At 41.8% G+C, this 57,671-nt stretch carries 46 protein-coding genes; all 46 read right to left on the bottom strand.

The features are described 5' to 3' along the window. Nucleotides 1–346: 346 nt before the first annotated feature. The 46 genes from NT010_16515 to NT010_16740 all read right to left on the bottom strand — a co-directional run bounded on the left by NT010_16515 (nucleotide 347) and on the right by NT010_16740 (nucleotide 57,561). Entirely contained in the window at nucleotides 347–1,294 is a 948-nt protein-coding gene (locus NT010_16515; GenBank protein ID MCX5807644.1) for a ParB/RepB/Spo0J family partition protein, read from the bottom strand. A gap of 535 nt (nucleotides 1,295–1,829) precedes the next feature. Further along, on the bottom strand, nucleotides 1,830–2,594 hold the full coding sequence (locus tag NT010_16520) for a hypothetical protein (protein MCX5807645.1): 765 nt from the start codon (nucleotides 2,592–2,594) through the stop codon (nucleotides 1,830–1,832). A gap of 253 nt (nucleotides 2,595–2,847) precedes the next feature. Beyond that, the gene (locus tag NT010_16525; GenBank protein ID MCX5807646.1) at nucleotides 2,848–3,711 is read right to left on the bottom strand and encodes a hypothetical protein; all 864 of its coding nucleotides are present in this window, start codon (nucleotides 3,709–3,711) and stop codon (nucleotides 2,848–2,850) included. Nucleotides 3,712–3,808: 97 nt separating this feature from the next. Further along, entirely contained in the window at nucleotides 3,809–4,660 is an 852-nt protein-coding gene (locus NT010_16530) for a polysaccharide biosynthesis tyrosine autokinase (GenBank protein MCX5807647.1), read from the bottom strand. 16 nt (nucleotides 4,661–4,676) lie between these two features. Beyond that, nucleotides 4,677–6,266, bottom strand: a complete 1,590-nt coding sequence (locus tag NT010_16535) for a Wzz/FepE/Etk N-terminal domain-containing protein (GenBank protein MCX5807648.1) — start codon at nucleotides 6,264–6,266, stop codon at nucleotides 4,677–4,679. 32 nt (nucleotides 6,267–6,298) lie between these two features. After that, nucleotides 6,299–7,531, bottom strand: coding sequence for an outer membrane beta-barrel protein (locus NT010_16540; GenBank protein ID MCX5807649.1), 1,233 nt, complete (start codon nucleotides 7,529–7,531; stop codon nucleotides 6,299–6,301). A gap of 19 nt (nucleotides 7,532–7,550) precedes the next feature. After that, nucleotides 7,551–8,384, bottom strand: a complete 834-nt coding sequence (locus NT010_16545) for a polysaccharide biosynthesis/export family protein (protein ID MCX5807650.1) — start codon at nucleotides 8,382–8,384, stop codon at nucleotides 7,551–7,553. 268 nt (nucleotides 8,385–8,652) lie between these two features. Then, nucleotides 8,653–11,064 carry a tetratricopeptide repeat protein gene (locus NT010_16550; GenBank protein ID MCX5807651.1) on the bottom strand — a complete coding sequence of 804 codons (2,412 nt, stop codon included), beginning with the start codon at nucleotides 11,062–11,064 and terminating at the stop codon, nucleotides 8,653–8,655. Nucleotides 11,065–11,090: 26 nt separating this feature from the next. After that, a complete protein-coding gene (locus tag NT010_16555) occupies nucleotides 11,091–11,486 on the bottom strand; it encodes a PIN domain nuclease (protein ID MCX5807652.1) in 396 nt (131 codons plus the stop codon). Further along, nucleotides 11,483–11,683: a type II toxin-antitoxin system VapB family antitoxin gene (locus NT010_16560; protein ID MCX5807653.1), complete on the bottom strand. Its 201-nt coding sequence runs from the start codon at nucleotides 11,681–11,683 to the stop codon at nucleotides 11,483–11,485. The genes NT010_16555 and NT010_16560 overlap by 4 nt, the downstream gene beginning before the upstream one ends. A gap of 84 nt (nucleotides 11,684–11,767) precedes the next feature. Next, nucleotides 11,768–13,411, bottom strand: a complete 1,644-nt coding sequence (locus tag NT010_16565) for an MraY family glycosyltransferase (protein MCX5807654.1) — start codon at nucleotides 13,409–13,411, stop codon at nucleotides 11,768–11,770. 90 nt (nucleotides 13,412–13,501) lie between these two features. Further along, a complete protein-coding gene (locus NT010_16570) occupies nucleotides 13,502–13,906 on the bottom strand; it encodes a type II toxin-antitoxin system VapC family toxin (protein MCX5807655.1) in 405 nt (134 codons plus the stop codon). Further along, entirely contained in the window at nucleotides 13,906–14,133 is a 228-nt protein-coding gene (locus NT010_16575) for an antitoxin (protein ID MCX5807656.1), read from the bottom strand. The genes NT010_16570 and NT010_16575 overlap by 1 nt, the downstream gene beginning before the upstream one ends. Nucleotides 14,134–14,293: 160 nt before the next feature. Further along, on the bottom strand, nucleotides 14,294–15,937 hold the full coding sequence (gene xrtD / locus NT010_16580) for a VPLPA-CTERM-specific exosortase XrtD (GenBank protein MCX5807657.1): 1,644 nt from the start codon (nucleotides 15,935–15,937) through the stop codon (nucleotides 14,294–14,296). Between the two features lie 201 nt (nucleotides 15,938–16,138). Continuing rightward, nucleotides 16,139–17,224, bottom strand: coding sequence for a UDP-N-acetylglucosamine 2-epimerase (non-hydrolyzing) (gene wecB, locus NT010_16585; protein ID MCX5807658.1), 1,086 nt, complete (start codon nucleotides 17,222–17,224; stop codon nucleotides 16,139–16,141). 199 nt (nucleotides 17,225–17,423) lie between these two features. Beyond that, the gene (locus NT010_16590) at nucleotides 17,424–18,671 is read right to left on the bottom strand and encodes a glycosyltransferase family 4 protein (GenBank protein ID MCX5807659.1); all 1,248 of its coding nucleotides are present in this window, start codon (nucleotides 18,669–18,671) and stop codon (nucleotides 17,424–17,426) included. A gap of 7 nt (nucleotides 18,672–18,678) precedes the next feature. Next, nucleotides 18,679–20,343 carry an alginate lyase family protein gene (locus NT010_16595; GenBank protein ID MCX5807660.1) on the bottom strand — a complete coding sequence of 555 codons (1,665 nt, stop codon included), beginning with the start codon at nucleotides 20,341–20,343 and terminating at the stop codon, nucleotides 18,679–18,681. 2 nt (nucleotides 20,344–20,345) lie between these two features. Beyond that, nucleotides 20,346–22,502 carry a bi-domain-containing oxidoreductase gene (locus NT010_16600; protein ID MCX5807661.1) on the bottom strand — a complete coding sequence of 719 codons (2,157 nt, stop codon included), beginning with the start codon at nucleotides 22,500–22,502 and terminating at the stop codon, nucleotides 20,346–20,348. 161 nt (nucleotides 22,503–22,663) lie between these two features. Then, entirely contained in the window at nucleotides 22,664–24,034 is a 1,371-nt protein-coding gene (locus NT010_16605) for an O-antigen ligase family protein (protein ID MCX5807662.1), read from the bottom strand. 123 nt (nucleotides 24,035–24,157) lie between these two features. Continuing rightward, nucleotides 24,158–25,459 carry a glycosyltransferase family 4 protein gene (locus tag NT010_16610; GenBank protein MCX5807663.1) on the bottom strand — a complete coding sequence of 434 codons (1,302 nt, stop codon included), beginning with the start codon at nucleotides 25,457–25,459 and terminating at the stop codon, nucleotides 24,158–24,160. A 264-nt stretch (nucleotides 25,460–25,723) separates the two neighbouring features. Beyond that, a complete protein-coding gene (locus tag NT010_16615; GenBank protein ID MCX5807664.1) occupies nucleotides 25,724–27,517 on the bottom strand; it encodes an asparagine synthase-related protein in 1,794 nt (597 codons plus the stop codon). Nucleotides 27,518–27,529: 12 nt separating this feature from the next. After that, nucleotides 27,530–28,699, bottom strand: a complete 1,170-nt coding sequence (locus NT010_16620) for a hypothetical protein (protein MCX5807665.1) — start codon at nucleotides 28,697–28,699, stop codon at nucleotides 27,530–27,532. Nucleotides 28,700–28,932: 233 nt separating this feature from the next. Next, entirely contained in the window at nucleotides 28,933–30,351 is a 1,419-nt protein-coding gene (locus NT010_16625) for a hypothetical protein (protein ID MCX5807666.1), read from the bottom strand. 7 nt (nucleotides 30,352–30,358) lie between these two features. Further along, nucleotides 30,359–30,928, bottom strand: a complete 570-nt coding sequence (locus tag NT010_16630; GenBank protein ID MCX5807667.1) for a glycosyltransferase — start codon at nucleotides 30,926–30,928, stop codon at nucleotides 30,359–30,361. Between the two features lie 612 nt (nucleotides 30,929–31,540). After that, entirely contained in the window at nucleotides 31,541–32,425 is an 885-nt protein-coding gene (locus tag NT010_16635; protein ID MCX5807668.1) for a ChbG/HpnK family deacetylase, read from the bottom strand. 111 nt (nucleotides 32,426–32,536) lie between these two features. Next, entirely contained in the window at nucleotides 32,537–33,532 is a 996-nt protein-coding gene (locus NT010_16640) for a glycosyltransferase (protein MCX5807669.1), read from the bottom strand. 129 nt (nucleotides 33,533–33,661) lie between these two features. Next, nucleotides 33,662–35,122 (bottom strand): lipopolysaccharide biosynthesis protein, encoded by a 1,461-nt coding sequence (locus NT010_16645; protein ID MCX5807670.1) that lies wholly within the window; start codon nucleotides 35,120–35,122, stop codon nucleotides 33,662–33,664. A gap of 81 nt (nucleotides 35,123–35,203) precedes the next feature. Then, nucleotides 35,204–36,478, bottom strand: a complete 1,275-nt coding sequence (locus tag NT010_16650) for an ATP-grasp domain-containing protein (protein MCX5807671.1) — start codon at nucleotides 36,476–36,478, stop codon at nucleotides 35,204–35,206. 251 nt (nucleotides 36,479–36,729) lie between these two features. Next, nucleotides 36,730–37,818 carry a DegT/DnrJ/EryC1/StrS family aminotransferase gene (locus tag NT010_16655; GenBank protein MCX5807672.1) on the bottom strand — a complete coding sequence of 363 codons (1,089 nt, stop codon included), beginning with the start codon at nucleotides 37,816–37,818 and terminating at the stop codon, nucleotides 36,730–36,732. Then, nucleotides 37,805–38,797, bottom strand: a complete 993-nt coding sequence (locus tag NT010_16660) for a Gfo/Idh/MocA family oxidoreductase (protein MCX5807673.1) — start codon at nucleotides 38,795–38,797, stop codon at nucleotides 37,805–37,807. Before NT010_16660 ends, NT010_16655 begins: the two co-directional genes overlap by 14 nt. Next, complete coding sequence (locus tag NT010_16665) at nucleotides 38,794–40,233, bottom strand: NDP-hexose 2,3-dehydratase family protein (GenBank protein ID MCX5807674.1); 1,440 nt, start codon at nucleotides 40,231–40,233, stop codon at nucleotides 38,794–38,796. The genes NT010_16660 and NT010_16665 overlap by 4 nt, the downstream gene beginning before the upstream one ends. Before the next feature lie 150 nt (nucleotides 40,234–40,383). Further along, complete coding sequence (wecB, locus tag NT010_16670; GenBank protein MCX5807675.1) at nucleotides 40,384–41,538, bottom strand: UDP-N-acetylglucosamine 2-epimerase (non-hydrolyzing); 1,155 nt, start codon at nucleotides 41,536–41,538, stop codon at nucleotides 40,384–40,386. Nucleotides 41,539–41,911: 373 nt separating this feature from the next. Then, nucleotides 41,912–42,787: a glucose-1-phosphate thymidylyltransferase RfbA gene (rfbA, locus tag NT010_16675; GenBank protein ID MCX5807676.1), complete on the bottom strand. Its 876-nt coding sequence runs from the start codon at nucleotides 42,785–42,787 to the stop codon at nucleotides 41,912–41,914. Nucleotides 42,788–42,848: 61 nt separating this feature from the next. Continuing rightward, entirely contained in the window at nucleotides 42,849–43,907 is a 1,059-nt protein-coding gene (rfbB, locus tag NT010_16680) for a dTDP-glucose 4,6-dehydratase (protein ID MCX5807677.1), read from the bottom strand. A 363-nt stretch (nucleotides 43,908–44,270) separates the two neighbouring features. After that, nucleotides 44,271–45,593 carry a nucleotide sugar dehydrogenase gene (locus NT010_16685; protein ID MCX5807678.1) on the bottom strand — a complete coding sequence of 441 codons (1,323 nt, stop codon included), beginning with the start codon at nucleotides 45,591–45,593 and terminating at the stop codon, nucleotides 44,271–44,273. A gap of 147 nt (nucleotides 45,594–45,740) precedes the next feature. Further along, nucleotides 45,741–46,535, bottom strand: a complete 795-nt coding sequence (locus NT010_16690; protein ID MCX5807679.1) for a ParB/RepB/Spo0J family partition protein — start codon at nucleotides 46,533–46,535, stop codon at nucleotides 45,741–45,743. Between the two features lie 263 nt (nucleotides 46,536–46,798). Then, nucleotides 46,799–47,230, bottom strand: a complete 432-nt coding sequence (locus tag NT010_16695; protein MCX5807680.1) for a hypothetical protein — start codon at nucleotides 47,228–47,230, stop codon at nucleotides 46,799–46,801. A gap of 42 nt (nucleotides 47,231–47,272) precedes the next feature. Continuing rightward, entirely contained in the window at nucleotides 47,273–48,409 is a 1,137-nt protein-coding gene (locus NT010_16700) for a GDP-L-fucose synthase (protein ID MCX5807681.1), read from the bottom strand. A gap of 75 nt (nucleotides 48,410–48,484) precedes the next feature. Beyond that, on the bottom strand, nucleotides 48,485–48,874 hold the full coding sequence (locus NT010_16705) for a four helix bundle protein (protein MCX5807682.1): 390 nt from the start codon (nucleotides 48,872–48,874) through the stop codon (nucleotides 48,485–48,487). Between the two features lie 54 nt (nucleotides 48,875–48,928). After that, a complete protein-coding gene (gene gmd, locus NT010_16710) occupies nucleotides 48,929–50,071 on the bottom strand; it encodes a GDP-mannose 4,6-dehydratase (GenBank protein MCX5807683.1) in 1,143 nt (380 codons plus the stop codon). 166 nt (nucleotides 50,072–50,237) lie between these two features. Beyond that, nucleotides 50,238–51,206: a UDP-glucose 4-epimerase GalE gene (galE, locus tag NT010_16715; GenBank protein MCX5807684.1), complete on the bottom strand. Its 969-nt coding sequence runs from the start codon at nucleotides 51,204–51,206 to the stop codon at nucleotides 50,238–50,240. A gap of 189 nt (nucleotides 51,207–51,395) precedes the next feature. Further along, a complete protein-coding gene (locus NT010_16720) occupies nucleotides 51,396–52,046 on the bottom strand; it encodes a response regulator transcription factor (GenBank protein ID MCX5807685.1) in 651 nt (216 codons plus the stop codon). Between the two features lie 178 nt (nucleotides 52,047–52,224). Next, complete coding sequence (locus tag NT010_16725) at nucleotides 52,225–52,896, bottom strand: response regulator transcription factor (GenBank protein ID MCX5807686.1); 672 nt, start codon at nucleotides 52,894–52,896, stop codon at nucleotides 52,225–52,227. Nucleotides 52,897–52,898: 2 nt separating this feature from the next. Beyond that, nucleotides 52,899–54,605 carry a GAF domain-containing sensor histidine kinase gene (locus tag NT010_16730; GenBank protein ID MCX5807687.1) on the bottom strand — a complete coding sequence of 569 codons (1,707 nt, stop codon included), beginning with the start codon at nucleotides 54,603–54,605 and terminating at the stop codon, nucleotides 52,899–52,901. 366 nt (nucleotides 54,606–54,971) lie between these two features. Next, nucleotides 54,972–56,090 (bottom strand): carboxynorspermidine decarboxylase, encoded by a 1,119-nt coding sequence (nspC, locus tag NT010_16735; protein MCX5807688.1) that lies wholly within the window; start codon nucleotides 56,088–56,090, stop codon nucleotides 54,972–54,974. A 232-nt stretch (nucleotides 56,091–56,322) separates the two neighbouring features. Continuing rightward, entirely contained in the window at nucleotides 56,323–57,561 is a 1,239-nt protein-coding gene (locus tag NT010_16740; GenBank protein ID MCX5807689.1) for a saccharopine dehydrogenase family protein, read from the bottom strand. Nucleotides 57,562–57,671: the final 110 nt, after the last annotated feature.

Raw genomic sequence — 57,671 nt, forward strand, 5'->3', positions numbered from 1 at the left:
TGGCCGTTATTGCTGCAATGAGAAAATTGCTTCTTATCGCACATGCTGTATATAAGGGTAAAGTACCATATCGTGATGTATGATAAAAAAACTAAAAAAGGAGAGTTTTGGGCTTGACATTAATGACAGTATCTGACCCCACTGACACATAAATTTATTGACCAATAAAGGTGCATTCACCATGTAGGAAAATTGCTACAAAAGTTGTTTTCCGTTTGTTAAATTATGTGTAGTTATGATTTGTACGTGTTATAAATAACCATACCAGTAATGATACAACAGACACATTTCTATTAATAATCCCTGCCTTTGAAGGAACAGCAAAGCCGCTTGCACATATTAATCCTCACACTTGAGGGACAGGTTTATTCACCGGTTTTATTGGCACAGTCTCCGGGGCAGTCTCAATCTGCTGTTCTATCGAAGCAAGGAAAGTCTTTAGTCCTTCAGCAAGCGTTTGAAGATCATTTTTTGTGTACATCCCGGTCTTTTTCTCAAAATATGTCTTTGCGGCCTCTATATTTGCAACCTTTATTTTCATTGGTATGGGTTTCTGGTCTGTTGATTCCGGTTTTCTTCTTTTGTATGCAGTAAGCATTTTTTCTAATTTAACATTGGTTACAGGCGTCTCCATTATTTCATCAAATATGGTAAAAAAGTCAGGACTTCCAAGGTTAGCGGCAAAGATATATCCCTGGGAAACAGAGAGTTTTCCGGAAGAAATTACGTCCTGAATTTTAGGAACCAGTTTTAAGAGGGATATCATGTTAAGCAGCGTCCGTATTGACTTTCCTAAGATTTTAATTATGACGGCAACTGTTGCCGTCATAGTCTCCGATACCTTTTCCGGTTTCAGGTTGTAATTCATTATTTCATTTATCACCCCATCCAAATTATAATTTTTATCCGGATGTCTCGCCTGAATCAATGCCAATATGCCCTGTGCCTGATCGATTGGATTTAAGTCTTCTCTCTGAAGGTTTTCCGTCAATTGCAATACAAGGATTTCATCTTTTTGTGTGACTGCATTGACATTTCTTACAGGGATAGTTTCAAACCCCAGCTTCTGAGCTGCAAGATAGCGTCTTTCTCCAAAGATGAGGAGGTACATATTATCACCCTTTGGCGTAACAAGTACAGGTTCTAACACACCCTTTTCTTTGATGGATGACATGAGAGCTTTAAAGGATTCACTTTCTGTGTCAATCTTTGATCTTATCTGTTCTTCCACAATAATGCTTCCCAAAGGAAGATACATAAATTCCGGACTTTCCACTGTTTTCTTTGTTGCCATAATTACCCCCTTTTTTGAAATTCAGTGAATAGTCGTTAGGGAATAGTCATAACCTATCTACCGCCTTAACCGCTGTTCACTGTTCACTATTCACCATTCACTGATCTTAATGCCCTCCGAAAATAGGATTGCCATTAAAATAGATATTTATGATTTAACTTAAGATGACTTGACAAAAGATGTGTTTACAAAGATGTGCTTTAATTTATAAGCATGTATTCTAATTGATACACTATTTCAAATATTATTTTCAAGAATATTTTTACAAAAAAACACAAAATATTTGCAAATTTTTATCCGGCCTTTCTACGTGAACTTCATGGTCTTTGTGATGAATTCTTTTATGGTTGTTCGAGTATACCGAGAACGGTTGGCATAAAGCGGTTAGCCATTAACATGAATATGGTGAAGAACACCTGAGCACATGAAAGAGTGCCTATATTTCGGATAGGTGTGCCAAATTGTCCCTTGTCAATGGCTGACTTCTCTCTTCTCACGTAGATCAATGTTCAGTGGCAGCGTATGTCATCCCTCCCTATTGAATTTGTATGTTTTCTGCTTGTGCAGGTATTGTCAGATCGCTGAGCGTGCCAGTTATGGTATCGAATATTCCTATTGATCTTTCATTGGATTTTCCCATACCTGTATAAAGAATCAGGATTGAATGACCATCTGAAGTAATGGTCATTTGAAACCTATATTTTTCTTGCCCGCCATTGAAATTATCAGGTAATTTCAGAACTCTACCATCAGGGAAACGGCGGTAATATCCGATATAATGCTCTTCGCCTGTAATGCCCAGAAACCATATCGAACCATCCTTTGTGACCATAGGCCACCGGGAGCCTGTTCCAAAGTTGATAACTGGTACAGGCCACTTATCAATGCCCGAACCGTCAAGAGGGTATTGGAGGATGATATTTTCGCCATACTTCTGCTTATATGCGTCTCTAAACTGTCTGGCTTCACCCCCACGTGGCAGCTTAAAAGGAGATTCACCGCCAAAAACAACACTCTTGCCATCGGGGGTAAAATAGGGGTCACTTTCACCATAAAACGAAGGGTTGGTTAATTGTGTCTCTTTCCCTGTCACAAGGTCTATCTTGTAGAGGTCAAAGTACGATGCCAGCGTTTTGCCCGACTTCCTCTGCTTGCCTTTGGAATAGACAAGAGTCTTTTCGTCGTAACTGATGGCTTGTCCTACTTTTACTCCCTTGCCGGTTGTAATCTGTCTGAATCCGGTTCCGTCCTGTTTGAGAGTAAAAGCAATCTGCTCCTCTGTGAACTTTGTTGTTTTCATGGTAAAATCCTCCTTATCTGTTTTGCCAGAAAACTAACATTTTGTGTTGTACAGTTTTTTGGGGGCAGGTCCTTCGATTATCTAAAATAAATTTAGTGTTATTGTGATTATTGTTACTCCACAATATCAATATTCCTTGTGGAAGCAGGTTGTCCTGGTGCAAAGGTGGTGTGAAGGGCAAAAAATAAGCCATAGAAGGTATCAGATCACAGTTTAAACAAAAAAACATTTTAAAAAGAAATTATACTTATATCTAATTTCTTTTTAAAATGTTTTCAAGTTTTATGATATTTTTTTCTATGGCTTCGATGTATAAATTCTTGTATTGATTATTACTATTCGGGATGTATTGATATAAGGAATTCATTTTTTTAAATCGATCCAGAACAATATATTCGTAAAAATATTTTGTGCTTTTTATCAGGTCTTCTTCGCTGCTGAATAATTTTACGCCTTCTTTACGCAGTTTATCATACCCTTCATATTTGTATGCTTCCTCGAATTCCTTGTATAAAACAGTTAATCTTTTTGTATAGTCAATTGCAGCCATTTGGCCCAGGAGATCTGCTGTACCCAATGCAAACCCTATTATTTTTTCTTCGGAATTGCTGAAAACAATCTCGTCAATTTGGAATTTCATACCCGTACATCTAATAGCATTCGCAACACTGTTTATCTTAGATGAATCAAAACCTATATCAGAAAGATAATGACTTGCAAAATTAATGCTTCTTTGAATATGTTGAAAAGTATACTTAGCCCCGGTCCCTTCAATATCATCAACCGTTTTAATATAACCAGTATCGTGCAACAATACGGCGATCAACCCAATATCCAAATAGGTTTTTGAGATTTCAGGTTTCCCTTCCTTAATATTCCAGCCCATTATCATGTCCAGGAAGGGAGGGACTGTTTGCATTGTATGTGTAATATCGTGGTAAACAGCATCACACCGCTGAAATCCCTCTATATTTCCGTTAAAAAGATTTACAATATCAGCAAAAGCCTTTGAAACTAAACCGATATCTGCATTATGATACATTTCAATGTATGCCTTCTTTATTTTGCTAAATACATCCATGAAAGCTGAATTATTTTTAAACATCAATTTTGGCAATGCTTACTCCCATTGAAGTTTAATGTCCTATAAGAACCAGCCGGCTTTAACGAGGTTGTGGGCAAACTTAATAACTTAATTTACAAATGGTGCAGGCTTAACGTCTGCTTGGATAATACATAGAATAACCCAAACTTGACGGGCTTTTTACCCTGTTAAGTACTATTCCAAGCATCTTTTCCTTTGGAATCAGTTCCACAGCCTTCTGGACATCATCGACAGAAGTTTTTTCAGCCTGAACAACTAAAAGTACATGATCCACAAGTGGAATGAAAGTAAGAGAATCTGCACTTGCAAGGATCGGGGGGGCATCAAATAAAACATACCGGTCAGGGTAACGGTTTTTCATGTCCTCGACGAGCTCTTGCATCTTTAAAGAGCCTAAAAGCTCACTGCTCTCAAGAAATGGCCTGCCTCCGGAAATAATAGTAAGTTTTTCAATCCCTGGCCATAGGATAAGTTCCGACACCGGTGTATCGTTAAGGAGATAATCGATAAGACCCTTTCCACTCTTTATGCCAAGACGATGGTGGACACTTTGCCGCCTCAGATCACAGTCAACAAGAAGCACCGTCTGTTTGTAGTCTTTAGCAAGAGCAAAGGCAAGATTTATCGCAGTTGTGCTTTTACCTTCTCCAGGCAATGCACTTGTAACCATAATAGTATTTCCTGTTCCGTGTTTTGTCATCTGAAGTATGTGTGTGCGCAATACCCTATAAGAATCCATTTCAGGTGTTTCACTCTGCATTGCAATGCACCTGTTTTCCATACAAAATTCAGTATCCAGTTCAATAGCACGAGATTTTGTATATGTATGGGAAACCCAGCCTGCCTTCTGTTTTTCATCATCACTTACATATGTTTCATGTAGCATTGATATGGCTGGTTCATCATTACGAGACATCTTTTTCTTAATCTTTTGTAAAAAATCGTTTACCATTTCTTTCATCTCATTGCCCTCTCTTTTACAGCTTTCTTGATAATCTGGCCCAGAAAACATCAAGATCCATTATAAAAAAATGGAAAATCAATACAGCAATAATGACAGAAGCCGTTACACTGATAATGATAATTTTTTTTCTTCGTTTTTGCTGTAATATATCCGATTTAGTAATAATTTCAGGAATACTTGCCAGTACAGGTATTGGAATAATTCCACTTAATTCCCTTTCACTTCCCACTGAGTGATCCATATATTCTTTCATAGATATTGTACCCACACCTGACCCGATTCCAAGAAACACGCCTATTAATATAATGACCGGAATTTTTGGTTTAATAGGTTTTTCAGGCAACCGCGGAGGGTCAATTATGGTAAATTTTTCACCCATCTGTTCCTTTTCAAGCCCCTGAGCAACTTTTGCCTCCATTGTTTTCTTTATGAGATCATCATATTTTATTTGGATATTATTCCGTTCAACCATCAAGCCCTTGCTTGTTTCCTCCACCTTTGCAGTTGACTCAACGCGGTGTTGATAATCATCTTTTTTCCTCTGAAGTTCCTCGATTTGCCTTTTGGCAGAATCAATTTCAGAGACAGTGCCTGCCAATTGTGATGCAAGGGTTACATAAGCCGGATTGTCTGCCTGATCCATGTCTACGAGGGATGGCATCCTTTGCGTTGTTCCACTATTGTCTTTTATTGCATTTTTTTGCCTTTCTTCAATTTTGGCAATTGTTGCTTTAATTTTTATTACATCTGGATGTTTGTCTGAGGCACGGCTCGTAAGATCTGCGAGTCTTGCTCTTAGTTCTCTAAGCAGATTTTTATCCTGAGTTGATGCATCGCTTGGAATGCTTGCAAGCTGGGTCTGGAGATAGCCTTCTTTTTCTCGTAATGTTTTCAATTGATCCTTAAGCTGGTCAATCTCGCGGTCTATCCTATCCAAAGTTTGCAGATTAATTCCGAGAAGCTCCGGTAATGTATTTGTGTGCTTTTCTTTGAATGATGCGATGTCGGCATCATGTTTCGTCAACTGTTCCTGGAGAACATCTGCCTCATCTCCAAGAAATTTTGATGCACCTGCTGTCTGTTTTTCTCTTGTCTTTAAATTTTCCTCTAAATAGAAAGAGCTGATGACATTTGCCACCATTAAAACCTGCTCAGGGATTTTACCGTCATATGAAACTGTAAATGCGATAGTAGCAGACGTGGGCCTCCCTGTTCTTCGGTCTACCACCTCAGCGCTTATTGGCTTTAATATAATATCCTTACGCATCTGATCAACAACTTCCTCAATTGTCCACTTCTTCTTCTCTTCAGGATAAAGATTAAAACGGTTTATTATTTCAAGTAATTTTGTGGAACTCATTACCCTCTGATTTATGGTCTGGAGTCTTTGCTCTGCGTAACTCGTTACAGTGGCCATAACCAATTCGCGAGGTATCTCCTGTTCTTCGATTAGAATTGTTGCTTCAGATCTGTATATGGGTGGTAAAACAACGGCGACAATTACAGAAATAATAGAACAGGCAAGCAACGGAATAATTAAACTCCACTTCCGTTTCTTAACAATTTTGACGTAATCACCGACATCCATTGAAATATTATTCATATGTGCTCCTCTTGTTGAAACTGCTTGATTTATTATTCAAATAATTTATGTTGTGCATATAATCGAATCATAAAAATATTTCTATCAGCATCCATTCTGTACATATTGTTATATACTTTTGTATAAGTATAAGAAGATTCTATGGAAATATCCTTTGAAAATTCATAACGCAACGAAGAAGAGATGTTGAATGTCTCTGTATCAGTCTGTTGCGTTGCAGATAATTCATTATCACTTGACTTATTCTTGAAGTATGATGCGTTAAAACCTCCAGAGAGTTCGTACGTAAATCGTTTTGTTGCCGATATGGAAAAGCTTGTACGTTCTACAGTGCCTATTTGTCCTGAAGCAGTTTGAAGGTCTCGCATCAATGAAAAAGTTGCACTTGTTTTTTCACCCTTATAGTTCAGCGAAATAGTACCGGTTCCGGCTGTCCCATAAGTATTTATTTCTTCTGTCCATGTAACAATAAAAGGGAATACAACTTTGCCCATTAGTACATTATATTGAGAATGAGTATAGCGCATACCCCCATCAATTGAGATACTCCATAGTTTATTAAGCTGACTGCTTATGCCAATTGTCCCCATGTAACTATCAACAGACATACCGGTGGAAATATAATGAGAAAAACCGAAGTTTGCCTGGCTCTTTGTTTCACGGAAAAAAGCGCTTAAATCATGGATGAACCCTAAATTAAGTGAATTGGTCTCCGTATCAGTATATTTTGCCGAATCCCAACTGTCTTTTGAGTAATTATATGTTAGATTTGCTGATGTTTTCTCTGAAATAGTATAATTTCCGGAAAAACCATAATTTTGTCTGTTACGTGTAGCAGTACTCATGATAAGACCTGTTGTCAGAACGTCACGGTCAGGACTGGAATCCCTTATATATCCTCCTTGTCCGCCAACACTTATTCTGGGAGTAAGTGCATATTGAAGATTGCCGCGGTATGTCTGATCTATAGCATTCAGTTCGGTATTACTGGCATAATATCTCTGATCTATTTTACCAAGAAAACTCGTTTCAATCCTTTCAGTTTTTCTGGCTATCTCAATTTGCGGGGTTATGGTACTTATCAAATCATGTTCTGAACGCTGTGTACTATATGAAAAAAATATATTATCATTATATTCCTGTTTTAATGCAAGCGAAGGAACAAGCCTGAGTTCACCAGCAGATGCTGATCCTGATAAAATAAAAAACAATAAAAGTATTGTTACAGATGCATAATATCGTACAACTATGTTATTTTTCGCCATCACAGCATTTTTGAATATGTTAAGGAACAACAATTACATCACCATTTTTTATTTGTATGTTCTGTTCAAGTTTATTCCCATCCGCGACATCATCATATCTGAATTTGAAGATATGTGTTTTATCACCATCGGTACGAAAAATTTTTATCTTGTTACTCTTAGCAAAAGGGTTCAAACCTCCGGCAATAGACAATGCCTGCAAAACGTTAACATAGGCATTAACCGGAAAGCGCCCCGGATTATTAACCCGGCCTATCACATAAATAAGCATGCTGTTTGCCTGTTTTACCTCGATTGAGACTACTGGTTCAGGAACATAAGGCGAAATCTTTTCCGTCATCTCCTGTTTCAACTGATCAATTGTCTTCCCGGCGGCAATTATCTGACCTATCAAAGGAAATGATATTTTACCATCAGGCAGGACAATCAATGTTTTAGTCAGGGCGTCATCTCTCCATGCAGAGATTTCCAATAGGTCTCCAGCGCCTATAATATATGATATACCTGTTTTAGCTGGTTCGGCCGCTGTTTTATCTGATACAGCCGTTGTTTTGATGTCCTCAACAACAGTTTCTTTCTCGTCTTCCAAAGCTTCTTGCTTTTCCTCAACATCCTTATTTGATGAAACATCAACTTCCTGTTTTGTATCCCCGGTATCAGCAGGGTTTATGATAACCGCTGTATTCGCCTTTTGAGATGCTATGTTTTCATGATTCCCTGATGTCTCAATGATGGTCTGAGTATCTGTGGTTTTAGGCGTGTTGATAACAATTGCCTTTTGTGATGTACTACACGATGATATAAAAAACAATGCAAGCAATGATAAAATGAACGTATACCTTCCATGTTGCATTATTGTAACCTCCTTATTGTTAACGTAGAATTTTAATATATGAATAATACATTAGACTGTCAATATAGAAAAGAAGAAAACGTAAGCAATTAAATTCATTAACTTCGTCATACCGGTTTTCACCGGTATGACGAACTTGCGACTTCATGCCGGATAAAGTCCAGCATGAAGTCCGATACCCTGCTTCGGGGTGACCACATTCCCTCGCCCCTTGAGGGAGAGGGCAGAGCCTGCCCCGTACTTGATACGGGGGGGATAATCATGAAAGTTACAGTTTTCCTAATATCTTACGTGCCTCTTCTTTCCCCTGAAAATCTTCTTTGGCATTCACAGCTTTATTTAGTTTTTCTTTTGCTTCGTCAGGTTTCTTAAGTTTGTACATGACCATGCCCATGTGGTAATTAATTGTGGGATTGTCGGGATTTTTGGAGATTGCCTTGCCTATTATTTCAGCCGCTTTGTTGACATCGCCCTTCATATAATAAACCCATCCTATAGTATCAAGGATTGCCGGATCATCAGGGTGTTGTTTGTTTGCATTCTCTACCAATGTAAGGGCTTTATCTAAATCCTTCTTACTCTTGCCGTGTTCACTGAGTAAGAATGCCAGGTCGTTTGCAGCAGGCCAGAGATTAGGTCTTTTTTCAAGCACTTTTTCATAAATTTCAATAGCTTTCTTATAATCCCTGGATTGCACAAATAACTGACCCAATACCATATAAGCCGTAATATTGTTTGGATTAGCCTTTAATGATTCTTCAAATTTCTTTATTGCTGTTTCGGATTTCCCTTGAGCAAGATAAACCCGTGCGAGATTGTTATAAGGTGCAGACCAGACGGGTTGATATTCTATTGCCTTTTGGAAAGATTCTTCAGCTTTTTTATAATCCTTCTGTGTGCTGTATATCTGACCCAGGAGATTATAGGAAAAGGCATCGCCTGGGTTAACTTTTATCCTGTCCTGACAAAGAGATATGGCAACATTATGTTTTTTCTGTTCCACATAAGCTTGTATAAGCCATGAAAAGAGGGTAGGGGAGTTTGGATCCAGTCGATTTGCCTGTTCAAGTTCCGAGATTGCTGTATCCCATCTGCCCTGGCTTATATAGAGTTCGCTTAACTTGACATAGCCGAGCAGTGCCTTGTTATTTCTGCGTTTTATATCCTGGAAAACATTCTCTGCTTTTTTAAATTCCTTCATAGCACGGTAAAGGTCTCCAAGGTCTGCTTTGATTTCGAGATCGTCTGCGAAATTCTGCGTAAGCTTTATTAAATGTGCCTCAGCGTTTTTATAATCCTTTTGCATTATATAGATTTTCCCTAAAGCCCTTTGCACATCTCTCGATTTTGGATCTATGCGGAGTGCGTTTTGAAGAGTATCTATTGAAAGATTCCATTCTTTATTAGATGCGTGTGCGTCTGCAAGACGAATATAGCCCGATATAAATTGTGGTTTTTCAGTAACGACCGTTCTGAATTCCGGTATTGCCTTAACTCCATCACCCTGCTGAAGCAGAATACTTCCTTTTGTAAAATGTGCCTCCACATTCTTCGGGCTGTCTTTTATTATCTCATCAACGTATTTATTTGCTTCACCAATCTCATTCTTTGTCAGATATATTGTTGCAAGGGCGTTTTTTGTTTTTATGATGTCCGGATTTTTTGAATCCTTTTCAAGTTTAAGACATTCCTTTAATGTTGTTAAGGCTTTATCAAGCATATTGAAATTCACATATAATTCGCTTAAGGCAAAACGCAATTTGAAGCTCTTCTGGTTATATGTTAACCCTTCAATGAGTTTTTTTTCAGCGTCTTCAAATTTCTTTTTTACGATATAGAAGCTTGCCATTTGTAACCAGGAATCTTCATTTTTCTTATCAGCTGATACAAGTTTGTTAAGTATCTCCAGGGCTTTTTCTTCGTGTTTCGAGTTCCAGTATAGATCTGCCAACATTAGTTTATGACGGCCATTATTAGGCTCGATTTCTATTACTTTTTCTGCCATTTTTATTGCATCCTCAAGACGTTTATTTTTAACATAAATATCTATTAATCCAATATAAAGCATTGTTGCTTTTGGATTAGCCTCTATGCCGCTTTTCAGAGACTTTTCAGCGCTGTTAAAATCCTGTGTTGCAATATCTGTAGAAGCAAGCATGAGGAAGACATCTGGTTTTTTAATGCCATCTTTTATAAGCCCTTCGATGAACTGCTTTGCGCCCGACATATCTTTTTTGGAAAGCATTACTGCAGCCTTAAGAAGCAAGGCATCCTCATTCTTTCCATCCTCCTTGAGTACAATATCCACTTTTTCCATAGCTTTATCAGGCTGTCCAACTGCAACGAAAAGTTTACCTAACTGCGTCTGGGCTTTAATATGGTGGGCATCGAGTTCGACCGTCTTCATAAAACCACCGAAGGCGCCTTTTAAATTACCTTTCTTAAGCGAGACCATCCCGAGCATATAATAGGCTTCGGCAAATTTTGTGTCGATCTGGATTGCGTTTTTGAATTCAAGACCTGCCTTGGTATAATCACCTTTTTCATATAAAGCCTTACCTTTATTTAAAAACTTCATCTTCTTCTGTTCCGGACCCCCGCATCCGGCAATCATAATCGGTATCAGAAAAAATAAAAAGATTATTGTAAATTGCTTTTTAAGTGAATACAGTCTTATCATTGAATACCTCCTCAACATTTTTGTTCTTAATAAAATTTCAAAGGAATGAACTTTGACATAGCAATAAAATCATTATCATTATGAAGCAGCATCAATTCATGTTCCAGCACTGTCTGAGCAATAAGGCAATCGATCGTGCTTTTGACAGTAACCCCGTTTCTACGGCAAGTCATATAAATCCGTGCAGCTTGTGAAAACGAATCAATAGGGTGTTTAAGATGATAGATTTTTTGAGTAGACAGATAATCATAGAGCAGAATAAATTCTTTTTCAGATGAAGCTCCTTGCAGTATTTCTTGGAATATATAAGGATTTATACCAAATGGTATCCCCTGTTTTAGTATTGTCTCCAGTTTCATACTGCTGTTGTTTTTGATGCCTTTAAAGAAATCAATGAGAACAGATGTATCAATAAGAATCATTTCCCTTCACGCATTGACTTATAATCATAATCCTGGATAAAGGTTATTTTGCCTGCGATATCAAGCAGGTTAAGGTGCTTACGATTTTCTACAAATTCCAAAAGCGCTTTATTTATAAGATCTTTTTTTGTTTTAATTTTACTGATTCGCAAAGCTTCATCAACGAGATCATCATCAAGAATAATATTTGTTCTCATAATACACCTCCTAATGTGTATTACTATACACTCACATAAACTGTCTGTCAAGATTCAGTATTATGTTGTTGTTATTCGTGCTTTTCACATTATCCCTCTTACCACTACGACCATCAAAGCGACAATTGTGGCAAGAGTTATCCTGCCGAGTTCTCCTCTTAATTCTCCGATTAGCACCTCATAACTGAAATAAAGGGCTATGGTTTTTGCAGCAACTGCGCCCAATTCTTTATATTGAAGATAGGTTCCAGCCAGATAGGGAGCAATAAGAGCAACAAGAAGTATTAAAAAATCCATGGTAGTTGCTTTAAATCCTTTTCTTCGCTTTGTAAATCGCAGAGTCATAACAACAAAAAAGATAATTGCAAAAAAAGAAAGATTATATGGTATCGAATAAATGCCCATGTCTGACACACGTTCGTCAGTATAAGTCAAAAAAACTATTATAGGAATAAAACCATAGAGCGAAAACGTTAATACTCCTCTTAACCAGTTTCTTTTAAAAAACCAGGCGGCAACAATCAATACAATAAAGCTGATAGATATAATAGGAAAGAATTTAGGTATTTTCATGGGGAAAAAACAGGTACAAATTAGAAGTATAGGGATACCTATTTCAATACATTTGAATGGTATCTTAATTAACAAACCTTTTTCCTTTATGATGTCGGCAAAACGTCCTTTAATCGCATGATCAATAATATCAATGTGTCTGATTCTCCATGCTTTTTTGTCTGATATAAAAAAGAAACCCAGCACAAGTCCTGAGAGGATCAGATAACCGCCTAACAATACCCATTCATAGTGATATCTTAAAACAAATGCAGAAGTCACAAATAAAGTATGAATAACATATATGATAAAAACAGATTCATTATGATAAAACCCAAGACGCATGAGACGGTGATGGAAATGGTTTTTGTCCGGCTTAAAAGGAGATCTGCCATTGGCTATACGCTCCCCCATAACAGTCAAGGTATCAAGTACAGGAAAACCAAGAATGATAAGAGGTAATACGGGACTCAGTGCCGTGTCTTCCTGAGTAATACTTAATAACATGACAATAAGAGAAAAACCGAGAAACTGGCTGCCTGTATCTCCCATGAAAAGTGTAGCAGGATGGGTATTGAACCTCAGAAAACCAAAAACAGCCCCGATAAGGGATATTGCGAGAAATGAGATAATTGTATTTTCCTGAATATAAGCAAGGTACCCTATACAGCAAAGGCTGATGAGGCTTATCCCGCCTGCCAAACCATCAAGTCCGTCTGCAAGATTAATCGCATTTGTTACCCCTACTATAACAAAAACCGTTAAAGGGACGGAAATCCAGACCGGAAGCGCGTATCCTTCGGGAAGCATTGCGCCCAGGTCATCAATCTTAATATCACCATAAAAAACTATTATAAAAGATGCTAAAAGCTGTGCCCCGAATTTAACCCTGTAGTCCAATTGTTTCAGGTCGTCTATTAATCCAAATGCTACAATAATGGCAATCCCTATAGCATAAGCTTTAAAAAAAGGACTTGAATCTGCCCATAGGAAAGCTGTTGCAAAAGTTCCTATGACCATGGCTATTCCACCTATCCTTGGTATGGGATGACTGTGGACCTTCCTCTCGTCAGGCATGTCCAGGGCATGAAACCTCTCAGCAACCCGGATGAGAATTGGTATAATAGGGATAGTTACAAATAATGAAAGTAGAAAAGTAGATGATAGATAAATCAATGTTGTATCCTTGATTTTGAATTTTTAATAAAATGAAAGTACAGATAAATAATTCAGTAAATCAATTTTGAATTGTTGCTGGTAGATTTATTATTTTTTCAGCCAATTTTCTATCTTCAAACCAGGTACTCGCTGAAATTCGGATGTATTATCAGTCACAACTGTGGCATTGAGAAACAACGCATGGGAAGCAATGAGGAGGTCCATTGCACCTATAGGGGCTCCCTTTTCTTTAAGTGTTGCACGAATCCTTCCATAGATTGGGCAGGCTCCATATGGCCAATCCAGAACCGAAACATAATTCAGGAAATCCCTCAGTGCAGCTTCATTTATTTTTTTCTTCTGCGAAAGGGCAATACCATACCAAAGTTCGGCAGCAACAATACTGGATATTCCCACTTCATCCGTCGAAAGATCCTGTAATCTTGATTGCATAGCACCAGGTTTTTCCTTGATAAGGGTGATACATGCATTGGTGTCCAGCATGTACCGAATTACCACAGGAATCTCTCCTCCGGAAACGGATCCTCGATCTGCTCAGGAAAATCACCAGAGAATTTCTCTCCATGATCAAAATAGTCCTTCCAGGTTTTCTTCAAAGGGATTAAGATTAAATTCCCATCCTTTTGAAATATTCCCACCTCTTTTACGTCAAGTTGAAACTCCCTGGGAAGCCGGACAGCCTGAGAATTACCTGATTTAAACACTTTTGCTGTTTTCATGGTTTAAACACCCCTTATTGTTGATACAATAAGTATATACAACAAAACAGTAGGCGTCAATCTCATTCTGTTAACCTCGTGCCTTCATTGCATCCTGCGGTAAAACTCAACATTTATTATTTATCATTAAAAATTCAATATTAACATTGCTTTTTATATATTATTCCGGAATATAATTTTTTAATATAGGTACAATCTCCTTTGTAAAATCCTGTAGTCTTTTATCCGCGTCTTGTGGGTTTTCATTGCTGTAAACCGGTGTAATGAGTCTGACAAGCGCTCCATCAGTCCTTTGTTTTGTCAGGGCATCCCAGAAGGAATAAAATTTTACCTGATAAAGGTTTGTAAGAACCCTACCTCTTTGTGCAAACCAGTAATAGGACAATTGTTTATCGCCAGCTTTTTCCATAAAAGCACGATTCACTTTTATTAAACTGCCATCTTTAAGCTTAATATTGATGGGATCGGCCTCATTGAATTGCCATCCACTCCCCGGTAGACACGATTCCGGCGAATGGGTAGCCTCCCCTTTTCTCTGGCTTTCATAGTAGGCTGTATAAAAGTTTATACTCTTACCCTGGTTATTTTTATAGTCAACAATAGTGTAGTCGGAAAAATTTAGCACTTCTACAAACTGTTGTTCCATTATTTGCTTTGTGCCGTTCCATTCCCCTATTTTAAGCGATAATTGCGAGAGGGGTTTTTTAATAGGTATTTTCTCTCTAAATTCTATAGTCCTTGAAGCAACAAGCGTTATACCAAGAAGGACTAAGGCAACTATAAAAACAGGTTGTAGCAATGCCGCCTTCATTGAAACAGTCGCTGTGCCGGTCTGTTTCACCGCCTCGCTCTTCCCTGTAGCTTCTTTCTCACTTTCCCCTATTGTCCCTCGTCCCTCGTCCCTCGTCCTTCCTGTATCTTTTGTGTTTCCAAATTCAAGCCGTGGCGGTAATTTTCTTAAAATCCACATTTCTGCTAAAAGTATCGGTATGGTAAACATAAATACAAGCCACCCGGAAAAATCGTGAAAAAAACCTTCGGCCACTTGAGCACCCCACACGCTGTATAAAACGCCGGTGCCGGCAATGCGAAAACTGTTCATCAAAATCGCAATAGGGATAGATGAAAGAAAAAGAGCTGTTCTTTTCCAGATGTGAGCCCTAAACCAAAAGGCGAGTAAAAGACTGAGTACCATAAGTGGCATTACAAAACGCAGACCGCTGCATGCCTCAACAACCTGTAATTGGGTAAACCCAAGGTCAATAATATTCCCCTCCCTATATGCCGACATACCATACGCTTGAAGTATTAAAACTCCCAATTTTGTTGCGATCAGTTTTAATGCAAAAGTTATTCGCACATTTATAATATTAGGGAAGGGGAACATAGTAAGCATTACAAAAAAAGCAAACCACAAAACTTTAATCTTGTTCCAGCCGAAGTGTACCCATACAAGGCCAACTACAACCAGCCAGAGAGATAAATACATCGTATAATATTCTCCGCCAAGCTCTCCTAACCAAAAAAGTAAAATTCCTGCCATAAGCAGGATAAAACCTTTTTTATCAACAACAGATGGTGTACCAATAAGAGCCTGTCTATAATCCCAGATAAGATACAGAACAATAAATGGGATTAGTAAACAATGTGAATAGTCTTCTCTATCCCAATCATGAAAAACAAGCTGATTTAATGCAGAATAAAAAGTAATAACTATAAGAAAAGCATAAATGCCTGCTTTAATCCAACTTACAGGCTTGATATTCATAAGCTTACTATCTTCTAAGATATTAAATTTCCTCATATTATATCTGATTATCCTCCCTTATTCAGTATTAAGCACCAAAATAAACCAATTATGAATGTTTAATGTTTAATTTTCAATAATTTTAAAGATTTACAATCAGTGTTTCTTAAATTGTCAACGCTAGTCTTGCCCTGCATTTTTTCCATATTAAACATTCAACATTAAACATATAAAATTGTCCCTATTAAGCATTTAACATTAAAAATTCAAAATTGCCTGCCATATTCTTTCCGACGCCTTACCATCCCAGAGTTCTGGCACTGTTGCATTCTTTGCCTTTTCAATACTCTTATAGTAAGCATTAAAAATATCTGTTGTTTTAGTCCCTGCAAGAACATTACTCCCTATTTTTATCGTAATAGGACGTTCTGTATTTTCCCTTATTGTGACACAAGGTTTTTTTAAAGCTGTTGTCTCTTCCTGCAAACCACCGCTGTCCGTCAAAACAACCTCTGAGTCCTTCCAAAGAAAAAGAGATTCCTTAAATGATAGCGGCGGCAGCATAATTATACTATCAGAAAGCTTTATATCCAATTGGCCAATCATTTTTTTTGTTCTCGGATGTACAGGAAAGAATATTGGCCTGTCTTTAGCTATTTTATTGAGTGCAGTTACTATGCCTTGAAAAACGTCGTGATTGTCAACATTTGACGGTCTGTGGAGCGTTAAAAAAGCAAATTGACTGTACCTTTTTTTCAATGGATAGGTTGAAAAATGCTGTTCCGATTTGTTTTTGAATTCATCAAGCTGATATAATAGATTGTCAATCATTACATTGCCAACATTATATATGGTGTTCGGTTCTTTCCCTTCCCGGAGAAGATTTTGTGCACCACTTTCTTCAGTAACAAAAAAATAATCTGTAATACTGTCTGTTACCATCCGGTTAATCTCTTCCGGCATAGCAAGATCAAAGCTCCGCAAACCTGCTTCTATATGGGCAACCTTAATCCACAGCTTCTTTGCCACGATGCTGCAAGCCAGCGTAGAGTTTACATCACCTACTACCATTACCAGATCAGGTTTTTCCTCCTCACACACCTTTTCGAAGGCAGTCATGATTTTCGCTGTTTGCACCGCATGGCTGCCCGATCCTGCCTCAAGATGGTAAGAAGGCACCGGAATTTCGAGTTCATCAAAAAAAGCCTGCGACATCTCATGATCATAATGCTGCCCAGTGTGCACTATCTTGCACTCTACCTCTGGGTGCTTTAGCGATGCTCTGTAAATTGGAGCAATTTTCATAAAATTAGGTCGTGCCCCTGCAATAAGAAAAACTTTCATATTCTCACTTCCTTTATTTTCATCTGAGTGAAGTAATTAGTTTCTAATTAAGCATTAAACATTCAAAACTCAACATTGCTTTACCCGTGCGTGCTCCAGCTATAAGAAAAACTTTCATATTCCTTTACCCCTGTATTCATGCATTAAATCAGTTAGTTATTTAATTAAGCATTAAACATTCAAAACTCAACATTGCTTTTTAGCTGTGCCCTCCGTCAGCGGTATGATCTCCGTGAACACCCAGTAATGTATTCAGATATTTTTCAGCGAGTAATTCACGATTGTAATTCCTTTTTACATACGTCTTTCCGTTTTCACCCAACGTCCTTAAAAGCTCACGGTCATGAAAGAGTTTGACCACTGTATTGGCTAATTCTTCGTGGTTTTCAGGCTCAATATAGATGCCACATTGCCCGTCTTCAACGATCTGTCTGCTTTCCCCGTCAACGCCGATGATGATGGGTCTTCCCATCGCCATTGCTTCAAACATTTTGGAAGGAATGACAGTTTTAAAGAGGTCATCTTTTTTTAACAGAATCATTGACACGTCCGAAGCGGCCAAAAAACCGGGCATCTTGTCCTTTGGTTGCTGCGGGAGCATGAGTACGTTACTTAATCCCATCCTCTCCTTTTCTTTCAATAAGGTTTCCCGTTCCGCACCATCGCCGACGAGGAGAAAGAGGATTCCTTTTTTATCTTCCAAGACTTTCCCTGCCTTCAATACTGTCCTCAATGCATGAGCCATTCCGTGGGTCCCTATATAGGAAACCACGAATGTATCGTCAAGACCGTATTCTTTGGATATTGCATTGTGCCGGGGCAGCGGTGTATACATTTCCAGATCCGCCCCGTTGGTAACAATTGATATGTACTTCTCGGATACACTTTTTTTCATGATATGGCTCTTGAATGCATGTGTCAGAGAAATGATGTGGTCAGCATGAAGGTAGAAGAACCTCTCAAGACCTTCAAGAAGGTTTATGACTTGCCGCTGCTTGATGGCACCTACTGTCACGATCGATTCGGGCCACAGGTCTCGTATTTCGAGAACCCATTTGCAGCGTTTGATACGGGAAACAAAATACCCCGCCATGCCGCAAAAGAACTGGGGGGAAGTGGAAACCACGATATCGACTTCTTTCACCAATGGGGAAAGAAGTGTGGCCGAAATCATATAAGACACGTAGTTTGCTGTCCGCTTCAGGAAACCTTCATTAGGGCTCAGGTACGTCCCTACTCTCAAGACTCTGATTCCCTGAACTTCTTCCCACTGATACAAACGATTCTTGTAGCCTGTATAAACAACACCTTTCGGGTGATTTGGAACACAGGTAAGGACGGTGACTCGATGGCCAGCCTTTACCCATCGCCTTGCATTTTCAAAAGTCCTGGAAGCAGGGGCATTCACTTCAGGAGGAAAATAGTGTGTAAGAAAAAGAATATGCATGAAAAATCTACCTCTCTGTCTCGATAACCAATTCATTCTTGAAGGGTAAACTTGCCTTATTGAAGAAGACGGTCACCACCGGGCATGCTCTTTTAATTCCAAATTCAGGGCAATACCAGCCGCTAGAAATCTGCCATTGGCTACCATTGGATAGTGAGATATTGGCCACCACCTTCTCGTCGTCCATTAGGGTAATCCCGGTACCCTTAGACAACACATTTAAATCCGGGTTGATGTGAAGTCTGAGTTCAAAATCATGACTGCCTTTCCCCTCAACCCGGTCTTCAATGACCAAAGTCTTTTCTGACCACGTAATATTCCGGTAGTGTATAGGCTTACCAACAAGCCGACGATATCCATCGTGAGCGCCCTTAAAACTCAGAACACCCCCCGTTTCTTCTTTTAATTCAGCGTAAAGTGGATGGGCCCGTCGGGCACAGCGATGAGCTCCCCAAACTTCCGACTGATTTATCCCGTCTATTGTGAGCGTGTTATGGCCTGCATTCCCTCGATTGTATTGCCGTATTTCTCCGTCCTCGTATTGACAGCAGCCTGAATCAACAATTATACGTTTGCCCCTTAAAGAAAGTTCAAAGCTCAGGTTGTCACAGTGCGAATGACCGGGCTGATAATTAGGACTAACGTCGCCGCAGTCAACGATTAATTTATCGCCTTCTCGGGGAGACATAATAAAATATCCGGTATCGGGGAAAGATTGAATGGTCATTCTCTCATCCGGTAATACCTCTGCGGTTAGACGTTCATAGTAATCCTGCAACTCCTTCGGCACTGCTTCTATACCAAAAGCTGCGTCATTAAACAGGGCAATCTGTCCGTCAGGATGGGTAAGATTCAGCAAAAATGATAACATCCTGGTCGTAACTGGTTTTAGATATTCAGATAACCCCGCAACACGCCTGTCGTTGTGTCCCGCGCACAGGTTCATCAAATCCATACAATCTTCAAGGATCATGGAGTGGTACATTGGGCTCCGCTCGAAATGCCCTCCATCGGACATAATTTGTTCGTCAAGTTCTTCCCTGATGATTGCCAACCCTTTTTCCAGCCACTGCTGGGCATCCTTCCCGGTGAAGAAGAGTCCGGCAAAGATCAAGGCCTTGCCGTTCTTAAAGTAGTGATTGCCCAACAGGTGATACTCAAGGTTCTTTTTCAACCAGAGTGTTTGCTGATATAAGCTTTTCAGCCACCTTTCCTCAAGTTTTCCTTTAGTCTCAGACGAGAGAAAAAACTTGATCCAGTTAACGATACGCAGAGAAATAGGAAAGGGTTCCCATGCATCAAATGTTCCCTGTGGATTTTTCTTAATCCAGTCGTTTATGAGAAATACCTTATTTTCCCAGCAACGCCCCACTTCATGCAAATAGTCAAAATAGTGCAAGTTGTAACGCCAGAGTTTTCCAACTTCCATAGGTGACCAGTCGAACTGATTTAAATCAAAGGTTTGAGTTACATTCAGAAAGGTGAAAGTGTTTTTGTCTCCCTGCATCAGTCGGCGTATCGGCTGGTTCAGGATAACACTTTCTTCTATGGCAACTCTTTCTGTAATCGGTGATACTTTTGTTTTGTGCCCTAACAGGCGGATTATTTGATACGCAATCTGCCGAAGCTTCAGATGGAAAACGGTACGGCCATAGCATAAAAGATCGGGCACTGTTAATGTTCCATCATCTTGACAATATCAAAACTTGCCTTGGTTACCTCAACTAATTCCTCAAGGGTTATCGGCGAAGAAATACCCGCTGCAACAGCATTTACAAAAGCGGCCGCACAGGCCACCTGCCCTTTGTCCTGTCGCCAAAGATTCATCTTTCTGAAGCCGGGCCAACCAAAACCATGTAGCTTGCGAAAATTGTCCAATTGGAGTATACGGCCTGCACAGAAGACTTCCAGCCGTTCCTTAGGGAAGGACTTGTGACCATTCGCCAGGTAATGAACCGTTCCGAAAGAACCGTCGGCAAAGGTGAGAGTGAAGGTAACCTTGTCGTCCCGGACGACAATACCGGGAGCATTTCCCATCATCAGAGCTTGTACGCCGACGATCGGCGCTCCGGCCAGGTACCGGAGGAGGTCGATGAAATGGCACCCTTCACCAATGATCCTGCCGCCCCCCACTTTCCGGTCTTGGGTCCAGTGTTCCGGCGGAATCGACCCAGCATTGATGGTCATGACAAAAGATTTTGGCTCACGGACGCCCTGCAGTAAATCCTTAATCTTCAACACTTGCGGAGCAAAGCGGCGGTTGAAGCCAACCATCAACAACGGCAGTTTTGAGTTTTGAGTTTTGAGTTTTGAGTAAACTGCTATAATCTCATTGAGTTCAGATTCAGTGAGACAGAGCGGTTTTTCCACGAAGACATGCTTCCCGGCCTTCAATGCCTCACAGACAAAACGGGCATGGGAGTCGTGCCGTGTCGTGATGATCACTGTGTTAATGTCCGATGACTCGATAATCGATCCGGTGTCAGTAGTGGTCTCCTCAAAGCCGTATTTTTTCCCTGCGTGGACGCCGCTCACGCCTGCGTTTGATGCCACACTCTTGAGTCGCGCCTGGGTCTTAGTAAAAGCTGGGATCAGAACGCCAGTCGCATAATTACCTGATCCAATAAAGCCCACAACCGGCGCGCCCGGTGCGGCATATGCATTTGTCTCCCAGGTAGCCAGACTAATTGTCCGTTTCGTAAGCTCATTTTCAGGATACTCGGAAACTGACGGATAGGAAAGGACAATACCGAGGGCCTTCCCACCCTCGACAAGTTTGTAGGCTTCCTCTGCCTGGGCAAGAGGAAAACGATTTGAAACGAGAGGTTCAACATTGATGCGCCGTTCATCAAGCATATCAATAACTGCCTCGAAGTTGTGCTGCTCAGTCCAACGGACAAATCCGAAGGGATAGTCCTGCCCACCTTCTTCATAGAGCGGATCATACCGTCCTGGACCATAAGAACATGAAACCTGGAATGATAGTTCTTTTTCATAAAAATCGGCACGAGAAAGTTCAAGGCCGATAACCCCGACCAGCACGATTCTGCCGCGTTTGCGGCACATGAGCGCTGCCTGATGGACCGGTTCACTGCTCTTAGTTGATGCGGTAATAATTACAGCATCTATACCTTGTCCTCGTGAAAATACCTGTGCAACAGCAACCGGGTCCTCGCCGCGAGAGAGGTTAACTGTCTCGGCACCGAACGAACGGGCAAGGTCAACCCTCTTTTCGTCGAAATCAATGCCGAGTACACGACAACCGTTGGCACGGAAAAGTTGCACCGTGACCAGACCAATAAGCCCAAGGCCGGTAACAACAATCGTTTCACCCAGAGTTGGCCGAACAAGGCGAATACCCTGTAGTGCGATAGAACCGATAACCGTAAAGGTGGCAGCCTCGTCACTTACCTCACCAGGTATTCTGGCACAGAGGTTCTTAGGTACACAAACCACCTCGGCGTGTTTGCCGTTTGACGCTACCCGATCACCGATTGAAAAACCGTCAACCCCACTACCCACAGCAATGACCGTCCCCACATTACAGTAGCCCATGGGAAGAGGCTGATCGAGCTTGCCCCTGACAGCCTCGAAAGTCGGCATAAGACCGTCGGTCTTCACCTTGTCAAGAACCATTTTCACCTTGTCGGGCTGCTGCCGGGCCTTGTCAATCAGGTTCGCTTTACCGAAATCGACCAGCATCTTTTCGGTACCAGTAGAAACAAGGGACACGGAAGTGCGGATAAGAAGATGGCCGGGTTTTACCGATGGGCATGGGACATCTTCAAGAATTGTCTGACCGTTGTTGAGATTTTGCAGTATCTGTTTCATTGTAAGCCTCCTGTTTCTGAACCAACTATTCTGCTAACAGGTCACTCAGTCAGTATTTGGAAAAATCCTCACTGGAGCAGTGCCATAACCCAGGCATTCTTTGGGACCGGGCGGAATTTGAATTAGAGCCTTCTGGGTGCTGTCCAGAGCTCCACCATTTTTTAAATAGAATTCGACATATGTGGATTCTTTCCGTGATAGCCTTCTCTGCCAGAATGAATAGTGTTTTCTCCATCCCTGTCGGTAACATCGACTTCCTGCACGACATGTTGTACACTGACATGCAACAGCCCTGCGAACAAATACAGAAACCTGGCTCCGTCAAGGTCCCAGTGCGTAAGAGCTGGAACACTCATTGACAGGACAACTGCACTAACGGTTCCAACAAGCAGTCGATCATTGCTATTCCGTGACGCCCTGGCACCCCTCAGCATTGTGCGGAAACACAGAACGAAGAACACCACTATGGCCGCGGCCCCAAAAAGCCCACCCTCATATAGGGCTTCCAATACAATATTATGAGGCCACATAGGGGAGTCCTTCATTAAGAAATTGACTGCATAACTGCCGGGACCGTGCCCCAATAGGAGCATCTGGTCCCATGCTTTCGTCAGGCAGAAATGCCAAGCCAGAGAACGAGTTCCTGCCAAATCGCCGGTTTCGAACTTATCTGCAAATTTAAACCATCGTGCTTGATCAACCGGACCAACCTGAGGCAAAAGCATAAAAGCAAGCACTAAAGCCCCCAAGGCAAGCACTGAAAGAAGAACCATCTTCCCGATCTTCTTGCTCCCCGAGAAGAGCGAAAGGATGGGGAGAACCGCGAGAAGACCGACGAGATTTGCCCGGGAACCGGTGGCCAGTACCGCAATCAATCCAAACGGTAAAGCAAGGAGGAACGAAGAGTACTTGAGCCACCTTGAAGCAGCTCCGGTAAGTACCATCCCGGCCAACGCGATCATCCCCGCGACAACGAGGGTAGCGGGCGTATTTGGGTCAGAGCCAAAAAAAGTGCTGCGTCCGTACAATCTTCCGTAGCGCATTACTGATTGACTGCCTTGTGGAGCCACAATGAGAACTGCTGCAACCACGGCGCCTACAAAAATCAACACCTTAAGCACCTTTCTTCCATCTTCGACAGAGTGAACAAAAAATGCAGGCAATAGAAGGTAAGGAATGCCGATCCCTCCTAAACGGACCATCTTCTGAAGGCCGTAATTAGGGGCGCTGGTCCACAAAAGACCTACCATAAACACCAATTCTACCGCGACAAGGCACAACAACATTTTGAAGGGAAAATGCAGTCTCGGTTTCTCTGGCGTTCGCTTGTAAGCCCACAATCCAACGGCGCCCGCCAATATGTTCGCGAGAACTGTCAGGTCAAAGGATTTGAGAATTGATGCGCTGGTCGTTGCAGCCATTTTTATCAGCGGTACCATAAGGAGCAGGGCAAAAACTGACCACGGGTAAACGGCAAGAATACAAACGGCGGCCATGGCCATTGCTACAACTGCCGCTACAACTATTTCCATGGTGTCACACCATCCTTTTTTTGGGCACGTACCTTTTCGGCTGAATCAAATCGTTCATTAAGTGTCTTTCGATGAGAGCAAATTGATGATGGCTTCACAATGTCTGCCATCATCAATTTGCTCTCATCGATGGTTTTTCCTGTATGCCCTGACAAGCTTCTCAACTTCCTTGAGTTCAGCGGAAATTCGTTCCTCCCAAGTCCAGATGTTCTTTCTGGCAAACTCTAATGCTCCGCGGGCAAGCTTTTGCCGCCTTTCATCGTCGGCAAGAAGTTCTCCCAAGATGACTCCCAAACGGCATAGGTCCTTCTCTTCAAGCAGCATCCCTGTCACACCGTCTCGCATGACTTGTGATGTGCCGCCGACGTTGTATGCTATCACGCAGGTGCCACTGTGCAACGCTTCCATGATCTGGTTGCCCAGATTTGTCAGGTCCTGTACTGTCAAGAACAAATCGGCTGCGTTGTGCAGTTCAAGAACCTTATTGTGTGGAACGAAGCCAAGAAATTTGACGTGATCCGAAACGCCCAATAGTCTGGCCTGGCGCTCAAGGTCTTCGCGCAAATTCCCATCCCCGGCAACTACCAAATACGTTTCCGGTACTTGTTTCAATATCTCTGGCAAAGCATCAATTGAACGATCCACTCGCTTCCAGAAATCCAACCTTACTGCTTGGAAAATCATTTTGTCGGTAGATTTAAGTCCGATGGATTCCTTTATTGACCCTACGTCCAAATTGGGCTTATAAATGTCCGGGGCCGTACCATCTAACCAAAAGCGAAAACGTTCCTCCGGGAATTTCAATTTCTTAATAGCCTTATCCCCTTCAGTCCCGTCGTTACTTATAATCAGCAAGTCCATAGGGATTTTCAACGCCAGTTTCGACAAGATTATAGGTAACCGCTTGTACCAGGGAACGTTGAACAGATAGTGGCTTGACCAAGTTCCCCAATAGTGAACAAGGTGTGGAACCCTATACCTATGAGAAAGCAAATAACCCGCAAGAATGAAAGTCCGCCGATACGAGTATATGACATCTGGGGGGGATGTACGGGCGGCCTTGATCACCGCTTTGAGTGCTTTTGAGGTTTGAACAATTAACCCAATTTTAAAATACGTGCGAATCGGCCTACTATGACGACCCACGCGAAGCCCAGGAGTCAGCCAATCCGCCACATACCTTCGATAAATATGTATACCTTCAACCATGAAATCCTTGTCGGAACTAAAGTCGCCCGTTGCCACCACATGCACCTCGTGGCCTTTCTGCACAAGATGCTTCCAGTAAAGTGGCACTAAAGGGACCCCTGCAATACTATCCCAATCCTCCGTCTCAAACATTGTGTGAAGACCGTCCCAGTCACCAACTAAAAAGTAAAATGTCAAATGTTTCGTATCCACTGGGCTGATTCCATTCTCCTGCATAAACGCCTCCCTGCATATTTACTTTTATAGGACAATACAATAAACTAATCTTCGGTATCTCACCTAGTCCGAGCCAAGTCCTGATCGTGTTCGTACCGTAAGCATTCGCAACCAAGTGCTCAGGTCAAGGCAAATACCTTAAGGTAGTTGGTGTCACGGAAAAAAACTATTTGGCAGCTCGCCAGGGTACGTTCTCCAAACCATTTAACGTTACTTAGAGTTTTCATTGGCCGCTCCGGTCGAGCAACTTGCTGGTTAAGTTCTTCAGTTCAAGGAGATCCGATAACGTTCTGCAACGATACTCAGTGGAATCAATTTGTGTAAGAGTGATGACCTATCAGATGCTGTGCTAAAATGTGCCTCCAACACTCGGGAAACCCATTTCTGGGAAAGAATTCCCAACTCCACCAAAAAAAATAGTCGCTCTTTAACAAAATCCTCCCGTTCTACACCAAAAACACTTAGATGGGAAGGCAACAGCAATTCTGGACGGGCTTTGTTCTTAAGTTGTTCCCGGACGTAGCTCGGAAGATTGGTGTACAGCCGGGCCTTCAGATCATTAAAAAACCACCCTTGTTTAGCCTCATCGAGATAAGTTATACCGAAGCCGTTACGCATCCCAGCAAGCTCTGGAAAATGCTTGTTGAATGACAGCCTATAGACATCAAGTGAAGGATGTCTCATTTCTGGTGGCAAACGAAGCATAAAATCCATAAAGTCGATATCCGCTAGTGGGAACCGGACATCCACGATACCTCTTCCAGCACCTAGCACGGTTGCGATACGCCTCCTCTGGCGTTGCGTAAAATTGTGCCAAATCAATTTGTTGAGCAGGATGGATGTATTAGTTTTATCGAACAACCTGAAGAAATTCCTTTTCGGGGCATTCTGGATATCAAGCGGCATGCGGTGCCCCATGGCCTGCTTGATTTCAAATTCCGGCAGGAACTGAAGATTCTCCTTGGCAAACATTGATTCTTTTGCACCCCGTTGGGTTAATGGCCAGGGTTTCTTTTTGCCACGGAAGGCATCGCCAAACGCACCAAAAAACACCACGTCACAGCATTCTGCCAGCTTTGCCGTTGCCACGATGTATTCACCGGTACAGATGCTACCGTCATTAAGGTCTATCCACTTGTTCTCGTTTGCCACAGCGTCAGCAAAGTCGTAAAAGCAATGTTGGTAAGGAATTCCCAGATGATTACAAATAGCCCGCGCGCAGCTGATGTCAGGATGGTCCTCTAACCCGGTCGAGGCGCCCAATTCACAGCGGTTGCCCAATCGTGCGATCAACTGGCGCGAGTCCAAACCTCCGCTGATCGTCATTCCTACATGCCTTCCATCTTCTGCAAAGCGAATAACAGCTTGATCAATCAGGTGTTTGATGTCGTCGGCGACTTGGTCGGCTTGAGAAAGCAAAGGGTCTGGTTCCATGCGTGGCTGCCAGTATGTAGTTTCCCCTGTCAAACCCTTTTTCCACTGGATGGCTTGGCCATTTCGTAAAGCATGGATGTTTTGAACATAGGTCCGATTATCTAGGGGGTAGCCTAGTACCATGTATTCTGTTAGAGCTTCCGGATCAAAATAGTTGGGTCTGTTACTGTGTTGCAGAAGCCCGAGGAACGAAGTTGACCACTCAAAAGTGCCTGCGGATATTGAGTAATAAATAGGGATCGTAACCAAGCGATCGGCTACCAACAGAATAGAATCGCCTGACCGATTCACGGCCACCGCCGCCCAGTTGCCATTAAGCTTTGAGAATATCGATATTCCCTGTTCCTCATACTGTGTCGCCAGTGAATCTGCAAAAACGTTTCGCGAATCGGTGAGACTTTGCCTATTTTGGCCAACAATGAAACCCGTATAGATCAATACAGTATTGCCGCTCAATGAGTTACCAATTTGAGGGGGAGTTCCACGAAAATGGAATTCTCGAATGAAACCGTTGCTAAAGCGAACATCCGAATACTCCAACTTCGTTACTTCGAGATTTGGAAGTATAGGGATCTGAATATCTGAATCAGACCCAACCCCAACTTTTCCATAAAACCCAGCCATATAAGACCTCCTTTATTTTGGCAAAGTCGTTAAACCGTTCGCGCCTCGAACATACGCGACAAAGTGCTTCGGCCAGGACGGAAACTTTTGATAGAATGGTGCCGGAAAAAAAATAACCACCTTCGCAGCATGCCACGGTGCGAATCGCTCGGGCCGGTCCCCGAACCATTTGTTGTTGATTTCAGCCCCTATCTGCCAGGAATAAACCAAATCATAATCCCAATCACCATCGGACCATCTATGGAATGAATCTGTTTGACGGCGCATACCAGATCCGAGAGCAATCCAGGGTGTAACTTCACTGACACCGTGTATGGCCGCGCTGTTTACTGTACGGCGGAAAGCCTCCCGTGTATCAGCAAGTTCGATGATCCTGTAAAGGGACAATGAAAATGCGTCACCGGGTTCTTCAAGTGTGTACCACTGAGCCTGCATCCAACCGGTAGAACTAGAAGAGGGCATCCAGCCGCCCCGCTCGTATTGTTCCACCCGGGCCGATGGAAAAATAGATTTGGCTATATCATAGATAATTCTGTGTTTTTGGGTGATTGCGGCATTCCATTGTGCGTCATTCTGTCGAACATGGAACCGTTCAGAATCAAGCAGTATTGCTGACAAAGTGACATTCCCACGGTGCAAGCTATTTGCCTGTTTCAGCGCATCCTTGACAAACTGCAATCTGCTCTGGAATAACTTCACCTCCGCTTCGTGGCTGGCACCGAAGTCTGTGGGTGGCAGATCTTTCCCAAATCGTCGGTGCCAGGGTGAGTAGTTAATCGCCACCGTGCAAGGGATCGAGGGCTTAGTATCATTGATGGACTTGCAGACGCGAACCGCCGCTGCTATTTCACCTGGGTCTGCCGACTCAGCCCGCAGACTAATAGCGTGTGTTAACCGAGCGAATTCTTTAAGGAGGTCATCCGTCGAATTAGAAAGCAACTCCGTGGGGAGCGGCCAGGAATAATGTACCTTAGGTAATGGTCTAAGTTCTCGCAACCATTCTACAATTTTATCTCTGGAAGGTTGCGGAGGAGCCGATGGGTTGTCTGCATATACCGGCTGAAAGCAAAGAAGAAGACTTGTCATTACCGCAACTAATAATGCAGAAACGGCAGCCTGTGTGGCCACGAGACGCCACATAAACTTAAGTGGACTTTGAGTGGTCATCTTCTCCATAGTCATAATATGTTCCTCCTTGTGGCCATTGCTGAGGGGTTTAATAATAGGGTATATTTCCTATTAACCACTAAACGGGGATGCCTGCAAGTTACCTTCTCTGAGAAGTGCATCTCCAAATTTACAGTAGCACGAGATGAAGCCCGCCTGTCGCTAAATCCATTGAGAGATCGTGCCATAGTTTCATAAACCAAACTCGTTAACAAAGGGATTAGACTCCAAGAATGATTCTTCTGAGCTTAAGACAATGGGTCTGCCGCTGAGACGGTACCAGTTTCTCCGACCTCATTCACGATGGAGATGTACTTACCCGAACCAGTGCGCTCAATGTCGTTAACGTACTCTACATTTATAGCGATCTGATTGCCTATTTTCCGGCGAAACTGGGAGATAACGTTCTTCTCGTCCTCGCGAGAATATCCAAGATCTCGAACTATTCGGACGACGATTTGACCCCGTTGGCGCTGCACCACCTGCATCAACTTAATGTGCGCGCACTTCTTCGCTATGACAGATATGTTTGTTACTCGGCTCCCGTCAGGCAACTCAAAATAGCGCCCTGTCCTGCCATGAATGCGTCGGATGATCTGGCCGGGATATCCCGCATAGCAGCGGTCTTTAGGGTCATAGACGACGAGATCGCCGGTCCTGTAGCGGATCAATGGCCATGCAGTGTCATGCATGTTGGTTCCAACTATTTCCGCGAGTATTGCACCATCTTCTTGACCCACCGGCAGAAACTCCAGAATAGAGTAATCCATGTCGTAATGCAGGTGCCCACAATCGTACATGGTAATCGAACCGACAAATTCGTTTTGGCCATATCGGTTACGGATTGTAGAACCAAAGACGGCGCGTATCGTATCCTCGTATTGGGGTTGAAGTTCCTCCGAACTGGTGAATATGTAGGCAGGAGGAAGTCGGAGGGACAGCGATCGATCTTGCATAAAACATGCTACTGTATATATGGCGCTCGGATAGCCCAAATAAAAATGGCTATAACGTCTGTTAAGCGATCTAAAGTAATGCGGCAGGTTGTGCTCGTTCATATGAAAAATGCTGAACATTCGCTGGCGGTTCGCCCAGTTGTCGACCCAAAAGGGCGGTTCGTTTTGTCCCGGAGGGATGAGCTCAAGACCCGTGAAAGATGAATAGGGTTCCCGAACTGTGTCTTTGGTAAAGAAACGCGCGCGAAGAAATGCCCATTCCATCTGCTCGATATAGGCTGGTCGTGGAACTAAAAGAGGGGTACCTGTAGAACCGCTTGTCGCATACCAGTTCAGATGCTTTTCCAACCATGAGCGACTAATCAGGTCTTTTCCGGCAGAGACTACATCCGACTTCTGCAGCAGCGGGAGTTTCGATAAGTCCTCCACAGAATCAATATCCCTTGGTGACAATCCTAGTTTGCTAAAAAGGCGCTGATAGTATGGCACCTCAGACACGGCCTTGTATATTTGTTCTCGCAGACGGTCATTCTGAAGGGCTCGAAGCCGTTCTTCAGACCAATAATGCGCCTCTTCGAAAAAACGGAGCCAGCGCAAGAACTCTCCGCTGAAGCGACGTCTGTTCTTTGTCCATCCGGCGATACTTGCTACGGTACTACGAACAAGTGAAGGTGAATGGTCGTAGATGGTCCGGGTCAGACGGTTATCCATTATATGATCACTCCCTGCCGCGCAGCGGAAAGTCTAAGAGTCTCCAATAGAATTTCCTCAATTTTTCTTGCTCTATTTCCCCATTCCAGTGTTCTTCCATTGCTACTCGCGCTAACTTACCCATTTTCTCCGCACGTTCTCGGTCAACAAGCAATGCTCTGACAGCAGCTGCGAGAGAAGCCGTGTCCCCAGGGGCATAGAGAATACTTGTTTCATCAGTCAAGAAGAGCCTCTGCGGTGGAAGATCGGAAGCTATTGTAGGCATTCCACTTGCCATGTACTCGAAGGCTTTACAGGCAATATTGCGGTGGAACTTCGGATAGTCGAGGAGCGGAACTATTCCGAGACGAGCCTGCGCTAAGACTGCCGGAATGCTCGAATGAGGAAGGAGTCCGGTGCAATTCACATACTGCTCCAAGCCATAGCTCCGGATCCGCTCAGAGATAGCGCCTGCCATCTCTCCTTCAGGCTGGCCAATCAGGATTAGCCGGACGGGCATCCCTTCGAGTCGAAGCAGATTGAGCGCATCCAGCACGGTATGAGTACCGGAACGAAGGGAACTCATGGAACCTAACACGGCGACGTCATACTCCCGTTCGGCTAAACCTGGATAATCTGTAGGAAACTGTTCCAGTAGAGCAGAATTGAAGCAGACAAGTTTCCGTTCGGGAGGCACAATGTCGAAGAGGTCGTAAACTCCGGGGTCAGCCGTGATAACACCATCGAAATGACGGCCAGCGGCTGATTCGAACGCCCGGACCGTCCGGAATATGCCGCGACGACCCCATGCCGGAAGGGTCTTGTGGCGTTCATAAAGTGCCGAGGCCATGTCTTCACGACAGTCGTAAACGACACGACACCGACCCCAGGCCTTCAGTGCAAACCCGAGAGGGAGTTGTTCGAGAGAGCATAACTGAACCACGTCCGGCTCCAGGGCAACAATGCGTCTGTAGAGATTGAGGCCGCCGCTTCGCCGTGCGAGCCAGCGTTCTCTTTCCGAAAGCGATATCCATGTAAAAGCCCGCTCAGCCTGTCCGCACGGAGCCCCGGATGCATAAAGTACCTCGTGCCCCCCCTCCACAAGCGCAGGGCCCTGGATATCGTAAGGTCGAAAGTCACGCCATAGAGTACGAGTAAGTAGAAGAAGAATTCGGGCCATGTCAAAGATTACCGATTTGGTCTAAAAACATCAAAGGGATCGGAAAGATATAAGCTCTATTCCGGATTCATCTATGAAGGATGCAACCTCCGTGTCCAGACATATGGGCGTATCCTCAGCCCAAGTCTTCAAATGCCAATCAGATGGCTGGTCCTCTGGGCCATGATCACCCGGATGCAGGAGAATCTCGGAGCATCCTGATGGTATGGCGGCAATGCAAGCGAGCAATTGCTCTTTGGGGGAGGAGCCGGAAGGCAGGCCCATGCTTCGTGTTGCTTTCCATTGCGGGGTTAATATCCCTGCTTGTCTTAGTCTGAGGTGTCCCCAGTGGAGCAATACCAGGACAGGCGCGCGCTTCAAATTGTGCTGCAGCCAAGGTATCACGGCACTATAGAGCGTTGTATCCCCGCGCATTCGGTGGCGACTCAAGGGTGTGCGGGCGCGCTTAATGAGTTGTTCCTTCATCGCTTCTACCATGGCGCGTCGCACAACGGGAAGTTTGTGGATCCCGTGGTGGCTGTCACAATGTGTAGGGACGACACCAAGGTCCAGGCAACGCTCGATCTGCGCTGCCAGTTCACGGCGCACCTCTTCAAAGTACTGACCTCCTCGCCAGAGACGGGCACTCTGGAGGGCGTTGCCTGGGAAATTACCGTGCTCATCCAAGAGGTCTGGGATTGCATCATGCGGGCATATGGGTGGACCTTCAGTCAGGTTTAGGTGGACACCGACACTGAGCTCGGGCACCTCAGAAGCTCGTTTGGCGGCATATTGAGCCGCAGGCATATTGACCATTAGAGTTGTGCTGGTCACAATGCCTTGAAGATGGCACTGAACAATAGTATCTGTGAGCTTACGCCCCCAACCGAAGTCATCGGCATTGATGATCAGACGTTTAGTTCGAATTTGAATCATTTTGACCTCAAAGGGTATGGAATTGCGGCTCCAAAGGCGCGGCGGCTCATCATCTCATATCGGACCAGGGTAACGAAAGATGCGTTGACGCTGTGGTTGGTCAATACCGCCCTACGCCAAAAGATAGCGAATGCACCTTCTCGCTATCTTCGCAGGTTGAATCAGAGTCCACACAAGCCAAGAAAATAGAAAATTTAGCGAACCAAAATAGTAAAGCCAACTCAACAAACCGAATCTCAGTTTCTCTTTTCGAACAAGATCAAGAGCTTCCTTGGCTATGTCAAGCCTACAATGCTGGGATGCAAGAAACGATAGTGATGTTGCATACTGATTAATAAGGATAGTTCGGATCTTGTTTCTATCAACGCCACCGTACTTGTTTGCGTAGTGCAGATCCAATTCTAAAGCATTCCTCATAAACTTGAGGCTCTTCTCGGGTGATTTGGAGAGACAAGCGGACTCAGGCAAGGAATTGCGTGTTGCCAGAGGCTCATCTATATAAGAGAATTTTGAACGATGAGCAAACTCGGCAAAAATTTGAGTATCGGTCATAAGCCACTTGTCACTGAACTCATATTGACATTCTTTGCGTATTTCCATAAGAATCGATGTACGGACCATTACGGTACATGTAACAACAGGATACTTGAAAGTTATAATGTTGTGCAATAAGACTGCCCCTTGGCGTGGCAGATTGACTATAGGACGGTTCTTGTAAAAGGTACTTATTGTCTTTTTTTTCTCTACAAGGTGCCAAGCCGCATCGCTGTGGACTAATCCAACATCGGGATGCGACTCAAGACATTCCACCTGCTTCTTCAGCTTCAGTGGGTTATGCCAGTAATCGTCACCTTCGCAATATGCGATATACTTTCCTCGGCAAGCATCATATACGTGCCTTAAATTCTTATGCATCCCCACGTTACTTTCAGACGTGAGAACGCGGATTATATTAGGATGTTTCTTTTGATATTCAAGTACTATTTCACGGGTGCGATCAGTAGAACAGTCCTCACCTATGATCAACTCAAACGGGAAGCCCGTTTTCTGCATCAAAACGCCTTCTATTGCCTTGGCGATGTAAGGCTCGTGATTATAAGTGATCATGTGAACGCTTACTAAGGGGGTCTGGGTTAAGACGGCTTGATCACTGATTTCCAAACAAGGAACATTTTCGCTTGGTGTATCCAAAATATTTTCTCCATGCATTGTTTTAAAAGGATCCGCTTTTGACACTTAATGAATACAACAAATCTGTGTTAGTTTGGGCTTAATCATCTCCAAAGATTCCATAAACGAGGGGAGCTTCGTAAGTCGGCAAAGCACGACATACAAAACAATGCCGGTTACAATTTGCGCAATTAACAGAAAAGGTTGTTGAGAAATTGAGAGAAAGGTAATCACATGAATACCTCCAGCCATGAGCACCGAAAGAATTAAGCTATGCAAAAGATCGCGAAGCTGTTCCACTATCGGATAGTCCAAGAACTTTCCCGTGTAATAGCTGTTTAGAAAGTAACAAATAATGGAACCAACGATTTGCCCAGAGATCATGACCGAAATACCCCAGTGAAAAGTGAGAACAATCAAGGCTACACCGAGCATCTTCTTTAGGATCTCAAGTCGAAAGAAAAGATCGGATCGCCCTTGAGCAACCAATACGCTTAGATTTATCGCGTGAAGAGGATATAGCAGTCCTACCATGCAAAGGAGCTGGAGATAGGGAACGCAGGGCAACCATTTCTCTGTAAGAAGAACAAGCACCAAAGGTCTTGCAACTGTGGCCAAGCCGATCATCAAGGGAAAATTGACCATTGCTAAAATGGTCAGCGATTTATGAACACCGACTTTCAGCCGGGGCTTATCCCCTTGAATGGAAGAAAACACTGGGTAGGCCACACGGGAAACAGAAGCCGAGATGTTATCTACTGGCAATTGCTGCATTTGGTTTGCGCGTGAATAAAATCCCAAGTCTGCTGCCGAGAACATCTTACCAATAATAATTGAAAACAGATTGTTGTAAATTCTATCCAGTAGTGCTGAAAAAAGGAGTCTGGAACCAAATGGAAACATCGTTCGCAGTGAGTTGAAACTGAATAGCAATGCAGGACGCCAGTTAACAAAAAGCCACAACAAAGCTGTACGTACGAGGTTAACCGCAATCGATTGAGCGACGAGACTCCACACGCCATATCCCATATATGCCATGATCACGCCGATACTGCCAGACACCACTGTTGCAACCAGATTGAACTTCATTTGGGGCTTGAAATTAATATGTTTCGTGAGTATGGCTCCCTGTACCACCCCAAACGAATTGATGATGAGGTTCAGTGCAAGAACCCGTGTTAAAACAAGCAGATTGGGCATATTGTAGAAAGAAGCGATCCAAGGTGCAGCGAGCCACAATAATCCAACCACCAAGAAACTCACAATGATATTGAAATAAAAAACTGTGCATTCATCAAGATGGTTTACATCCTGCTTCTGAATTAAGGCCGAACCAAAGCCACTATCGATAAAACATTGCGCAACCGCCATAAATATTGACAGCATGGCAATCTGCCCGTATTGTTCAGGTACCAGCAAGCGGGCCAAAATTATGTAGATGACAAACTGGATACCCTGCTGTCCGATTCGCTCGCACAAACTCCAGAAAAAGCCGTGTGCTACAACATGTTTGAGATTATGAGTCATGAGCCTCTTGCAAAAAATACTTGCTTCCAATAAGTCTGTACAGCCATTATGCTAACCGCAGATATCTGGTGAAGTCACTTTTCAAAATAAACATTCAACAGCATCGGGCGCAAATGCTGGTATTCCCAGAACATCCTTTACTTCTTTTCTTTCCGCAAACGAATCGTCTATCAAAATTGCTCTTGCACTTTTTATAAAATGTGATTTCGGTAGGCCATCTTTTATATTGACGATAAAATCAAAAACATTATTTAACCTAAACTTTTTGAGAGTTTCCCCAAGATGACTTACATGCCGTGTCAAAAGGATAACTTTAATATTGTTATTAATGCACTTATAAATAAAGCTAATCAAATTCGTATTCACTTTGTCGGAAATAACAAGACAATCGTCAAGGTCGATATAGACCTCATCAAATGTAAAATCTAACTCATAACAATTATCCAACGCCCGATCCAATTCAATCTTAATATTATTGGAGAGAAGCTTAACCTCTTCATCGAACGCATCGAAAATACTCAAAAGAGCAAAGTTGATCCCCAGATTTCTATATAAAGCTGAAGAGCCCCCCAATCTGGCAGCGACCTCTAATAGAACAAGTTCGCCGTCTCCTCTTTCCTTAACCTGAAAAAACCAAGCCCCTCTAAAGCTAAGATATTTATTTATCTTTTCTGCGAGAATCTCAAAGGGTCTTTTATCGGGGACAAGCGAAATTGTATTAACACTGATGCCATTCATTATTCTTCTTCGCTCTCTCGGCCCGGCAAATAGAAGCTTTCCCTTTCGATCCGTAAAACAATCTACAGTAAATTCCTTACCCGGGAGATATTCAAGAATCATGCAGTTTGGGTACTCCTCCATGTGGCATCTTGCCTGCTCGGCATTAATGATTTTCCTTGCACCGCGTGTGCCATAACCTATTTCTGGTTTTATGAATACCGGATAAGTATCGATCTCTTCGATTGATTTGTACACCTTTGGTGTTAAGATGGCGTGTCTTAAACGCTCATAGGTCTTCGCCTTTGAAGAACATGTACGCACTGTTTCAAGAGGGGACGAAATTAGCTCACACCTCAGAGACTCTCGGTTCTCTGTTAGTATTGTGATCACGCTATCCATAGACGGATACATTGCATCTATCTTCTGCCCTTCAACTAAGTGACGTATGAAGGGGATATAAGTTGGATCAGTTATAAAAGGAATGTCTCCCATATAGTTCTCATAGACAAATTTTCCATGATCCTCGACGCTACTGCCCCCTATCAATTTGACGTGCCTCGAATATCTAAGTGAGCGATGTATCTCTAGCCCAATCTCCGATCCACAAGGAAAAACCAAAATAGTCTTCTTATCCATGCGACTCCGCGGCCTCCTTTACCATGAAACATATTATATCAATGACTTCCGACTCTATGTCGGGGCATACTGGCAAACAATAATGCTTCTCCACCAACTTTCTCGGTGCCAAACGTTTTCCCAAGCTGTGTGGGCTTACATCCGCTGTAGACGAGAGCTTGGCCAATTGTACATTTAGAATAAACATTGCGCGTTTTTGAGATTTCTCACCCATTCGCGCTTTGCGCTTGCTGATTGCGCTGACAGCAGAATCAAAAACCCTGTATGACTGCGATAACTGTCTCGATAACGTCGAAGTTTAGCTTAAAATAGAGTGGCAGACATAATATTCTTCTGGACACGTTCTCAGATATGGGCATCGGATCGTAAGGCACGATTCTTTGATATGTATTGACCGACGGATAGAAATACCTTCGAGGGAAAATGTTCTTCATATTAAGGGCTCTTTCTACTTCGAGGAGTCTCTCCTCTGAATCAAAAACCACCGGCAAATAACTGTAATTCACGGCTTCTTCGTTTATATTCTGAAAAGTAAGAAACCCAATGTCTTTAAGCCTTTCCTTATAAAAGAGATACTTCTCTTTTCGGTCAGCTAATACTTGGTCGTAGTACCTTAAATTGGCGAGCCCTAATGCTGCATGTATTTCAGTCATTTTCCCATTGCAACCATCTTCGACGACATCTTTGGAATTATCATGCCCAAAGAAACGAATCCTCCTAAGTTTTTCATACAATTCATTGTCGTTCGTGATACAAGCTCCGCCCTCGCCTGTATTGAGGAGTTTCGTAGCATGAAAAGACGTGGCAGAAATATCGCCGTATTCGAGCAAGCTCCTCCCTTTATATATGGTGCCAACAGCATGTGCCGCATCATATATCACTCTCAGATTGTACTTCTTAGCTATGGCTTCAATTTCGTCTACGTTACATGCATTTCCAAAAACATGAACCGGCATTATTGCGCTGGTTTGAGGAGTGAGTTTTTCTTCAATTTTGGCAGGATCAATATTTAGAGTTCTGGCATCAATATCGGCAAATATAGGTGTACAATTCTCCCATATGATAGCGCTTATCGTTGCCACCCATGTAAAGGGAGTAGTGATTATTTCACCTTTTAGACCCAATGCTTTTATGGCAAGCTGTATGGCAATAGTGCCATTTGTCACGGCTACTATTTGTTTGATATTGAGTACTTTTAATAATTCCTTTTCAAGTTGCTGCACCAAAGGTCCGTTGTGTGTCAGCACCCCTCGTTTCCATACGCCTTTCAGGAGTTCCATGTAATCCTCTAATGGGGCCAATGAAGGCTGTGTAACATAAATTGGTTTATTGTTTTTCATTCGCTTTTCCTCGTAATTCTTCAATAAGTCTACCTTGATTGATATTTTGAACATACTCCATTTCTATTCCCGTGCCGTTTATAATGATCTGGTGAAAATACCTTAGCATATTTTCAAAATGATTATCTGGCTCAACTTCAATGGTCTCTTTTCCTGAAAGTGTTTCAAGTATTATTTCAGGAGCATAACCTGGTGGTGCAGTAAATATCCTGTTAGTATAAATTTTGCCTTTGCTGCCCCATAAATCCAGGTTGCATTGATAAAAGTTATCAAATCCAAAAGCAATTTCGGCGAAATTTACCCCGTTGTTTTGTTTAAGATATGCCCCTCCCCAAATATCCACTTCTCTTTCAGGATCGAAGGTAAGGCTTGCTGCCTCGACAGCCAAGTCATCGCCCAGGAAATATTGCGCAATCTTGATCAAATAAGCGCCTGCATCCAGAAGGGCACCGCCACCCAATTCCTTTTGGTATCGGATGTTTTCAACATCAGGGAAGGGTGGAAACCCAAAAGAACTTTTGAGACATCTCAATTCACCGATTATCCCATCGCAAATGATTTGCTTTATGATAGCTAACTGACGGTGAAATCTGAACTGAAAGTTTTCAACCAATGCAAGTTTTTTTCGTTTCGCAAGTATATTCAGGTGAATTATCTCTTCATGGGTACAAGCCAACGACTTTTCAACCAATACATGTAAGTTATGACCAAGAGCTTTCTCAATCCACTCTCTATGCATGGAATTTGGCAGGGGTATATAGACAGCATCTATCTGATCTGATTTTAGTAATGAGTCATAACTAAAATAAGCTTGCGTATCAAACTTAGCAGCAAATCTTTGTGCCTTTGCTCCATTTCGGCTGGCTATTCCAGTTAGCGTGTACTGATCTGCTAAACTCTTAATGGCGGGTATTACAAATTTATCCGCTATGCTGGCACAGCCTATAACGCCTATGTTCGTAGGTTTGGTCGTAATCATATAAAAGAAACCGCTGCGATCAAACTGCGTGCCTGAATATTCAGATAGTTATTGAATTTTAAGAAGGTATATAATTGATGTAACGTCATCCATATATAGTGTTGTGGGAGATCTATCGGCACTTCATCATCAGCTATTACAATCATATTACGGTTCTGCTCATGGAAAAACCGGCCTCCTTCTTCGGACTGCAACGTATCAAACACAACCTGCCCTGGTTTGGCTTTCAACACGTAGTCAAGGAATGGCAATGCACCTTCTTTTGTTTGACGGTAGTTTCCTGTCAGACACTGAACTGTTGGTGCAAATTCGACAATATCATGGTTGCCGCATTCTAATTTAGCCTGAATCGCAAAGTGCAACAATCCATTAATCTCCTTAACAACAAATGCACAGAGACCTTCCTGAGCTGGCTCAATCAATGGTTGGTTCCATTTGGCTACTTCACGGTTGCCGATCTCTATATCAACAGCAATGACTTTGAAGTATTTGCATGCTTCATGATAAATCATATCTTCAGCAAATATCCAATGTCGTAATTGATCAAGAGGGATATTGGTCACCTCCAGATCATAAACGCTTTTTAGTTTTGTCAAGAAAGAAATAATCTCGTCAATATTATGCAAAGCCCCGTTTGCAGTCAGTGCCGATTTTAAAAAGAGTCTTCCAAAGGAATTTGTGCTTCGATCACTCCCCAAAAAGCTATAAAAGTCAACAACCTCTTCATCAAAAGAACCAAAGGGGATACCCGATATGACTGTACGGGTATCCATATTCACCAAGTTATCATATTGCATCAGTTCCTTGATTTGCGCAAGGGTAAGCCATACGAAATTATCATAAACAGGTATATCTTCACCTACACTAATAATAATATTTCTGTTTCTCTTTTTCAGGAAGCGGGCCCCCTGTTCTGATTGTATCTGATCAAGTAGAATTTCCCATGGTTTTGCGTGTTGAAAATATTCAAGATACAAAGGTTTTTTTCCTGTATGGACCTGAGTATAATTACTTCTTGTAGCCTGCAACGATGGTGATAGTTGGACATGGTTTACGTTCCCCGGTTCAATTTTAGCCTGCATAAGGAAATGCAATACTCCGTCAAATTCTTTAGTAATAATACCAAGATAGCCAATTTCAGGTTGATTGATAATTGGCTGATCCCATTCGGGTACCATACCCCAATTTGTCTTTATGCGAATTCCGTCTATGGCAAAAAATTTGCCGGTTTTGTGTTGTATATTTCCTTTTTGCAAATTGATACTCCACTGATCCAATTGATCAAATCGTATTTTCTCTATGGATACTCTTACTCTTTCATTTTGTTCTACAAGCCAGTCAATAATTTGAGAGGAAGCTTTGAATTGACCTTCCCTGACAAAAGCGCTCTTTAGAAAACGATACATTGTCGGGAATATTTCCGAATGAGTTTTCATTTTTTTAACTTTCTATTTTGATGAACTGAAATTCTCTTTGAGACAAAGGCAACCAGATAATTTTAAAAGACTTGCATAATGGAAGAGAAACAACTGTGAATAATGGGCTGCAATTCCCACTTCCTCACCCTCACTGACACTTATTGCCCTTCACCAACTTGATATATCGGATGGTGTGCTTAAAATATCTGCAATCCTATTGGCAGCTTGCCCATCACCGTAAGGATTACGTGCCATACTCATGCGACGGTAGGCCGTCTCGTCATTAAGTAAGAGCGAAACCTCGCTGATGATCTTTCCCCTGTCAGTGCCTACCAATTTCACACTGCCAGTATCAACTGCTTCAGGACGTTCCGTGGTCTCTCGCATGACAAGGACCGGTTTACCCAGCGATGGAGCCTCTTCTTGTATACCTCCTGAATCGGTGAGGATTAAGGTCGCTCGAAGCATCATAGCGACAAAAGGTAAATAGGGTAATGGCTCAATAAGGTGAATATTCTTGTGTTTGGCAGATCTAAGGATTCGATTAACAGGCTCACGCACATTTGGGTTTAGATGGACTGGGTAGACGAAGTTTACTTCCGGAAAGCGAAGAGCCAATTCTATGATGGCTAAGCAGATTGCTTCAAAAGCTACTCCGAAGTTTTCGCGGCGGTGCCCGGTGATAAGAACGAGTGGGGTTTTATTCGATTCTACCATCATTCCTGGATCGATGCCTGGAATATGCGGAGGAAAGATCTTCACCCTCTCTGCTGCCATAAGGAGGGCATCAATGACTGTGTTACCAGTTACAAAAACAATTTCTTGAGAAATGCCTTCACTGATGAGGTTTTGACGACTTGCTTCGGTCGGGGCAAAATGGAGAGCGGCAAGATGTGAAGTGAGGACGCGATTTGCTTCTTCAGGCCACGGAGAATACAGATTATGTGTTCGAAGCCCTGCCTCAACGTGCCCTACCGGAATCCTATTATAAAATGAAGCAAGGGTCCCGCAAAACACGGTCGTTGTGTCCCCCTGAACAAGAACCATATCCGCTTTGTCATCTTCCAAATAGTCAGTGAGGGTTCTTATAGCCCGGGCTGTAAAGTCACCAAGCGTCTGACGCTCTTTCATAAGATTCAGGTCGGTATCTGGGACTATTCCAAATACCTCCAGGACTTGATCGAGCATCTCGCGGTGCTGAGCGGTAACACACACCCTGGTATCCAGTTCAGGATGTTCTTTCAGAGCTAGAATAACTGGCGCTAATTTAATAGCTTCAGGTCTTGTACCAAGTATGACTGTTATCTTCTTTCTTTGCTTCATTGATTTGATTCCCTTCGATCGGTCTATGGTTTTCAGAATCCCTCCAAATTGTACATCAACTTTGGTGTCCACGAAAACAAGCATACATTCAGTTCTCCGGGCTTCAGTTTTGGGACCGGAACAGGCATGTAGGCATAGTTCAAAGAGCCTATCTGTGTTCCAGCCATTTTCAGACCCTTATTCTTGAATTCTGTTATTTCGATTCCACCTTCGGGTTTTCACTGAATTGTGGCTGGTATTGTGTGTGCGTTATAGACAAACCCTTGCAGAAAAATAGTGAAAACAAACAAAAAAACCACTAGTGTAATTGATATGTTAAGAGTTCGCGTTTTCATACCATTGCCTCTTGATTATTTCAACACCAATACTCATGTTAGCCCTTATTTATTTTAATCAAGTTTATGAGGTATTGACCGTATCCGTTATTGGCCATTGGCTGCACCAATTTCCAAACCTGCTCGGCATCAATATACCCCATTCGATAAGCTACTTCTTCAAGACAAGCAACTTTAAGCCCCTGCCTGTTTTCGATGGCCTCTATAAAGGTTGATGCCTGGATCAATGATTCGTGGGTTCCCGTATCTAGCCATGCAATGCCCCTTCCCAGGGTCTCGACATTCAATTCGTTCCATCCAAGATATGTACGGTTTACATCAGTAATTTCAAGTTCACCGCGTGTCGATGGCTTCAAATTGGCGGCAATGTCCACCACCCGGTTGTCATAAAAATAGAGGCCTGTCACAGCCCAATTGGATTTCGGGACCTTGGGCTTTTCCTCCAAGCAGTCCGCCTTTCTATCTTTCGTGAAACTAACAACGCCGTAACGTTCTGGATCTTTTACCCAATAAGCAAAGACTGTAGCGCCAGATTCAGCGGCCATAACTCTTTTCAAAATTTCCACCAGACCTTGACCGTAAAAGATGTTATCGCCAAGTATCAAGCAACAGCGATCATTCTTGATGAAATTATGCCCGATAATGAAGGCCTGGGCTAGTCCTTCGGGTTTTGGTTGCTCTGCATAGGTAAATCGGATACCCCACTGAACGCCGTTGTCCAGTAATTTTTCGTAGATTGGTAAGTCCGTTGGTGTTGATATGATCAGGATTTCCCTGATGCCTGCAAGCATAAGGACGGATAAAGGATAATAGATCATCGGCTTGTCATATATCGGCAGAAGCTGCTTGCTTACTACCTTTGTGATGGGATGTAATCTGGTTCCGGAACCACCTGCGAGAATTATTCCCTTCATATCTTCCTCGATTCAATCTTCCTTATTTATTTTCGTGGCTTATGTGAGTTTCAATCTGAACTCATGACATGTATTGTTCTTTTATCCAAGCCTGGTATGCTCCGCTTCTTACATCATTTATCCAAGTTTGGTTTTCCAAGTACCAAGTGATTGTTTTTCTAAGTCCTGTAGCAAAAGATTCCTGCGGTTTCCAAGTGAATGTTTCACGCATTTTGGAGAAATCTATGGCGTACCGTCTGTCATGGCCTGGGCGATCCTTGACGAAAGTAATCAGATTCTTTCTGGGCTGTTTGTTAGAAGGTGGAATTACTTCATCCAAAATGTTGCAAATCATCTCCACAATGACAATATTTTCTATTTCCGAATTACCACCAATATTGTATGTTTCACCATAATTCCCAGAATTTATGATCTTCCATATGGCATCGCAATGATCCCGCACATAAAGCCAGTCCCGAACATTTTTCCCATCGCCATATATAGGCAGAGGCCTTGCCTCAAGGGCATTCATTATACTCAAAGGAATCAGTTTTTCCGGAAACTGGTAAGGTCCATAATTATTCGAGCAGTTTGAAATGGTTGTAGGAAGACCATATGTCTCATGGTAAGCACGTACCAGATGATCTGATGATGCCTTGGATGCGGAATAAGGGCTGTTTGGTCTGTATGGGGTTTCTTCTGTGAAAAATCCGGTTGGGCCAAGACTGCCGTAAACCTCATCTGTACTGATATGATGGAAGTGGATAAAATCACTGCTTGCTGCTCTGGCGCACTCCAGAAGGTTAAAAGTCCCTACGATGTTGGTAAATATGAAGTTGTCCGGCCGTTTGATGGATCGGTCAACGTGTGATTCAGCGGCAAAATGGCAAACAGCATCTACGTTATAACGATTAAATATATCTTGTATCTTTTCTGAATCACATATATCTGCTTTTTCAAATAGATAACGATTCGGATGCATTTGTTCAATATCTCGAAGGCTCAAAGGATTTCCTGCATAGGTCAGACTATCTACATTGATGATTCTACCTTTAAAATCAATTTCTTCAACGAGATAACGAATAAAATTGCTGCCGATAAAACCACAACCACCTGTTACCATTAAGTTAGTAAACTTCATCTAAAATTCTTCCTTTCTTAATTTTTTAATCTCAAGATTTTAAATTGTTCCGGTTGCAAAAAGTATTATCCATGATGATTTAATAGTTTGAGATCGGATTAAGCCTTTGTATTTATTGGCTTAAGGTAGAATACACTTATTGCTGTAGAATGTTTAATATGGTATTGGGAACCATGAATAATATTCATCGGTTTATTCATCATTAAGCATTAACAATTAAACATTGATTTGGAGTTGCTCCTATCAAACCGGACACCCCTCTAATTTATCTAATGCTCTCCTGTGCTTCCTCGGTGATTTCATTTTACAAATCCCTGCATGAAGAGTCCTTTTGATATATAAAAAACAGCGTTTCTCATGTAATTATGCGTGAAAAATGCAGCTGTTTTTTGATTTTACAATGTTGCGTGTATCCACTACCGGTATTCCAAATGACTTGAAATCAATTACACGGTACTCGTCATGGGGTGTGGCTATAAGAATAAGGTCATAATCATCGCTGATAGGAACTGATTTTCTATTGGCAAACTGAGGAAATTCCCTGACATGTTTGATAACAGGCACATATGGATCATTAAAATCTACTTTTGCTCCAAGCTCTTCTAATTTCTCTATAAGATGATATGAAGGTGACTCTCTGTCATCATCCACATTGCCTTTGTAGGCAAGACCGAGAAGAAGAACTTTTGAACCTTTTACGGGTTTCCCAATATTATTGAGTACTTTTGTTACTTTGGAGACTACATAATCCGGCATGGCTGTATTTATCTCTCCGGCAAGTTCTATGAAACGGGTCGCGAAATCATATTGCCGCGCTTTCCATGTAAGATAAAAGGGGTCAATGGGTATACAATGGCCGCCGAGTCCCGGCCCGGGGTAAAATGCCTGGAAACCAAAAGGCTTGGTTTTTGCTGCATCAATGACTTCCCATATATCAATATCCATTTTATCAAAGAGCATTTTCAGTTCGTTGACAAGTGCAATATTGACAGACCGATATATATTTTCAAGGAGTTTTGTCGCCTCTGCAGCACGGGTCGAGGAGACAGGCACTGTCTTTAATATAATGGTGTCATAAAGAGCTTTTGCCACTTCAAGACATTTTTCTGTATAGCCACCTACCACTTTTGGGACAGTGCGAAGGCAGAAATCTTTGTTATTTGGGTCTTCTCTTTCCGGAGAGAATGCAAGGTGAAAATCTGTTCCTGCTTTGAGACCGGCCTTTTCAAGTATATCCTTCATATCGTCATCTGTTGTACCGGGGTAAGTAGTTGATTCAAGGATGATGCGCTGTCCTTTTTGAAGATATCCGGCAATGGCCCTGGTTGTGTTGAATACAAAGCTCATATCAGGTTCACGGTTTTTGTTAAGAGGGGTAGGAACACAGATAAGAATACAATCCATTTTTTGAAGCAACGAGAAATCATTTGTTGCTTCAAAAAATTTTGAATGTTGAATGTTTGATGTTGAATTATTAAGAGATTTATCGAAAAGGGGAGAAACATCAATATGCTTGATATATCCTTTTCCTTCCCGGAGCATCCTTACTTTTTCAGTATCCACATCGAATCCTGTGACAGGGAACCCTGCCTTACAGAATTCAATCACAAGAGGCAGGCCAACGTAACCGAGGCCGATAACGCCTATACGAGCTTGTTTGGTATTAATTTTCTCCAGTAGATCCATAAAAACTCCTTTTCAATGCAATTTTTAATTTTTAATGTTTAATGTTGAATAACAACTATTAATAAGGCGATTTACTCAATATTTCATTTATATCAAAACTTCGTCGCGGCGAAATTGATAGTTAACTTAGCGTAATATCAACAGTATTTACAGGCCTACCGTAGCGGTGGTCTCTTTGAGCTTTATTTCCACTGCATCCTTGATCGCGTTTGTTATGGTCTGAAGCTCCTGTCTGTCAGGCTCACTCCATTTGTTGAGACTAAGTTTGTTTATTTTTATTGTAATATTTTGCAGTGCCTCAAGCATTATTTGCGCCTCAGGCTTCTTTTGCTTTTGCCTTTCCTCTTTGAGTTCTTCAGGGGAGAGGTTTTTGCGGCAATATTTCTGATACTGGCTTATCATGGAACTTTCCTGTTTGCTTCGGGCAATTTCCACAAGGACCCTCTTTGGAACAGAGGGGTTATTACGGCATTCATCTCTGATCTGCTGAGGGAGGCGGTTGAGAGATAATGTCTCGGATATGGTGGAAACGGCCTTACCAAGCATATTTGAAAGATCTTCCTGCTTATATGAGTGCTCCTTCATTATTCGGTCCATGGCCTCTGATTCTTCAATAGGAGTTAAATCCTGCCTGAGGAGGTTTTCCACGAGCGCGATCTCTGCATAGTTGCCCTCAACAAAAATTGCAGGCAGTTCGGTGATACCAGCTTTCTGAGCGGCAAGACAGCGGCGTTCACCGGCAACAAGATAAAGGCTTTGATTACTGTCCTGGCGGAACAGGACGGGTTCCAGCACGCCATATTGCTTGACGGAAGCGGTAAGTTCATCAAGGGCCTGAGCATCCACATATTTTCGCGGCTGATCAGGATCGGAATTGAGAGATGCAATATGGATGGAGTACAACTTACCTTTAACATAACCTGATTTACTTTTGGCTGTCATAAAACCCCCATATTAAAAGCAATGTTGAATGTTTAATGTTGAATGTTTAATGTTTGTTCCCTGTGACAAGGTGATTAATTTCATAAAATTTGTTGATTTTGTGATAGGCTACCGCCACAGCGATTTGTCTCGCAGGTCCAGGGTGTTGAAATGAATGAGTGTAGCAAGCAAATCCATGTTAGAAAAATAACTACATGTTCCTATATCTGTTTGAAATATTATCGGCAGCACCTAATTTACCTTAAGTCTTAGTCTGATGTAAATTACTCTTTTACTTTATAAATAGTGCTATGACTTTCGGTATCAGCACGATGGGCAGTAAGATCAGCAGCTACTCCATCAATCTTTTTTTCTACTCTGTTAATTTCTTTTTTGAGAGATATTTCCAGTCCATCTATTTTAGCATCAAGTTTATCATGTACTCCGTCTATTTTTTTATCAAGTTTATCGTGCACTCCATCAATCTTTACATCGAGCTTGTTATATACACCATCAATCTTTACATCAAGTTCGTTATGTACTCCATCAATTTTTTTATTTAGGGTGTCTATTTTAAAATCTACAAACTCAAACTTGTCGTTCATCTCTGCTCGCATTTGTTTTATCTCGTGATGTAGACCTGCATTACCCTCAAGCACCAGCTCAAACTTTTCTTTGATATCTTCCAAAAGTATTTCCAGATTATCTTTCTCCATTACTTACCCCCATAAAGAAATGTAACGACTAAAGATCATTGTTTATTCTTTAGCTCCGGCCTGACTGCTTGATGAGGTATACCATTCTATGGTTTTTCTCAAGCCTTCTCCGAAGCTTGTTTTTGTTCTGAAGTTGAATTCGTTGAATGCTCTCGTGGTATCAAGTATCCTTCTTGGTTGACCATCAGGTTTTGAAGTATTCCAGAGAACCTGACCTCTGAAATCCATAAGTTCAACAATGAGATCAACAAGGCTTCTGATGGAAATTTCAAAGCCTGCACCTATGTTGCAGGGTGCGCTGCTGTTGTATTTTTCTGTTGCCAGTATGATTGCTTCAGCGGCATCTTCAACATAGAAAAACTCCCTGGTTGCGTTGCCGGTACCCCAGATATCAACAATAGTGAATAGTGGATAGTGAATAGTGGATAGTGAATTGTTTGAGGCGGCTGGAACGGAAATACCATAGTGCTTGAGTACAGTAATAATTACATCTGGCGAAGAGTCTTTTTTGATTTCATAGATATGGCCATCAATATCAACCGGACCGTCTCCGTTCCAGATAAAATCTTTCCTGATTGAGTCATAAGAACCAGCAGAAAGGAGGTTGGCAAGGTAAAACTTGCGGATAAGTGCCGGAATCACATGAGATGATTTAAAGGTAAAGTTGTCACCGGGGCCGTAAAGGTTGACCGGAAGCAGGAATATTGAGTTGAAACCATACTGCTGCCTGTATGCCTGAGACTGGACAAGCATCATTTTTTTGGCAAGGCCATAAGGGGCGTTTGTCTCTTCGGGATAACCGTTCCATATATCATCTTCTTTAAATGGTACAGGAGTGAATTTTGGATAGGCACATATGGTTCCAAGTGCAACAAATTTATCAATTTTATGGAGATATCCTTCGTGGAGAAGCTGTATTCCCATCATGGCGTTTTCATAGAAAAGCGATGCCGGATTTTCTTGATTAAATCCTATGCCTCCTACTTTTGCTGCAAGATGAATGACAATATCAGGATTTGTTTCAATATACAGACGGCGCACATCGTTGATGTCAACCAGATTGTATTCGGGCAGATCAGCCACAATAATGTTTTTGTAGCCCTTCTCCTTCATTTGATGAATCAGGTGGGTTCCTAAGAAACCTTTGCCACCGGTTATCGTGATTTTTTTATTAAACAGTGTTGAATCTCCTATTTTGATGGAAGATGGACGATGGAAGATGGACGAGATAATTCTATGGGCATTACAAATTTATTATTTGCAAAAATTGTCAACTTTTTTCTCCATCACGTTAAGCATAGCAAAAATATGTTCATAGGCTTCGTCGAGCTTTCCGAACAATTCCCCATTTATATAGTTGCATTTGCAAGCAAATTCCAGCCATGTCTGTGTCTCTGATGCTTCTTGAGATGCATCGGTCAGTTTATTCAGAAAAACAGCTTTGTAACGTCTTTTGCGCCATCCTTCTGATAAATTTGAACAGACTGATCTTGATGATCTTCGAATCTGGTCTGTTAAGGAATATGTCTCATCCTTAGGGAAACTTTTTGATATTTCAAATATTAGCATTGCAGTATCAAATGCCTTTTTATATACATCCAAATCTCTTACACTGTTTATTCTACTTGTAACTTTTTTGTCCATCGTCATAGCCTGTGTTGGCAGGCGATCTTCCCTCGCCTATCGTCTATCGTTTACTTAATGTTCCCGTATCTGCTCATATACAGAAAAGTTATGGTTTGTATAACCAAAACCCTTACGCTTTGATGCTTCAAGACCTTCACGTGCAGAAGTTAGTCCTACCATTTGTACGTCGCAGTCTATCATGATTTTTACAAGTTCATCAAAGGTAACTCTGGGCTCCCAACCAAGCTTTTCTTTTGCCTTTGATATATCTGCCTGCAAGGCCTCTACTTCTGTAGGTCTGAAGTAACGTGGATCAACGCGGACAAGAATAGTTCCAGGGGTTACATGTTCCCATGTGGATGATGCTACAATTCCAACCTCATCCTGGCCTTCTCCTTTCCAGTCAAGAATAATACCCATATAAGAAAAGGCTTTATCAACAAACTCTCTTACAGAGTAACTTTTTCCTGTGCCTACAACATAATCATCAGGTTTTTCCTGCTGGAGCATAAGCCACATCATTTCAACGTATTCAGGGGCAAATCCCCAATCCCGTTTTGAATTCATGTTCCCGAGATAAAGTGTCTTCTGATTGCCGGTAAGTATATTTGCTACAGCTCTTGTAATCTTGCGAGTTACAAAGGTTTCGCCTCTTCGTGGTGACTCGTGATTGAAAAGAATACCGTTACAGGCAAAGAGATTATATCCCTCTCGGTAATTTATGGTCATCCAGTATGAATATATTTTTGCGGCTGCATAAGGGCTTCTCGGATAGAATGGACTTTTTTCATTTTGCGGAGGAGGTGTGCCGCCGAATAACTCTGATGAGGATGCCTGATAGTATTTCGTAGTGATGCCACTTCTGCGGATGGCTTCAAGGAGTCTTGTTGTCCCCAGCGCAGTCGAATCTCCTGTATATTCTGGCATATCAAAACTTACGCGCACGTGACTCTGAGCTGCAAGATGATACACTTCATCGGGCTGAATGTTGTAGATAATATGGCCGAGTTGACCACCGTCGGAAAGATCGCCGTAATGAAGGAAGAGTCGTGCACCTGGCTGATGGGGGTCAGCATAAATATGATCTATCCTGCCGGTATTGAAAGTGCTTGCTCTCCTTATAATACCATGAACTTCATAACCCTTGGAAAGAAGAAATTCTGCCAGATATGATCCATCCTGTCCGGTAATTCCTGTTATTAGTGCTTTTTTCATATTGGACCCTTATATATATTGATTTTAAATAAATAAAAGCAGTTTTTAACGTTTAGTAAATAACAATATCCCGGACCATTTACGTGTATATGTTCAAACAGTCCGGGATGATATTTTCAGTTGAACTCAAGGCTCAGAAAAATTGCCTAATTAAACTTGTCAGATGCTACTGTTTCCTTTCCCAATCCCAGGCTGTTTTGATAATGAATTCAAGATCATCGTGTCTTGGTGCCCAGCCCGTCGTGCTGCGGAGGCGGGAGCTATCAGCCACGAGTGCAGGGGGATCGCCGGCCCGTCTAGGTGAATTTTCCACAGGAAAATCAATACCTGTAATTTTCTTTGCGATACCCACAACATCATTTACGGAAAATCCGTGACCGTAACCGCAGTTCATTTGCCCTGTCCTGCCAGTATCCATTAGATAACTTAAGGCGCGGATATGTGCATCAGCAAGATCATTAACATGGATATAGTCTCGTATACATGTGCCGTCAGGTGTGGGATAGTCTGTTCCGTAAATAAAGAGTTTCTGAAATTCGCCTTTTGCTGTTTTGAGTGCACGGGTAATCAGATGGGTTGCTTCTTTATAGACCTGGCCTATTGTGCCATCCTGATCTGCCCCGGCAACATTGAAGTAACGGAGAGCAATATATTTGAAGTCTCCTGCTAATGAGAAGTCTTTCAAAATCCTTTCTACAATAAGTTTTGAGGCTCCGTATGGATTAATAGGGTCTAATGGAGCGTCTTCATTCACAGGTATTTTTTCCGGTATTCCATAAACTGCGGCTGTAGAGGAATATATGAGATACTTTATGTTGTTGGCTGCCATCGAATCGAGAAGATTCAAAGTGTTTATCACGTTGTTGCGATAATATTTAAGAGGTTCCCTGACAGATTCTTCGACCTGAATTGATGCTGCAAAGTGTATAACTGCATCCGGTCGGAATGAATTCAAAACACCATCTATTGCTAAGCGGTTATCGAGATCATCTTTTACCAGCCTTCCATAAAGTATTGCCCACTCATGGCCAGTAGAGAGGTTATCAAACACGACAATATCATGACCTGCCTGTCCTAATGCTTTTACAACATGGCTTCCTATATATCCTGCTCCACCAGTCACCAGTATTTTCATAATAGATCCTTATTATATGGACTAACCTGCGGCATACGGGCAGGGTGTTAAAGTTAAAAACAAAAAGTTTTTTGCATCAAGATAACGAGAATTTTCAATAGAAATTAAAACGATGATTCAGCGTTGTTGCATCAAGCTACCTTGTAAAAAACAATCTCCAAAATTCCTTCTTCATGCTCTAAATGTTATTTACGGGGGTGTCAAACCGTTTTGAATAGCAAATCTTACAAGTCCGGGTAGATCATTAATATTCAGCTTTTCCATTATTCGATAACGATATGTGTTAACAGTTCTTATAGATATACACAAAATAGCGGCAATATCTGCGCTTGTTTTTCCTTCTACTACGAGTTGCAGCACTTCTTTTTCACGTATGCTGAGATCAAAGAGCGGGCTATTTTGTGTCATGGAGTTTGCCTTATTAATATAATCTTCCACAAGCTTTTCGGATATCCTTTTTGACAGATATCTATGCCCGCTGTTGACAGCACATATTGCGTTCATAACATCCCTGCTGACATATTCAGCCAATATGCAGCCAGCGACACCGACACGCAATAAACTTATGACCTCTTCATTGGTTGTTTGCATAGCTATAATGATGATTTGAATCGTAGGACAATTCTTTCGAATCGCCCTAATGGTTTCTATCCCGCTTCTGAACTGTCCACTGATATTTAAAATAACAACATCAGGACAATGTTCTGCCAATTGCTGCAATATATCATTCCCGTGTGTAGAATTGCCTACCACAATTAAACCTTCTTTGCTTTCCAAAAGGATCTTCATGCCATCACGAATGATTGTACAGTCATCTATAAGGTAGACTTTGATGTCCATTTTAATCCATATTTATTTGGTTTGATAGGCTACCGCCGTTACAGCTTCTTGAACTGTTCTTCAAAACAATAATTTTTTTCTCCACGTAATACATTGTTTAACGGACTACAAAGTATTGCATAATTATAATAATATGTATGTAGGATTTATTATACATTTTTTGTAGGATTTCCAAATTTTAAGATTTTACTTCATTAAGAGGGGCTAACCCGTTCTGTATAGCGAATTTAACTAGGCCTGGTATATCAAATATCTCCAGTTTTTCCATCATTCGATATCTATATGTGTTTATTGTTTTTGGAGAAAGATGTAGAGCCTCCCCGATTTCAATACTTGACTTACCCTCAACAATAAGCTGCAAAACCTCCCATTCACGTTGACTTAGAACGGACAGTGAATTTTTATCTTCGTCGTTATTATCCTGTTGCGAAACATAACTATCGATGATCTGATCTGATATTGCGTCACTAAAAAAACGTCCCCCTTCATGAACAATGCGGATAGCCTCTATAACATCCTGACCAGCAGATTCTTTCAATACATAACCTTTTGCGCCGGCTTTAACCGCTCGGAAAAGTTTATCAAGACCGGTATGCATTGACAGTATTATAACATGTGTATTATGACAGGTTTCGGTGATGTTTTGTGTCGCTTCTATTCCATTAAGCTCCGGCATTGTAATATCGAGTAGAGCAATATGAGGCTGTATCTTTTTTATCTGGCGTATTGCATCACGTCCGTTCGATGACATACCGACTACCTTAATGTCAGGCTGTGCCTCCAGCAAAAGCTTAAGGCCGTCTCTTACGATTGCATGATCATCCGCAATAAATACATTTATTTCTTTCATTGTCATCGTATCTCTACAATAATATTTGTTCCTTTTCCAGGATTGGATGCAATGCTACATAATCCATTCATAATCTTTGCCCTTTCAATCATACCGGAAATGCCAAAATGCCCTTGTTTTGCTTTATCTGTAAGCAATAAAGGGTCAAAGCCTACTCCATTATCAGCAACAGAGATTCGTATTTTATCTTTATCTTTAGTTATTTCAACCTTTGCAAGCGTTGCTTTAGAATATTTGGCTATATTTGATAATGCCTCCTGAACGATGCGGAATAGTTCAAGTTCCTCAGACGGAGGTATACGTGGCAGATCATCATCAAATATTATTTCTACCGGTATATTTGTCCATGCAGTAAATCTCTCTATGTATTGTTTGACCATTTCAAGAAGACTGGAGTTGTCGGACGATGTTCTTAAAGTGCTAACTATCTCCCGAATAAGTTGGCTGGTTTGTTTTACTAAATCGATGGTTTCATCTATGCGACGTTCAACATTTTGATCCCCGGAAAGACCATGTTGATTCTTTAACATATTAAGATTGATGCCAAGAGCCGTAAGATTTGAGCCGATTTGGTCATGCAATTCACGGGCAAGCTTATTTCTCTCCGTTTCTTTTGCCTCTTTCAATTGTATGCTCATACCTTTTATTTTTTCTCTATAGCGCTCAATATCCTTATTAAGCTGTGTGTTATAAATGGCAGCACTCATTTGTTTACAGATGGAGATTAAAATCCTGTAATCTGATTTATCTAATTTCTGGCTTGAAGGTATAGTAATGTTCATAACCCCCAAAGTCTTATCTTTAGATATTAGTGGTATACAAATATCCTTATGTGAAAATTTGTATTGCGCTTTCTTAGTATGTCGTTCATCGTCCTCGCTATTATTTGAGATGATTATACGACCAAGGCCGGCAGCAAGACCGCATAGACATTCGCCTATTTTTACAGGCTTATCACTGCAACCCCTTTTTATATTTGCACCACGATAATCAGTCAAAACAAGATCATCGGAATCTTTATCAAGCAAGAATATATTAGCCACATAGTTCGGTTTATAAAACTTCAATTTTGTTATCTCGTTAAGCGCATTACGAAAAACATCATCCAGGTCTTCTGATTTATTGATTATATTTGATATTCTTCTAAGTGATGTTAATGCCTTAAGTTGCCGGTCAGTTTCTTGCTGCATTTTGAAGCTCATTACTATTTTATTGCCCATATGAGCCGCAATGATTTTTAAAGTATTCCTGCTATGATAAGGGATCATGTCTTTTGTGTGGGAAGCAACACATAAACATCCCAAAACACCATTACGATTAGTCCGTATTGGAATCATTGACAATGTATTTATTTTTTCCTTTTCACATTCTTCTTTCAGGTAAAAATTTTTATGTTTTGATAATGAAATGAATAACGGCCTTCCTTTCATGATAGAACGCCATAACGTTGAATCAGGCTGGAAAGACCTTATTTTTTTAATCATTTCATTTGATATTCCGGAACAATAAGATAATTTAAGACAATTGTTATCGTCAATATTGAAAATTGCGCCACAATCCATATCGGCTGCCATCATAGCCGCATCAACAGACAATGAGCTTACCTGCTCCAATGTAGTTGTAACTGACAACTTGCATACAAGTTCAAATAAAACATGTTGTTGTATGTGGGCAGGTTCCGTAACTACTATATCTACATTTTCATGCATTGTCCCAAGTTCCCGATCCTTATACCCTCCAATTTGGGTGCATGAGAATCCAAGTCAAAGTTTTCTCACCACAAAAACCCCTTTTGTAGACCTTTTACATTGTAATAATAAGTAGCACAATATATATTTTATTGGAATATTTATCGTATAAATTAATATTAATTTATTATGATAATAATCTGATATTAAATATCATATTATAAGTATAAGACTTTATTATTCAAGCAGAAAAATAAGAAAAAAGCTTAATCTTTTTTGTTCATTTTTAGTTATTTTTTGTTTCATATCTATGCTAACAAACGATTTTCGACACACTCTGGAACATGTCAATGAAAATGAGACACTTTTTCAAAAAATTTAATTCCATCATGATTGTCTGATGCGATAGTCTTTATATCCAAACTTTTTCAACACCTCTATCTTCCCTCTGTCCCTTGTTACTGCAATATCCGGAAGATTAATGCCGTTAAAAGTAGTGTTTTTTACAATGCTATAAAGCGCCATGTCGGTAAAAATAAGCTTATCTCCTCTTTTTAAGGGCTTATCAAAAGAATAATCGCCCATAACATCCCCGGCAAGGCAACTTGGCCCCGCGATTCTGTATGTATATTTCTTTTCATTTGGCAGTGCCGATTTTATTATGTGCGGCCTGTACGGCATTAGCAACACATCAGGCATATGAGCCTCTGCCGATGCGTCTATTATAGCTATTTCCACTCCGTTTTTTACAATATCCAGGACAGAGGAGACCAAGACCCCTGTATTTAAAACACTGGCTTCCCCTGGTTCGAGATATACCTGCACTCCGTATTTTTTCTTGAAGGTATTTATGAGCTTGATGAGACGCTCCAGGTTGTAATCATCACGGGTTATATGATGGCCGCCTCCGAAATTAATCCATTTCAATCCCTTGATGTATGTTCCATAAAGTTTTTCAAAAGATTTCAGCACTCTTTCCAGCACGTCTGAATTTTGCTCGCACAAGGCATGGAAGTGAAGCCCCCTTACCATGTTTGAATACTTCAGGAATTCTTTACTGAATGTATCATGGACTATTCCCAGTCTTGAAAAAGGCGCACAGGGATTATACATATCATTTGTGATCTCAGCATATCCCGGATTAACCCGCAGGCCTATTTCCACGTTTCTTTTTTGGGCTAATTCTCCATACTTTTCAAGTTGATAAAATGAATTGAATATTATGCAGTGGGAATACTTGAGTACCTGCTTGATCTCTCGTTCCTTGTATGCTGCTCCGAAGGTATGTACCTCTTTCCTGAATTCTTCGTAACCGAGCCTTGCTTCATTAAGACCACTGGCGCATGTTCCGTCCATGTATCTGCTCATCATGGGAAAAGTAGCGAAGGTTGCATATGATTTAAGGGCATGAAATATCTTGCAACCTGTGCGGTCCTTTACATATCTCAATATTCGCATGTTTTCTTCCACGAGGGTTTCATCTATGAGATAAACAGGTGTTGCTATTGCACCTGCCGCAATTTCAAGAAATCTTTTTTCTGTTTCTGTAAAAATTCTTTTCTTGGAGTCCTTAATCAGATGTGTCAGAGACCTGATTCCGTCAGCGCTCAGCATTTCAAGCACTTTCTTTCTCATATCATCGGATAAAGCGTTATACAGGCTTGCAGCGGATTTGTCTTTTGCTATGATTACCAGTATTATTTCTTGAATATTCATATTAACAGCCATAGAATAAGTTTCACACCTTGTCGGGAAGCACAGCGTGTTCAACCACCTGCCAGGGAAGACCATATTTATTTAATGCTTCCATGAACGGGTCAGGATCGAGCTGCTCAATATTGTATACTCCAACCCCTTGCCATATTCCTTTGAGCATCATCATTGCCCCGATCATTGCAGGAACGCCTGTCGTATAAGCAATTGCTTGTGTCCCTGTCTCCTTAAATGCCTCTTCATGGTCACAGATGTTATAGATATATCTTGTAACAGTCTCCCCGTTTTTTATACCTGTCATGATATTTCCTATGACAGTTTTTCCTGTGTATTTTGTTCCAAGGGAAGCAGGTTCAGGAAGCAGGACTTTGAGAAATTTTATTGGAACAATTTTTTGCCCCTCGTACTCAACTTCATCTATGCGCGTCAGTCCTATGTTCTTAAGAACCCTTAAATGGTTCAGGTAGTTATCTGAAAAGGTCATCCAGAACCTGGCACGTTTCAATCCTTTAACATTCAAAACCAGCGATTCAAGTTCTTCGTGATATAGAAGGTAGCTTTCCTTTGATCCTACTATCGGGTAATCAAAACTGAAATGTATGCAACCTTCCTCGATAACGGCAGGCGTCTCAATCCATTTCTCCTTTTCCCAGTGTCGCACTGTCTGTGTCACTTCCCGAATATTAATCTCAGGATTGAAGTTTGTGGCAAAGACATGGCCGTGGGTTCCGGCATTACAGTCGAGTATATCAAGATAGTTGATCTCGTCGAAGAGATGTTTTTGAGCATAGGCAGCAAAAACGTTAGTTACTCCCGGGTCGAATCCAGACCCAAGAACGGCCATTATGCCTCTCTTCTTAAACTCTTCCCGGTATGCCCATTGCCAACTGTATTCAAAATGAGCTTCATCCTGTGGTTCATAATTGGCCGTGTCTATATACCTTACCCCTGTTTCCAGGCAGGCGTCCATAATATGAAGATCTTGATAGGGAAGGGCAAGGTTAAGAACAATGTCAGGTTGAAATCTATGTATAAGTGCTACAAGGTCCGGTACATTGTCGGCATCTACCTGTGCTGTCCGAATGTCTCTACCGTATCTTTTTTTGATATCGTCTCTTATAGCTTCGCACTTTGAGAGTGTTCTACTTGCAAGCAATATTTCTTTGAATATTTCAGGAATCTGTGCGCATTTGTGAACTGCAACGGTTCCGACACCTCCGGCGCCGATTATCAGTATTCTTCCATGATTTTTTGTATTATTCATTAATACTCTCCTGAGTAGTAAATTTCATGTGCTTTATTTTTATATTATTTTTACTTTAATATCAACTTCCAAGGCATTAAATCGGACATGAACATTGCTGGAATTTCCCA

Source organism: Pseudomonadota bacterium, from assembly GCA_026388275.1.
GTDB lineage: Bacteria > Desulfobacterota > Syntrophorhabdia > Syntrophorhabdales > Syntrophorhabdaceae > JAPLKB01.

Coding starts and splice junctions, on each gene's coding strand:
- NT010_16515 (MCX5807644.1), bottom strand. CDS start 1,294: ATGGCAACAAAGAAAACAGTGGAAAGTCCGGAATTTATGTATCTTCCT.
- NT010_16520 (MCX5807645.1), bottom strand. CDS start 2,594: ATGAAAACAACAAAGTTCACAGAGGAGCAGATTGCTTTTACTCTCAAA.
- NT010_16530 (MCX5807647.1), bottom strand. CDS start 4,660: ATGAAAGAAATGGTAAACGATTTTTTACAAAAGATTAAGAAAAAGATG.
- NT010_16535 (MCX5807648.1), bottom strand. CDS start 6,266: ATGAATAATATTTCAATGGATGTCGGTGATTACGTCAAAATTGTTAAG.
- NT010_16540 (MCX5807649.1), bottom strand. CDS start 7,531: ATGGCGAAAAATAACATAGTTGTACGATATTATGCATCTGTAACAATA.
- NT010_16545 (MCX5807650.1), bottom strand. CDS start 8,384: ATGCAACATGGAAGGTATACGTTCATTTTATCATTGCTTGCATTGTTT.
- NT010_16550 (MCX5807651.1), bottom strand. CDS start 11,064: ATGATAAGACTGTATTCACTTAAAAAGCAATTTACAATAATCTTTTTA.
- NT010_16555 (MCX5807652.1), bottom strand. CDS start 11,486: ATGATTCTTATTGATACATCTGTTCTCATTGATTTCTTTAAAGGCATC.
- NT010_16560 (MCX5807653.1), bottom strand. CDS start 11,683: ATGAGAACAAATATTATTCTTGATGATGATCTCGTTGATGAAGCTTTG.
- NT010_16575 (MCX5807656.1), bottom strand. CDS start 14,133: ATGAAAACAGCAAAAGTGTTTAAATCAGGTAATTCTCAGGCTGTCCGG.
- xrtD (MCX5807657.1), bottom strand. CDS start 15,937: ATGAGGAAATTTAATATCTTAGAAGATAGTAAGCTTATGAATATCAAG.
- wecB (MCX5807658.1), bottom strand. CDS start 17,224: ATGAAAGTTTTTCTTATTGCAGGGGCACGACCTAATTTTATGAAAATT.
- NT010_16590 (MCX5807659.1), bottom strand. CDS start 18,671: ATGCATATTCTTTTTCTTACACACTATTTTCCTCCTGAAGTGAATGCC.
- NT010_16600 (MCX5807661.1), bottom strand. CDS start 22,502: ATGAAACAGATACTGCAAAATCTCAACAACGGTCAGACAATTCTTGAA.
- NT010_16605 (MCX5807662.1), bottom strand. CDS start 24,034: ATGGAAATAGTTGTAGCGGCAGTTGTAGCAATGGCCATGGCCGCCGTT.
- NT010_16610 (MCX5807663.1), bottom strand. CDS start 25,459: ATGCAGGAGAATGGAATCAGCCCAGTGGATACGAAACATTTGACATTT.
- NT010_16615 (MCX5807664.1), bottom strand. CDS start 27,517: ATGGCTGGGTTTTATGGAAAAGTTGGGGTTGGGTCTGATTCAGATATT.
- NT010_16620 (MCX5807665.1), bottom strand. CDS start 28,699: ATGACTATGGAGAAGATGACCACTCAAAGTCCACTTAAGTTTATGTGG.
- NT010_16625 (MCX5807666.1), bottom strand. CDS start 30,351: ATGGATAACCGTCTGACCCGGACCATCTACGACCATTCACCTTCACTT.
- NT010_16635 (MCX5807668.1), bottom strand. CDS start 32,425: ATGATTCAAATTCGAACTAAACGTCTGATCATCAATGCCGATGACTTC.
- NT010_16640 (MCX5807669.1), bottom strand. CDS start 33,532: ATGATCACTTATAATCACGAGCCTTACATCGCCAAGGCAATAGAAGGC.
- NT010_16645 (MCX5807670.1), bottom strand. CDS start 35,122: ATGACTCATAATCTCAAACATGTTGTAGCACACGGCTTTTTCTGGAGT.
- NT010_16650 (MCX5807671.1), bottom strand. CDS start 36,478: ATGGATAAGAAGACTATTTTGGTTTTTCCTTGTGGATCGGAGATTGGG.
- NT010_16655 (MCX5807672.1), bottom strand. CDS start 37,818: ATGAAAAACAATAAACCAATTTATGTTACACAGCCTTCATTGGCCCCA.
- NT010_16660 (MCX5807673.1), bottom strand. CDS start 38,797: ATGATTACGACCAAACCTACGAACATAGGCGTTATAGGCTGTGCCAGC.
- NT010_16665 (MCX5807674.1), bottom strand. CDS start 40,233: ATGAAAACTCATTCGGAAATATTCCCGACAATGTATCGTTTTCTAAAG.
- wecB (MCX5807675.1), bottom strand. CDS start 41,538: ATGAAGCAAAGAAAGAAGATAACAGTCATACTTGGTACAAGACCTGAA.
- rfbA (MCX5807676.1), bottom strand. CDS start 42,787: ATGAAGGGAATAATTCTCGCAGGTGGTTCCGGAACCAGATTACATCCC.
- rfbB (MCX5807677.1), bottom strand. CDS start 43,907: ATGAAGTTTACTAACTTAATGGTAACAGGTGGTTGTGGTTTTATCGGC.
- NT010_16685 (MCX5807678.1), bottom strand. CDS start 45,593: ATGGATCTACTGGAGAAAATTAATACCAAACAAGCTCGTATAGGCGTT.
- NT010_16690 (MCX5807679.1), bottom strand. CDS start 46,535: ATGACAGCCAAAAGTAAATCAGGTTATGTTAAAGGTAAGTTGTACTCC.
- NT010_16695 (MCX5807680.1), bottom strand. CDS start 47,230: ATGGAGAAAGATAATCTGGAAATACTTTTGGAAGATATCAAAGAAAAG.
- NT010_16705 (MCX5807682.1), bottom strand. CDS start 48,874: ATGGACAAAAAAGTTACAAGTAGAATAAACAGTGTAAGAGATTTGGAT.
- gmd (MCX5807683.1), bottom strand. CDS start 50,071: ATGAAAAAAGCACTAATAACAGGAATTACCGGACAGGATGGATCATAT.
- galE (MCX5807684.1), bottom strand. CDS start 51,206: ATGAAAATACTGGTGACTGGTGGAGCAGGATATATAGGAAGCCATGTT.
- NT010_16720 (MCX5807685.1), bottom strand. CDS start 52,046: ATGGACATCAAAGTCTACCTTATAGATGACTGTACAATCATTCGTGAT.
- NT010_16725 (MCX5807686.1), bottom strand. CDS start 52,896: ATGAAAGAAATAAATGTATTTATTGCGGATGATCATGCAATCGTAAGA.
- NT010_16730 (MCX5807687.1), bottom strand. CDS start 54,605: ATGCATGAAAATGTAGATATAGTAGTTACGGAACCTGCCCACATACAA.
- NT010_16740 (MCX5807689.1), bottom strand. CDS start 57,561: ATGAATAATACAAAAAATCATGGAAGAATACTGATAATCGGCGCCGGA.